Source organism: Pseudomonas sp. WPR_5_2 (assembly GCF_003634475.1).
Taxonomy (GTDB): domain Bacteria; phylum Pseudomonadota; class Gammaproteobacteria; order Pseudomonadales; family Pseudomonadaceae; genus Aquipseudomonas; species Aquipseudomonas izuensis.
On sequence record NZ_RBLA01000013.1, the window covers coordinates 1 to 57671 of the forward strand.

At 58.0% G+C, this 57671-nt stretch carries 56 protein-coding genes (1 of these 56 running past the window's edge); 28 read left to right on the top strand and 28 right to left on the bottom strand.

The genetic code is table 11. The annotated features are described in order from the left end of the window. The 11 genes from BJ917_RS32480 to BJ917_RS31010 all read left to right on the top strand — a co-directional run. A partial coding sequence (locus tag BJ917_RS32480; protein WP_234499630.1) for a hypothetical protein occupies positions 1-110 on the top strand: 110 nt, incomplete at its 5' end. A gap of 197 nt (positions 111-307) precedes the next feature. Beyond that, the gene (gene eat / locus BJ917_RS30960; protein ID WP_096514860.1) at positions 308-1681 is read left to right on the top strand and encodes an ethanolamine permease; all 1374 of its coding nucleotides are present in this window, start codon (positions 308-310) and stop codon (positions 1679-1681) included. Positions 1682-1875: 194 nt separating this feature from the next. Then, positions 1876-3270, top strand: a complete 1395-nt coding sequence (locus tag BJ917_RS30970) for an ethanolamine ammonia-lyase subunit EutB (RefSeq protein ID WP_096514858.1) — start codon at positions 1876-1878, stop codon at positions 3268-3270. 8 nt (positions 3271-3278) lie between these two features. Then, positions 3279-4103: an ethanolamine ammonia-lyase subunit EutC gene (gene eutC / locus BJ917_RS30975; RefSeq protein WP_121106029.1), complete on the top strand. Its 825-nt coding sequence runs from the start codon at positions 3279-3281 to the stop codon at positions 4101-4103. A 114-nt stretch (positions 4104-4217) separates the two neighbouring features. Next, positions 4218-4679 carry an N-acetyltransferase gene (locus tag BJ917_RS30980; RefSeq protein ID WP_096514854.1) on the top strand — a complete coding sequence of 154 codons (462 nt, stop codon included), beginning with the start codon at positions 4218-4220 and terminating at the stop codon, positions 4677-4679. A gap of 296 nt (positions 4680-4975) precedes the next feature. After that, on the top strand, positions 4976-5632 hold the full coding sequence (locus BJ917_RS30985; protein ID WP_096514852.1) for a DedA family protein: 657 nt from the start codon (positions 4976-4978) through the stop codon (positions 5630-5632). A gap of 6 nt (positions 5633-5638) precedes the next feature. After that, positions 5639-6451 carry a zinc-dependent peptidase gene (locus tag BJ917_RS30990; RefSeq protein WP_121106030.1) on the top strand — a complete coding sequence of 271 codons (813 nt, stop codon included), beginning with the start codon at positions 5639-5641 and terminating at the stop codon, positions 6449-6451. Between the two features lie 114 nt (positions 6452-6565). Then, positions 6566-7093 (top strand): inorganic diphosphatase, encoded by a 528-nt coding sequence (gene ppa / locus BJ917_RS30995; RefSeq protein WP_007933577.1) that lies wholly within the window; start codon positions 6566-6568, stop codon positions 7091-7093. A gap of 215 nt (positions 7094-7308) precedes the next feature. Then, positions 7309-8055 (top strand): helix-turn-helix transcriptional regulator, encoded by a 747-nt coding sequence (locus tag BJ917_RS31000; RefSeq protein WP_096514848.1) that lies wholly within the window; start codon positions 7309-7311, stop codon positions 8053-8055. A gap of 537 nt (positions 8056-8592) precedes the next feature. Beyond that, complete coding sequence (locus tag BJ917_RS31005) at positions 8593-9843, top strand: integrase arm-type DNA-binding domain-containing protein (protein ID WP_121106071.1); 1251 nt, start codon at positions 8593-8595, stop codon at positions 9841-9843. A 93-nt stretch (positions 9844-9936) separates the two neighbouring features. Continuing rightward, positions 9937-10764, top strand: coding sequence for a hypothetical protein (locus BJ917_RS31010; protein WP_147432598.1), 828 nt, complete (start codon positions 9937-9939; stop codon positions 10762-10764). A 2-nt stretch (positions 10765-10766) separates the two neighbouring features. Here BJ917_RS31010 and BJ917_RS31015 read toward each other — a convergent pair whose 3' ends face one another. Beyond that, positions 10767-11900 (bottom strand): inovirus-type Gp2 protein, encoded by a 1134-nt coding sequence (locus BJ917_RS31015; RefSeq protein WP_121106032.1) that lies wholly within the window; start codon positions 11898-11900, stop codon positions 10767-10769. A 376-nt stretch (positions 11901-12276) separates the two neighbouring features. Then, complete coding sequence (locus BJ917_RS31020) at positions 12277-12501, bottom strand: AlpA family transcriptional regulator (protein WP_121106033.1); 225 nt, start codon at positions 12499-12501, stop codon at positions 12277-12279. A gap of 610 nt (positions 12502-13111) precedes the next feature. Here BJ917_RS31020 and BJ917_RS31025 point away from each other — a divergent pair. The 4 genes from BJ917_RS31025 (at position 13112) to BJ917_RS31045 (ending at position 16360) form a co-directional block, all read left to right on the top strand. Next, positions 13112-13447 carry a hypothetical protein gene (locus tag BJ917_RS31025; protein ID WP_121106034.1) on the top strand — a complete coding sequence of 112 codons (336 nt, stop codon included), beginning with the start codon at positions 13112-13114 and terminating at the stop codon, positions 13445-13447. Positions 13448-13589: 142 nt separating this feature from the next. Beyond that, a complete protein-coding gene (locus BJ917_RS31030; RefSeq protein ID WP_121106035.1) occupies positions 13590-14558 on the top strand; it encodes a DUF932 domain-containing protein in 969 nt (322 codons plus the stop codon). A 123-nt stretch (positions 14559-14681) separates the two neighbouring features. After that, a complete protein-coding gene (locus tag BJ917_RS31035; protein WP_121106036.1) occupies positions 14682-15179 on the top strand; it encodes a JAB domain-containing protein in 498 nt (165 codons plus the stop codon). Positions 15180-15559: 380 nt separating this feature from the next. Next, positions 15560-16360, top strand: a complete 801-nt coding sequence (locus BJ917_RS31045; protein WP_121106038.1) for a hypothetical protein — start codon at positions 15560-15562, stop codon at positions 16358-16360. Positions 16361-16744: 384 nt separating this feature from the next. Here the strand turns inward: BJ917_RS31045 and BJ917_RS31055 are convergent, their stop codons facing one another. From BJ917_RS31055 to BJ917_RS31070, 4 genes are read right to left on the bottom strand one after another with little or no spacing between them, the layout of a single operon-like run. Next, a complete protein-coding gene (locus BJ917_RS31055; RefSeq protein WP_121106040.1) occupies positions 16745-17185 on the bottom strand; it encodes an EcoRII N-terminal effector-binding domain-containing protein in 441 nt (146 codons plus the stop codon). Continuing rightward, positions 17182-19002: a DEAD/DEAH box helicase gene (locus tag BJ917_RS31060; protein WP_121106041.1), complete on the bottom strand. Its 1821-nt coding sequence runs from the start codon at positions 19000-19002 to the stop codon at positions 17182-17184. Before BJ917_RS31060 ends, BJ917_RS31055 begins: the two co-directional genes overlap by 4 nt. After that, on the bottom strand, positions 18995-19819 hold the full coding sequence (locus tag BJ917_RS31065; RefSeq protein WP_121106042.1) for an HNH endonuclease: 825 nt from the start codon (positions 19817-19819) through the stop codon (positions 18995-18997). Before BJ917_RS31065 ends, BJ917_RS31060 begins: the two co-directional genes overlap by 8 nt. Position 19820: 1 nt before the next feature. Beyond that, the gene (locus BJ917_RS31070; protein ID WP_121106072.1) at positions 19821-21449 is read right to left on the bottom strand and encodes an ATP-binding protein; all 1629 of its coding nucleotides are present in this window, start codon (positions 21447-21449) and stop codon (positions 19821-19823) included. A 197-nt stretch (positions 21450-21646) separates the two neighbouring features. Between BJ917_RS31070 and BJ917_RS31075 the strand changes: the two genes are divergently transcribed. Further along, on the top strand, positions 21647-23095 hold the full coding sequence (locus BJ917_RS31075; protein WP_121106043.1) for a type II restriction endonuclease: 1449 nt from the start codon (positions 21647-21649) through the stop codon (positions 23093-23095). Here the strand turns inward: BJ917_RS31075 and BJ917_RS31080 are convergent. The 8 genes from BJ917_RS31080 to BJ917_RS31115 all read right to left on the bottom strand — a co-directional run bounded on the left by BJ917_RS31080 (position 23082) and on the right by BJ917_RS31115 (position 35335). After that, positions 23082-23513 (bottom strand): very short patch repair endonuclease, encoded by a 432-nt coding sequence (locus tag BJ917_RS31080; RefSeq protein ID WP_121106044.1) that lies wholly within the window; start codon positions 23511-23513, stop codon positions 23082-23084. The genes BJ917_RS31075 and BJ917_RS31080 overlap by 14 nt on opposite strands. Beyond that, positions 23510-24802, bottom strand: a complete 1293-nt coding sequence (dcm, locus tag BJ917_RS31085; RefSeq protein ID WP_121106045.1) for a DNA (cytosine-5-)-methyltransferase — start codon at positions 24800-24802, stop codon at positions 23510-23512. The genes BJ917_RS31080 and dcm overlap by 4 nt, the downstream gene beginning before the upstream one ends. A 365-nt stretch (positions 24803-25167) precedes the next feature. Beyond that, positions 25168-25977 carry a YfaP family protein gene (locus BJ917_RS31090; protein ID WP_121106046.1) on the bottom strand — a complete coding sequence of 270 codons (810 nt, stop codon included), beginning with the start codon at positions 25975-25977 and terminating at the stop codon, positions 25168-25170. 3 nt (positions 25978-25980) lie between these two features. Beyond that, positions 25981-27600: a DUF2300 domain-containing protein gene (locus BJ917_RS31095; protein WP_121106047.1), complete on the bottom strand. Its 1620-nt coding sequence runs from the start codon at positions 27598-27600 to the stop codon at positions 25981-25983. A gap of 1 nt (position 27601) precedes the next feature. Further along, positions 27602-32161, bottom strand: coding sequence for an alpha-2-macroglobulin (locus tag BJ917_RS31100; protein ID WP_121106048.1), 4560 nt, complete (start codon positions 32159-32161; stop codon positions 27602-27604). Continuing rightward, positions 32158-32826, bottom strand: coding sequence for a DUF1175 domain-containing protein (locus BJ917_RS31105; protein ID WP_121106049.1), 669 nt, complete (start codon positions 32824-32826; stop codon positions 32158-32160). The genes BJ917_RS31100 and BJ917_RS31105 overlap by 4 nt, the downstream gene beginning before the upstream one ends. Next, the gene (locus tag BJ917_RS31110; protein WP_121106050.1) at positions 32796-34508 is read right to left on the bottom strand and encodes a DUF2138 domain-containing protein; all 1713 of its coding nucleotides are present in this window, start codon (positions 34506-34508) and stop codon (positions 32796-32798) included. The genes BJ917_RS31105 and BJ917_RS31110 overlap by 31 nt, the downstream gene beginning before the upstream one ends. A 35-nt stretch (positions 34509-34543) precedes the next feature. Further along, positions 34544-35335 (bottom strand): YfaP family protein, encoded by a 792-nt coding sequence (locus BJ917_RS31115; RefSeq protein WP_096514836.1) that lies wholly within the window; start codon positions 35333-35335, stop codon positions 34544-34546. 479 nt (positions 35336-35814) lie between these two features. Here BJ917_RS31115 and BJ917_RS31125 point away from each other — a divergent pair, with 479 nt between their 5' ends. The 4 genes from BJ917_RS31125 (at position 35815) to BJ917_RS31140 (ending at position 40933) form a co-directional block, all read left to right on the top strand. After that, on the top strand, positions 35815-36057 hold the full coding sequence (locus tag BJ917_RS31125) for an exodeoxyribonuclease VII small subunit (protein WP_056743654.1): 243 nt from the start codon (positions 35815-35817) through the stop codon (positions 36055-36057). Continuing rightward, positions 36054-36941, top strand: a complete 888-nt coding sequence (gene ispA / locus BJ917_RS31130) for a (2E,6E)-farnesyl diphosphate synthase (RefSeq protein ID WP_096514832.1) — start codon at positions 36054-36056, stop codon at positions 36939-36941. The genes BJ917_RS31125 and ispA overlap by 4 nt, the downstream gene beginning before the upstream one ends. 91 nt (positions 36942-37032) lie before the next feature. After that, the gene (gene dxs, locus BJ917_RS31135; RefSeq protein ID WP_121106052.1) at positions 37033-38931 is read left to right on the top strand and encodes a 1-deoxy-D-xylulose-5-phosphate synthase; all 1899 of its coding nucleotides are present in this window, start codon (positions 37033-37035) and stop codon (positions 38929-38931) included. A gap of 118 nt (positions 38932-39049) precedes the next feature. Continuing rightward, positions 39050-40933, top strand: coding sequence for a TonB-dependent receptor domain-containing protein (locus tag BJ917_RS31140; RefSeq protein WP_121106053.1), 1884 nt, complete (start codon positions 39050-39052; stop codon positions 40931-40933). A gap of 311 nt (positions 40934-41244) precedes the next feature. Here the strand turns inward: BJ917_RS31140 and BJ917_RS31145 are convergent, their stop codons facing one another. The 12 genes from BJ917_RS31145 to nrdR all read right to left on the bottom strand — a co-directional run bounded on the left by BJ917_RS31145 (position 41245) and on the right by nrdR (position 50091). Beyond that, positions 41245-42045: a cobalamin-binding protein gene (locus tag BJ917_RS31145; protein WP_096514826.1), complete on the bottom strand. Its 801-nt coding sequence runs from the start codon at positions 42043-42045 to the stop codon at positions 41245-41247. Then, complete coding sequence (locus tag BJ917_RS31150; RefSeq protein WP_096514824.1) at positions 42045-42464, bottom strand: MFS transporter; 420 nt, start codon at positions 42462-42464, stop codon at positions 42045-42047. Before BJ917_RS31150 ends, BJ917_RS31145 begins: the two co-directional genes overlap by 1 nt. Beyond that, positions 42461-43078 carry a GTP cyclohydrolase II gene (gene ribA / locus BJ917_RS31155; protein ID WP_044465292.1) on the bottom strand — a complete coding sequence of 206 codons (618 nt, stop codon included), beginning with the start codon at positions 43076-43078 and terminating at the stop codon, positions 42461-42463. The genes BJ917_RS31150 and ribA overlap by 4 nt, the downstream gene beginning before the upstream one ends. 248 nt (positions 43079-43326) lie before the next feature. Beyond that, positions 43327-44064 (bottom strand): ABC transporter substrate-binding protein, encoded by a 738-nt coding sequence (locus tag BJ917_RS31160; RefSeq protein ID WP_121106054.1) that lies wholly within the window; start codon positions 44062-44064, stop codon positions 43327-43329. Between the two features lie 52 nt (positions 44065-44116). Continuing rightward, a complete protein-coding gene (locus BJ917_RS31165; protein ID WP_096514821.1) occupies positions 44117-44620 on the bottom strand; it encodes a phosphatidylglycerophosphatase A in 504 nt (167 codons plus the stop codon). Further along, positions 44617-45582 carry a thiamine-phosphate kinase gene (gene thiL / locus BJ917_RS31170; protein ID WP_121106055.1) on the bottom strand — a complete coding sequence of 322 codons (966 nt, stop codon included), beginning with the start codon at positions 45580-45582 and terminating at the stop codon, positions 44617-44619. The genes BJ917_RS31165 and thiL overlap by 4 nt, the downstream gene beginning before the upstream one ends. A gap of 28 nt (positions 45583-45610) precedes the next feature. Beyond that, on the bottom strand, positions 45611-46111 hold the full coding sequence (gene nusB, locus BJ917_RS31175; protein ID WP_095197200.1) for a transcription antitermination factor NusB: 501 nt from the start codon (positions 46109-46111) through the stop codon (positions 45611-45613). Beyond that, positions 46108-46584, bottom strand: coding sequence for a 6,7-dimethyl-8-ribityllumazine synthase (gene ribE, locus BJ917_RS31180; protein WP_003228649.1), 477 nt, complete (start codon positions 46582-46584; stop codon positions 46108-46110). The genes nusB and ribE overlap by 4 nt, the downstream gene beginning before the upstream one ends. Before the next feature lie 91 nt (positions 46585-46675). Beyond that, the gene (gene ribBA, locus BJ917_RS31185; RefSeq protein WP_096514817.1) at positions 46676-47767 is read right to left on the bottom strand and encodes a bifunctional 3,4-dihydroxy-2-butanone-4-phosphate synthase/GTP cyclohydrolase II; all 1092 of its coding nucleotides are present in this window, start codon (positions 47765-47767) and stop codon (positions 46676-46678) included. Between the two features lie 16 nt (positions 47768-47783). Next, on the bottom strand, positions 47784-48449 hold the full coding sequence (locus BJ917_RS31190) for a riboflavin synthase (RefSeq protein ID WP_096514815.1): 666 nt from the start codon (positions 48447-48449) through the stop codon (positions 47784-47786). Positions 48450-48496: 47 nt separating this feature from the next. Beyond that, positions 48497-49630, bottom strand: coding sequence for a bifunctional diaminohydroxyphosphoribosylaminopyrimidine deaminase/5-amino-6-(5-phosphoribosylamino)uracil reductase RibD (gene ribD, locus BJ917_RS31195; RefSeq protein ID WP_121106056.1), 1134 nt, complete (start codon positions 49628-49630; stop codon positions 48497-48499). After that, positions 49627-50091, bottom strand: coding sequence for a transcriptional regulator NrdR (gene nrdR, locus BJ917_RS31200; RefSeq protein ID WP_003228656.1), 465 nt, complete (start codon positions 50089-50091; stop codon positions 49627-49629). Before nrdR ends, ribD begins: the two co-directional genes overlap by 4 nt. 118 nt (positions 50092-50209) lie before the next feature. Here nrdR and BJ917_RS31205 point away from each other — a divergent pair, with 118 nt between their 5' ends. The 3 genes from BJ917_RS31205 to trxA all read left to right on the top strand — a co-directional run bounded on the left by BJ917_RS31205 (position 50210) and on the right by trxA (position 52384). Next, positions 50210-50674 (top strand): hypothetical protein, encoded by a 465-nt coding sequence (locus BJ917_RS31205; protein ID WP_096514811.1) that lies wholly within the window; start codon positions 50210-50212, stop codon positions 50672-50674. After that, positions 50671-51327, top strand: a complete 657-nt coding sequence (locus BJ917_RS31210) for a methyltransferase (RefSeq protein ID WP_096514809.1) — start codon at positions 50671-50673, stop codon at positions 51325-51327. The genes BJ917_RS31205 and BJ917_RS31210 overlap by 4 nt, the downstream gene beginning before the upstream one ends. Positions 51328-51511: 184 nt before the next feature. After that, the gene (gene trxA, locus BJ917_RS31215; protein WP_121106057.1) at positions 51512-52384 is read left to right on the top strand and encodes a thioredoxin; all 873 of its coding nucleotides are present in this window, start codon (positions 51512-51514) and stop codon (positions 52382-52384) included. An 88-nt stretch (positions 52385-52472) separates the two neighbouring features. Here trxA and BJ917_RS31225 read toward each other — a convergent pair whose 3' ends face one another. Continuing rightward, complete coding sequence (locus BJ917_RS31225) at positions 52473-52811, bottom strand: hypothetical protein (protein ID WP_096514805.1); 339 nt, start codon at positions 52809-52811, stop codon at positions 52473-52475. A gap of 137 nt (positions 52812-52948) precedes the next feature. Here BJ917_RS31225 and BJ917_RS31230 point away from each other — a divergent pair, with 137 nt between their 5' ends. From BJ917_RS31230 to BJ917_RS31250, 5 genes are all read left to right on the top strand, one after another. Further along, the gene (locus BJ917_RS31230; protein ID WP_121106058.1) at positions 52949-53533 is read left to right on the top strand and encodes a DUF2796 domain-containing protein; all 585 of its coding nucleotides are present in this window, start codon (positions 52949-52951) and stop codon (positions 53531-53533) included. A 131-nt stretch (positions 53534-53664) separates the two neighbouring features. Then, positions 53665-54375, top strand: coding sequence for an ABC transporter ATP-binding protein (locus tag BJ917_RS31235; RefSeq protein WP_096514801.1), 711 nt, complete (start codon positions 53665-53667; stop codon positions 54373-54375). Position 54376: 1 nt separating this feature from the next. Then, positions 54377-55642 carry an ABC transporter permease gene (locus BJ917_RS31240; protein ID WP_121106059.1) on the top strand — a complete coding sequence of 422 codons (1266 nt, stop codon included), beginning with the start codon at positions 54377-54379 and terminating at the stop codon, positions 55640-55642. Positions 55643-55653: 11 nt separating this feature from the next. Beyond that, the gene (locus BJ917_RS31245; protein ID WP_096514797.1) at positions 55654-56172 is read left to right on the top strand and encodes a DUF3299 domain-containing protein; all 519 of its coding nucleotides are present in this window, start codon (positions 55654-55656) and stop codon (positions 56170-56172) included. A 221-nt stretch (positions 56173-56393) separates the two neighbouring features. Continuing rightward, positions 56394-57092, top strand: coding sequence for an OmpW family protein (locus BJ917_RS31250; RefSeq protein ID WP_096514795.1), 699 nt, complete (start codon positions 56394-56396; stop codon positions 57090-57092). Between the two features lie 153 nt (positions 57093-57245). Here BJ917_RS31250 and BJ917_RS31255 read toward each other — a convergent pair whose 3' ends face one another. Then, positions 57246-57671, bottom strand: the 3' portion of a protein-coding gene (locus BJ917_RS31255; RefSeq protein ID WP_096514793.1) for an NAD-dependent epimerase/dehydratase family protein. The gene runs 504 nt beyond the window's last position; 426 of the gene's 930 nt are visible here — the last part of the coding sequence; its start codon lies beyond the right edge, outside the window; its stop codon occupies positions 57246-57248.

Genomic DNA, 57671 nt, shown 5'->3' on the forward strand with positions numbered 1-57671 from the left:
ACAAGAAGTCCGGCGTCGGCCGTGAAACCCACAAGATGATGCTCGATCACTATCAGCAGACCAAAAACCTGCTGGTGAGCTACGACATCAATCCGCTGGGTTTCTTCTAACTCCGCGCGAAACCGTGTAACGGCCATTCGCTGGCAAGCCAGCTCCTACAGGAGCGAGGCTTGCCGGCGAAGGCGCCCCCTCAATGACACAACAAACACCGCCCTGCCGCTCTGGCACGGGCTTTGCGTGCCCGCTTTACACCCAAACGCAGTTCCCGAAAGTCCAAAAGATCGAAAAAGAAAAATAGAGAGGACTTATGACGACTCCTTCCACACAGCTCAAACCCACACTCGGCACCCTGCATTTATGGGGCATTGCCGTCGGCCTGGTGATTTCCGGCGAATACTTCGGCTGGAGTTACGGCTGGGGTACCGCAGGGACGCTGGGTTTCCTCGTCACCGCCTTGATGGTGGCGACGATGTACACCTGTTTCATCTTCAGTTTCACCGAATTGACCACCGCGATTCCTCACGCGGGCGGGCCGTTTGCCTACAGCCGTCGGGCCTTTGGTGAGAAAGGCGGATTGATCGCCGGCATCGCCACGTTGATTGAATTTGTCTTTGCGCCCCCGGCGATCGCCATGGCGATCGGCGCCTACCTCAATGTGCAATACCCGGAACTGGACCCGAAAATCGCCGCGGTGGGCGCCTATTTCGTGTTCATGACCCTCAATATTCTCGGTGTCAGCATCGCCGCCACCTTTGAACTGGTGGTCACCGTGCTGGCCGTCGCCGAATTGCTGGTGTTCATGGGCGTGGTGGCGCCGGGCTTCAGCTTCAGTAATTTCGTCCTGAATGGCTGGTCGGGCGCCAATGAATTCACGATAGCCTCGATTCCCGGCATATTCGCCGCCATTCCCTTCGCGATTTGGTTCTTTCTCGCCATTGAAGGTGCAGCCATGGCGGCTGAAGAAGCCAAGGACCCGAAACGTACGATTCCCAAGGCCTACGTCAGCGGCATTCTGACCCTGGTGTTCCTGGCCATCGGCGTGATGGTGATGGCGGGTGGTGTAGGCGACTGGCGCCAACTCTCCAACATCAACGATCCGCTGCCCCAGGCCATGAAAGCGGTGGTGGGCAACAATTCGAGCTGGATGCACATGCTGGTATGGATCGGCCTGTTCGGTCTGGTGGCGAGTTTCCACGGGATCATCCTTGGTTATTCACGGCAGTTCTTTGCACTGGCCCGCGCCGGTTATCTGCCGCGCAGCCTGGCGAAACTCTCGCGCTTCCAGACACCCCACCGCGCCATCCTGGCGGGCGGCGTGATCGGCATCGCGGCGATCTACAGCGATGGCCTGGTCAACCTGCAAGGCATGACCCTGACCGCGGCAATGATCACCATGTCGGTGTTCGGCGCCATCGTGATGTACATCATCAGCATGCTCAGCCTGTTCAAACTGCGTAAAACCGAGCCGAACCTGGAGCGCACCTTCCGCGCCCCGGGTTATCCGATCGTACCGGGGATCGCGTTGTTCCTGGCCGTGGTGTGCCTGGTGGCGATGGCCTGGTTCAACACCTTGATCGGCCTGATCTTCCTCGGCTTCATGGCCGCCGGTTACCTGTATTTCCAGATGACCGCCCGGCAACGCTCCGAGGCACCAGCGGACGCTATGCTCGAAGGTATATAAGTTGCACTGGCGTCGGGCCGGAAGCCTGGCGCCTGCCCTATCGAAGTGCACACCGCCCCTCCCTGTAGGAGCGAGCCTGCTCGCGATAGCGGTGTGTCATTCAACAAATGTGTCGAATTTAAGATCGCCATCGCGAGCAAGCTCGCTCCCACAGGGGTACGGTGGTCATTTACAGAACAGAAGGACACCGCCCCATGGCCGTATTTGCCCATTCCGTCGGCGCCCAGACCTATCGCTTCGACAGCCTCAAGGAAGTGATGGCCAAAGCCAGCCCGGCGCGCTCCGGGGACTTTCTGGCCGGTGTCGCCGCCCTCAACGATGGCGAGCGCGTTGCCGCGCAGATGGCCCTGGCCGACATTCCGCTGAGTCATTTCCTGCAGGAAGTACTGATTCCCTACGAAGCCGATGAAGTCACCCGGCTGATCATCGACACGCACGATAAACAGGCATTCGCGATCGTCAGTCACCTCACCGTCGGCGGATTTCGCGACTGGCTGTTGAGCGATGCCGCCGATGAGCAGGTGCTGCGCGCCCTCGCGCCCGGCCTGACCCCGGAAATGGTAGCCGCGGTCTCAAAAATCATGCGTGTGCAGGACCTGGTACTGGTGGCGCAGAAAATTCGCGTGGTCACGCAATTTCGCGGCACCCTCGGTCTGCGCGGCCGCCTGTCCACTCGCCTGCAACCCAACCACCCTACCGACGAACCGGCCGGTATCGCCGCGAGCATTCTCGATGGCCTGCTGCACGGTAACGGCGATGCGATGATCGGTATCAATCCCGCCACCGACAGCATCGCCTCGATCTGCGCCATGCTGGAGATGCTCGACGCAATCATCCAGCGCTACGAAATTCCGACCCAAGCCTGCGTGCTGACCCATGTCACCACGTCAATCGAAGCGGTCAACCGCGGCGTACCACTGGACCTGGTGTTCCAGTCGATCGCCGGCACCGAGGCGGCCAACGCCAGCTTCGGCATCAACCTGAACGTGCTGAAGGAGGGTTACGACGCCGGGTTGAGCCTCAATCGCGGCACGCTCGGGCAGAACCTGATGTATTTCGAAACCGGCCAGGGCAGCGCCCTGTCGGCCAACGCCCACCACGGCGTCGATCAACAGACCTGCGAAACGCGGGCCTATGCGGTCGCACGACACTTCAACCCGTTTCTGGTGAACACCGTCGTCGGCTTCATCGGCCCGGAATACCTCTACAACGGCAAGCAAATCATCCGCGCCGGCCTCGAAGACCACTTCTGCGGCAAGCTGCTCGGCGTGCCGATGGGTTGCGACATCTGTTACACCAACCATGCCGAGGCCGACCAGGATGACATGGATACCTTGCTGACCTTGCTGGGCGTGGCCGGGATCAATTTCATCATGGGCATCCCCGGTTCCGACGACATCATGCTCAATTACCAGACCACTTCGTTCCACGATGCGCTCTATGCCCGGCAGACACTGGGGCTCAAGCCCGCGCCGGAGTTCGAACAGTGGCTGGCGAAAATGGGCATCTTCACCCAGGCGGACGGCAGGGTTCTCTTCGGCAACAGCCTGCCACCGGCCTTTCGCCAGGCCCTGGCGCAACTGGGATGAGTATTGATATGGAAAAACTACCCTTCGACCCGCACAACCCATGGCTGGAGCTGCGACGCCTGACGCCGGCGCGGATTGCCCTGGGCCGCACCGGGACCAGCATGCCTACCCGGGCGCAGCTGGACTTTCAATACGCCCATGCCCAGGCACGGGATGCGGTGCATTTGCCATTCGACCATCCAGCCCTGCGCTCGCAACTGGCCGAACGCGGGCATGAAAGCATTTTGTTGCACAGTGCGGCGATAGACCGGAACAGCTATTTGCAACGCCCCGATCTGGGACGTCAGTTGAGCGCCGAGTCGGCACAGACCCTGCGCAATTTCGCCTCGGCCAATCCGGGCGGGGTCGATCTGGTCATCGTGGTTGCCGACGGTTTGTCTGCATTGGCTGTCCACCGCCATACGCTGCCCTTTCTGGCGCGACTGGAAGAACAGATCCGCGCTGAAAACTGGTCCGTGGCCCCGGTGGTCCTAGTGGAACAGGGGCGCGTTGCAGTGGCAGACGAAATTGGCGAACTGCTGGGCGCAAAAATGACGGTGATTCTGATCGGCGAACGCCCTGGCCTCAGCTCGCCAGACAGCCTGGGGTTATATTTCACCTACAATCCAAAGGTCGGTCTGACGGACGCCTACCGTAACTGCATCTCCAACGTACGCCTTGAGGGGCTGAGTTACGGCATGGCGGCACACCGTTTGCTGTATCTGATGCGCGAGGCCTGTCGCCGGCAGCTGTCGGGTGTCAATCTGAAGGACGAAGCACAGGTTCAGACATTGGAGTCGGACGCAGGAGCGGACATGAAAGGTAACTTCCTGTTGGGGCCGCCGCAGGCCTGAACCGCTTGCGCATTGCACTATCGTTCCGGTTTCAGGCAGGATCGACGCACGGCCGCCAGGGTTTCCCGTCGCCGTCAAAGCACGCAAGACAGCCACTTGAAGACGAGACCTACCATGCGGATTATTCAAGCGACCCTCGAACACCTGGATTTGCTGACCCCGTTGTTCGTCAAATATCGCGAGTTTTATGGTTCCCTGCCGTATCCGGACTCGTCCCGGGCGTTCCTCGAAAAACGCCTGCGTCGCAAGGAATCGGTGATCTACCTGGCCTTGTCCGATGAGGACGACAACAAACTGATGGGTTTCTGTCAGCTGTACCCGAGCTTCTCGTCGCTATCACTCAAACGCGTCTGGATCCTCAATGACATTTATGTCGCCGAAGACGCCCGCCGCCAGCTGGTGGCCGACCATCTGATTCGCACCGCGAAGAAAATGGCCAAGGAAACCAATGCCGTGCGCATGCGTGTCTCCACCAGCAGCAACAACCAAGTTGCGCGAAAAACCTACGAATCCATTGGCTTCAAGGAAGACACCGAGTTCAAGAACTACGTGTTGCCGATCAGCGACGAGCTGTAGCGCTTCACCCGCCCCCTGTGGGAGCGAGCCTGCTCGCGATGATCCCGAGAACACCACTTATCGTTCACGACCATCGCGAGCAGGCTCGCTCCTACAGGTTTCGGGGTTATTAATTGTCATCAGACTGCCAAATACCCCTTGGACATCCCCCGCTACAATCTCGACGCGTTTTTCACTTTCCAGATCGTATAATTCCGATCTTCCCGACGTGTAAGAAAAACTACACCCGTCTGTAGCCTTACTCGAAGTCAACCGCACAGGCCTGCCGAGTCGGGCCGTCATCACAGGTGCCCTCCATGGATTTCAACCCGCTCGATCTAATCCTGCATCTCGATGTTTACCTCGATATGCTGGTCAACAACTATGGGGCCTGGATTTACGCCATTCTATTTCTGGTGATCTTCTGTGAAACCGGCCTGGTGGTCATGCCCTTCCTGCCGGGCGACTCGCTGCTATTCATCGCCGGCGCTGTTGCAGCCGGGGGCGGCATGGACCCGGTGTTGCTGGGCGGCCTGCTGATGCTCGCGGCTATTCTGGGTGACAGCACCAACTACCTCATCGGACGAACGGCCGGCGAGCGATTGTTCCGCAACCCGAATTCGAAAATCTTCCGTCGCGACTACCTGCAACAAACCCACGACTTTTATGACAAGCACGGTGGCAAAACCGTGACCCTGGCGCGTTTCCTGCCGATCATCCGCACCTTTGCGCCGTTCGTCGCCGGCGTAGGGAAAATGCCTTACCCACGATTCTTCGCCTTCAGCGTATTCGGCACCATCCTGTGGGTGGGGGGCCTTGTCACCCTCGGCTATTTCTTCGGTAACGTACCGTTCATCAAGAAAAACCTGTCACTGATGGTGGTCGGCATCATTCTGGTTTCAATGCTGCCAATGATCATCGGCTTCATCCGCAGCCGCATTGGCAGTTCGAACTCTAAAGCCGAAACGCGCTGATTCGGCATGTGGTCACTCAGTGCCTGGCGACGCCGGCGCACCCTGGCCAAGCACCCGATTGCCGATGACATGTGGCAACGGGTGCGCCACCATCTGAGTTTTCTTGATGGTCTCAGCGCCGCCGAAGACCAATGGCTGCGCCAGGCCTGCGTGCTGTTTCTGCAAGACAAGCACCTGACCGCCCTGCCCGGTGTCGAACTGCATCAGGAACAACGCCTGCTGCTGGCCGCGCAGGCGCAATTGCCATTGCTGCACCTGGGCGATCTGAATTGGTACCAGGGTTTTCACGAAATCATTCTCTACCCAGACGATTTTCTCAGTCCGCAGCGTCATCGTGATGCCAGCGGCGTCGAACACGAATGGGACGGCGAACACAGCGGCGAAGCCTGGCAACAGGGGCCGATCATCCTCGCCTGGCCCGGCGTCATGGCCAGTGGTGGCTGGGAAGGCTACAACCTGGTGATCCACGAACTGGCGCACAAACTCGACATGCTCAACGGCAACGCCAATGGCTTGCCGCCGCTGCACGCCGATATGCGGGTCAGCGACTGGGCCAGGGTCATGCAGCACGCCTACGAAGACCTCGACCGGCAACTGGAACGCAATCCGGACGCCGAGACCGCCATCGATCCGTATGCCGCCGAAAATCCCGCCGAGTTTTTCGCCGTCACCAGCGAGTACTTCTTCAGCGCCCCGGATTTGCTGCACGAGGCTTATCCGCAGGTGTACGCACAACTGAAGCTTTTTTACCGGCAAGATCCGCTGGGCCGCCTGAGGCAACTTCAGGCCACGGACCCGGTCTATCAAGCGCACGACTAAGGTTGTACACGACTTCTGGTACGTGGCGTCGACACAGGAATATGCCTATAATCGCCGCCACTTTTTGGTCAATCCGGCCAAGTGTTTTTGGTCAACTAACGGGGGCAACGCCCAATGAGCTACAGCAAGATTCCGGCTGGCAAAGACCTGCCGAACGACATCTACGTCGCGATCGAGATCCCGGCCAACCACGCGCCGATCAAATACGAAATCGACAAAGACAGCGATTGCCTGTTCGTTGACCGTTTCATGGCCACCCCAATGTTCTACCCGGCCAACTACGGTTACATCCCGAACACCCTGGCTGACGACGGTGATCCCCTGGACGTGCTGGTCGTGACCCCTTACCCGGTTGCTCCAGGCTCTGTGATCCGCGCCCGTCCGGTCGGCATCCTGAACATGACCGACGACGGCGGCGGCGATGCCAAAGTCATCGCTGTTCCACACGACAAGCTGTCCCAGCTGTACGTCGACGTGAAGGAATACACCGATCTGCCAGCCCTGCTGATTCAGCAGATCGAGCACTTCTTTGCGAACTACAAAGATCTCGAAAAAGGCAAATGGGTCAAGATCGAAGGCTGGGACGGCGCAGACGCCGCCCGTGCTGCGATCACCAAGTCGGTTGCTGCCTATAAAGGCTAAAAGCAGCCGCAAGCTTCAAGAAAAACCCCGGTGACCCGGGGTTTTTTGTGGGTGCTTGAAAAGCATCACTTAAACACCTTGTTTAACAGGGCTTGTTTTGGTGTTTTCTTGTTTAATTTTCCTCAAGAACGTCTTACATCCGGTCGTAAATTTCCCTCGAAATTTGAACGGTTCGTTTATTCAAAGCCTTATACCGCGCCAGTAGACTCGTGTTTATGAAAAAGAACACTAGCGGCCCTCGATTCAAAGCGCTCCTTGGATTAGCCAACATCACGACAACCGGGTTTGCCGATTTCCTGAACACGGCCCCGCAAAATGTCCATAACTGGTTCACCCGTGGTGTGCCCGCCCACTGCATGGAAGAAGTCGCCAGAAAACTGTCCGTCAACAGTGAATGGCTGAAAACAGGCGATGGCCCGAAGGACGCCACGCACCTGCGTCTGCACGACGAATCCGGCAATACCTTCGACGCACAGGCCATTCGCGGCGTCTACACGGTTATCGAGCCCACCGACGTCGAACTCCCCCTCTACAAGGAAACCGCCACAGCCCCCGGCTCCGGCAAAACCCACGTCGTCGAAGACCCGGGCCAATCGATCCGACTGCCCCGCAGCCACCTCGACTCCCTGGAGATCAACCACGCCGATGCGATCTGCATCCACATGATCGGCAACAGCATGGCCGAACGGATAGAAGACGGTTCTACCCTGGCCATCGACCGCGGCCTGACCCAGATTGTGGATGGCGAAATCTACGCCATCGAACATGACGGCATGCTACGCATCAGATACCTGCACCGAATGCCGGGCAACGCACTGCGATTGCGCAGCCATAACCGCGCAGAACACCCGGATGAAATCTTCAGGCCCGCGCAAATCGAAGAACAGAACATCAGGGTATTGGGCTGGGTGTTCTGGTGGTCAACGCTGAACAAACGCAGGCCGCCAGTGCCGTTTCTGTGACTCCGAGGCGTTTTCATCGCGGGCAAGCCACGCTCCCACAGGATCATGCAATACCTGTGGGAGCGTGGCTTGCCCGCGAATGCAATGGAAAATTCACCATGAAAGTCAGGGGTGCCACAGGACTCGCAGCTCACCGGAAAGCCCTACCCCACACACCAAGCTGGGAATTTCCCAAAAAAATCAGTATGCTGCGCCCCACATTTGCGCATCGACCCGCCACGCGGCTCAGATCGCACCGACCAGGCAGATGATTTTCTCGCCGAGTCCCACAGCCGGACGCAAGATCCGGGTGTACGTTTTGAAGGCTGGCGCGGTTTACCAAAAATAAACCAAGCCAGTCCCCGAGAAGCCGGCCACAAGCCGGCTTTTTAATTGTCCAAAAAAATCCTACCCCATCCGAGAATCCACCTGATAGCTTAGCTATTCCGGGGGATTCAGGCATTCCCCTGTCCGATGGCGTTCAATGCCATTTGACCTCATCCGACGATGAAGTGGGGGGACAGGTGGGGGGACAAAAGGGACGACAGGGGAAATCCAATGGGTAAGCTGAATCCGAAACAAGTCGAAAACCTAACAGAACCCGGCACCTATGAAGATGGTGATGGGCTTCGTTTGGTCGTCAAACCTACCGGGCGTAAATCCTGGCTACTTCGCTTCCAGCTCGCAGGTCGGCGCAGGGAGATGGGCTTGGGCTCATTCCCGGAAGTGAGTCTCAAGAAAGCCAGACTTGAAGCCAGCGCCAAGCGCAGTCAATTAAGCGATGGAGTAGATCCTCTAGCCGCTCGCGATATCGAACGCGCTGCTCAACGCGAAGCCCAACGAACCAGCGAGGCAAAACAGCTGAAATTCGAGACACTCGCGAAAGAATACTGCGAGGCCCACGGAGGCACTTGGTCAGAGAAGTGGCGCAAAGGCTGGCTGCGGAAGCTGGAGCTGTATGCCTTTGCCCAAATTGGCAAACTGTCTGCCGAGGAAATCGGCACACCCCAGGTGCTCAAGGTACTGCAACCTATCTGGGCCACCAAGACCAGAACTGCCGACGAGGTACGTGGGCAGATTGAGCAGGTTCTAGACGCCGCCAAGGCACGCAATTTACGAGAGGGCGAAAACCCTGCTCGCTGGCGTGGACACTTAGACAACCTTTTGAGTCGTGCTGAAAAGAAGAAGGCTAGAAAACGCTCGCACTTTGAAGCATTGCGCTGGCAGGACGTGCCCGCCCTGATGTCCAAACTCAGCGCAAACGCCACACCCGCCTCCTTGGCCGCTCAACTGCTGATCATGACCAGCGCACGTGCCCACATGGTGAGGTTTGCTCGTTGGGATGAGTTTGATTTGAAAGCTGGCACTTGGTCTCTGCCGGATGAACGCATGAAAATGCGCGTGGCCTTTGTCGTCCCACTTGCCGATGAGGCAATAAAGCTCGTGAGAGGCATTCCGCGAGCTGAAGGAAGCCCCTATCTGTTCCCTGGCCAAGGGAAGTCAGGAGTGATGCACACAAACGCCATACGCACGCTTCTGCACAACATGAAGTATGAACACATCACTCGGCACGGCTTTCGCTCTTCGTTTCGTGACTGGGCGGGTGAATGCACGCACTACCCACGAGAGGTTTGTGAAATGGCACTCGCACATGACGAACGCGACCAAACTGAAGGAGCGTATTCTCGCTCCGATTTCCTCGACAAGAGACGCGCACTCATGACAGATTGGGCTAAATTCATTTGCAAGCCCATAGCTGACAACACAAGTTCCACCAATCCATCTAAAAATATAAAAGAAGCTACATAAAGCAGCTGAAAACTGAGCAATCCAAAAAAGTATAACTGGGTGCGCCTACCTAGGAAACAATACTTCCTTTGAAACTAATCCGGCGATTCCATCGTGCTTAAACAACCCGAAATAAAAATCACTTTATGCCTTCCGCTCGACTGGAGCCAAACACCAAAGTCAGAATTAGAGTTTCTAATCGAACAATCCACCGCTAAAAAAGAGTTTTGCCCAGCAAATTTAGAAAACCAACCAGGATATAAACACTTAACTCTCCTCGGAATCGATGACGCCGCAAGAGAGGTGATTGAAACAATAACAAAACGATACATGATGTTCTGCAGAACGCTCCCAGCAGAAAGCAAAATCGCACTGGACCACATTCTTAAGAAGCTTTTAGAATCACAAAAATATAAAAGCACAGAAACCAAAAATAAATTAAAAACATTTCTCAATGACGATCAAATTGCCGCCTTCCAACACATAAAAAACGCTTATTCAAGCATCGCGATGGCCATCTTCCTTGCCCAAGAACTAGAAGGAGAAGGAGAAGGAGAAGGTAGCTTGGGAATAAAGATGTTGTACACCGGCTTACACGAGCTTTATTCCGGCACCCGACGATTCTTCAAAGAGCAAATCAAAACACGATCAGAAGTCGCCACAAAAGGAGGCCTTGCCCGCAAGGAGCACTACTTGCCCACCAAGCAAAAAGCTTGCGAGTTACTTAACACACTAGCTCCGCAAGAAGGCTGGAATGAAGAACTTGATGCATACAAAGCAATACTGCCAGAAATAAAAAAATACTTAGAGGAAAATGACATAAAGCGCCCCGCAATGATCAGCATCGAAAAGACATTGAGGCGCTGGATAAAAAATGATCCTATCGTTTCTGCTGCCGTTAGGATCGCCCAATTTCCAGCTCACAATAGCTCGACGGATTGATATCAATGCTCTCGCGGCCTTCCCACTGATCGCTCGCCTACCTTTGGCGAGTTCCCTTTACCAAATGTTCTTTTGTTCCCAGGCATGCAAGCACTTACATATCGATCCGCTTTCGTAAGGTAGATTACTGCCATCTCTTTAAGACTGCTAAGCTTTTCCGCCTCACTGTAGTGAATCATCCCGACACCACAGTGTCTGTATTTAGCCTTATTTCCATTGCAGTTATAATACACACCTTTCCCCTGAGTAATTACATTATTCCAGTACTCACCTATTAGTTTTGCAATAACAATATCCTGCCGCACCTTCGCTCCATCTAAAAAGAACATCATGTGGTAATGATGGCCTTTCTCCCTACCGTACTCGAGTTTCCATACGTACCCCACCATCCCCAAATCGGGGCACTTGTTTTTCAGGTAGTCGATAAGCTTTACCCGATGCTGAACAATTTGCTCCGTAACAATACGTAGAGCGTCTAATCTATCACTCGACCGGCTATAATCTTCAACTTCAAGCCTCCCTTTTCCATATGAAAAATCAACTCTCAACACCAGCAATCTAGAATAACGCGCAAACAAAGAATCTATGTAACTCAACAATCCCGAGTAATTCTTATTAGCTGCCCGCATATGTGCGGACATTTCCCGTCTGAATGCCCCGCCAGAGACCCACTCTCTGACCGCATCAACAAATCGATTTAGCCCACGAAAACATTCAGGTAATTCTGACTTCTCCAACCCGCATGGACTTGAAGGCTTTATTTTTCTATAGCACTCATAAAAGGCACTGACATAAGGATTGACTTTAAATAGCACCATCCCTCTTTCAAGCTCAACATAGTTAATTGTAACTGCTGATACAATACTCTTTTCTTCTTTACTTAATACCATCTCACCTCGATGCTTGAGCGACGCCAAACTAAAGATATCTCCTGATACTTTTTCCACCACACTTACAGCCCTCATGATCCTGCTAACAGAATCAAACAGCATGCCGTCCCCGCTAAAACACGAATACCCTACCTCCTTTATTGGATCATAAAACTCCTCAACGACTTTTTCTTTATAAGCATCGACAAACTCCAACTCATTAAAGCTCATATCCCCGCCACACCCATAGTCAATATAAAACATCATTACGCTTGCTCTCTAGTACACCTTAATTCTTTATCTGACGCTTACCCCCTTCAGGCACATATAGCTTACTTGACTAAAACACCCCTCCACCTCCAACATCTCTAGCGAACACCTTTCATTAACGACCTGACATCCAGCCAATCATTCAATACCCATATCCAAATACACGACTACAATCACTAAATATATTCTAGATATTATCTAATAACATATAAACCAATATTGACACCTCCCCTTCACCCCAGAGACAACATAAACAAAAAGCCAAGGCACACCCAAATCGAGCTTTAATTAACTCAATAATCTTTCAACGTTAGTACGCAAAACGACTTATATTTAGATGGGCCTATCGTGAGCTTTTTATCTAAACCAACCCTCACCCCAAAGAATTATCAACCAGTGATTCAATCCATTTATTAATGCTCGATTCCAACCAGCCTACCGCTGAACTACCAATTTTCATCGGCTTAGGGAACGAGTGGTCGTAGCGCGGTGACGCAGGGTTCATACGGTCATAAATCGTTGACCTCGACAACCCCACACGATCCAGCACCTGCTTAAGGCGTAAAACCCTAGGTTGGGTAGTGCTACTTCCTACCATTTTGTAAGCTCCAGACTGCGTTGGTACGCGATAGGACCACTCTAAAGAGTTTCCCTTGTCCAGAAAATTACTTGTGCTTACGTCGAAGTTTTACCGAGTCGCGTCAACACATCAGTCGGGTATCCACGGCTGTTTACCTCGCGAGCGTGCGCGTGTACGGGCAGGCGCATGCGCGCACGCATTGGCTCGCCAAAAAAGTTAGTTCTCAGACAACGACTTAGTTCTCATGTCAATTTCCAGCAGAAAATGTCTTTTCATAATCTTGTCCAACTCAATCCATGCCAATCCTGCAAGATCCAAACAGATTCCAAGGCCCGACCCAAAGCACAATTCAAGCCATAGTCTAGATATACGCAGCAACTATTCGACAGATGGTCAAATGGCGAAAACCCACTATCTGAAGTGCCACAACAAAATATGATGGGAAAATCCATCAAAAATCGCAGTTAACGAAATTTCAGCCATACATCACAACCTTGTACCTCTGCGCATCCAGCATCCCTCCAGACTCGACAGCTCACCATTCAAGCAGATCGCCTTGGCGATCTGCTTGATGAGCTCTATGCCCGAGCAATGACTTCATCTCAACTCTCTATAGGAACCCCTGCACATGACCACTCAATGCCCACGCTGTCACTCCAACACTGTCATCACCAGGGATTTAGCCATGAAAGTCGGCGCCCTTATCGGAACCGTCGGTGGTACCGCCCAAGGTGTCACAGCCGCGATGGGAGGTGCCGAGGTTGGCGCTGTCATCGGCGGCGTGGCCGGTCCCGCTGGTGTCGTTGCTGGCGGCATGGCCGGGGCCATTCTCGGCGGATTAGCCGGAGCGGCAACCGGCTGTATTGCGGGCGCCAAACTCGGCGAAATCATCGATGAGCGGGTTCTGGACAATTACGGTTGTCTCGATTGCGGACTGTCATTTAGCAGCCGTCACTCCGTTTGAGCTGTACATCGCCCACTTAACGCAACTGCTAGTCCCCATCTGATCCATCACTACCCCCTCTCCATTACCATCCTGCGCGCCGACTCGTCCCTGCTGAACGTTCAGCGGCCTCGACGCGCGCCTATGAAAAGGAATCATTCCCGTGGCTCATCTCGTCGAACAAATGGCCTACGTTGGCGCTACCCCTTGGCATGGCTTGGGAAGCCGCCTGACGCAAAAACAACCGCTGGAAGTCTGGCAGCGCGAAGCCGGTATGAACTGGCAAATCCAGGACAGCCCAGTGCATTTCAAATCAGACAATATCGGCACTCTGGGCTCGATCCACTCCTTTCCGGAACAGAAGGTGCTGTACCGCTCCGACACTAAAGCGCCGTTATCGGTGGTTTCTAATCGATATCAAGTGGTGCAGCCGCGCGAAGTTCTGGAGTTCTACCGAGACCTCACCGAGGTTTCAGGGTATGAACTGGAAACCGCCGGAGTGCTCAAGGGTGGGCGCAAGTTCTGGGCGCTTGCCAGAACGGGCCAAGAGACCGCGCTGAAGGGGAATGATCAAGTGAACGGTTATTTGCTACTGGCCACCTCTTGTGACGGCACACTAGCCACCACCGCGACTCCCACCACTGTTCGCGTGGTCTGCAATAACACACTGACAATCTCTCTGAACGGAAATACCCGCGCCATCAAGGTTCCGCATAACACGCGCTTTGATTCCCAGGCAGTGAAGAAACAACTAGGCATCGCCGTCTCCCAATGGGATGAGTTTATGTATCAGATGCGCGCACTTGCGGAACGTAAGGTTCAGTGGACTGAGGCCATGAGCTTCTTCATGGAAGTGCTGTGCGACACCAATGCGCATGACCCCATTCCTAATGTACTGCCCAACAAACGAGCTATGGAGAAGGTACAAAACCTGTACGAAGGTAAAGGCCGAGGATCTGAAATGGAGTCCACTCGCGGAACAGCATGGGGTTTGCTGAACGCGGTGACTGAATACGTGGATCATGAAAGGCGCGCTAAGAGCTCTGAATATCGAATGGATTCGGCATGGTTTGGGCAAGGCGCAGTAATTAAACAGAAGGCACTCAATGCAGCTTTACAACTCGTTGCGTGAGCCACAGCACTACCGAGTGCTCCCACCTAAAGGGGGGGGGCAGAGTCATTCAATCCCGCCCCCCCTCAAGTCTGTGCTAACCACCCTTCAGTGCTTTCACGCGTTCGTGATAGGAATACCAGCATGAAATATCCCAAGCTCAAAGTCGGTGAAACGCCCGACACCTATGCCATGGAGTCACCGGTCACCGAGGCCGACATTTTGCAGATGGCTCAACAACTCGCGATGTATCGACTGTCTAAAGGGCGGGCGCTGACTGAACGTAGACTCGTCTTCGGTCACCTACAAACGCTTCTACAATTCCATAATTACGAAGTCTTTGCTTTGTTAATGCTCGATACCGAGCACCGGGTTATTGGTTTCAGAGAGCTATTCAGAGGCCCCTTTGAAGGGGCCAGCGTGTATCCACGGGAGGTGGTGAAAATCGTACTGGAGCACAACGCTGCGGCCGTGATCCTAGTTCATAACCAACCCTCTGGCGCACCAGAATCCAGCCAGGCCGATCGCGCATTGACAACTACCCTTAAAAACGCCCTCAACATGGTTGGAACTCGGATTTTGGATCATGTCCTAGTGGGCTATGAAGGTTGCGTATCAATGGCAGAGCGGGGACATCTGTAAGGTGTCGCCTCCCCTTGGCAGGCACTAAGCGATCCAATCCGGCAGGTGGTGCATACGACTCTAGACGAAGCGAGAATCACCTTTACTCAAGGAAGCACCCATGGATTGATGCGCACCCTCATCACAATTTTCACTTTCGTCGGGGCACTGGCGAGTGCTTCAGCTGTAGTGCTGACTGTAATCCCGATCCTGCGATTTCCGCCGATCTTGATCGTCGCAGGTATCGCTTTACTGCTCTTTGAACTGACGTGTACCCAGTACAACCTAGGTATAAGTAGCTCTGATAGGTTTGAAAAAGCTCTTGCCATGTAGGAACAATGTTCCCAATATGAGCTAGACCGAACGAAGCGGCACCCCCAACAGTGACGGAGCAGGACGACATGACCATCAAAAAGCAAGCCAAGCCTACTGAAGCACTTCAGAGCTTCGAGGTTTTCTATAACGGCGAGCTGTTTCAAACCGTCGAGTTTTCCAGCCTCCGCAAGTGCAACAACTGGCGCGAAAAGAACCTAGAGACTCCGTTCCTTTATGTGATCAAAACCCCTAACTGCAACCGTGAGAGCTGCATTGAGCTGTCCAAGCGTTATTTCTCAACCAAGCACCGCGTGTACCCGGAACTATTTGAGCGCCCTGCGTGGGACGTAGTGACCGAGGCCGAACTGCAACAGCTTGAAGAGACTCGCATTGTGCGGGAAAACCGCGAGCGGACAGGGGTACCGCTTTCTGTCCAAGTCGGCGGCGGTAAATACGACGTAACCATCGTTCACTTTGACAAGCCAATGCGTGACCGCGTTGAGATCATCAAGGGCGACCTGAGCCGAGAAGAAGCTTACGAGTTCATTCGCAACTTCGGCAGCGATACCGTCACAAAAGTAGAGACACCAACAGAAGAGGGAGTGAGGCCAGTGACCAAAATGAATCAAACCGAGCGCCAGCAACTGATCCTGAGCACGTTACTGGACACCATCAAACCAGAAAACACAGGCTGGAGAAAAATCGTCAAGGCCATTGAAGCGCTGCACGTGGTCGAGCCAGACGGATGGCTAGAAGTGCGCGACGTGCTTCAATACGCCTTGGATCAAGGCCGAATTGCTCGCCCTAAGTTCGATCCGCATGCCGATGACGAGTATTACTTTTCAGTTACTCCGGTTACGCCTAGCACCCCGAAATCTGAGGAGTAAGCACCGGCTGTAGGCCCGTAAAAAGTAAGAACCGGTGACGAATTTTGGCGTGTATCCGGGATACGGAATTGAAGACATGTACTCTCGAAAGCCAGACGCCTCATTGCACGACCCGTCCCCGGCCTACTTGCGCGGCCTTCTGGAGACGGCAGGCATCACTCAAGAAGCAGCAGCGACTGCACTCGGCATCACTGACCGCGTTATGCGCTACTACTTGAGCAGCCAAGAGTCGGCCACCTACCGACCAGCGCCCTATGCAATCCAGTATGCACTTGAGCAACTGGCGGTACACGCTGCGAAGAAGCGAAGCGTGAAAGGTGCCTGAGTACTTTGGGACGGGGGGCGCCGGCCCTTTCAGACGGAGAAGGTAAACGCCTGATCCAATCAGTGAACACGGCGCCAACTTGACGTGATCTTGATCCTGACGCTTTGCTCCACTTCCTGATTGACAGGCTCCTCAACTGGGCGCACGACACGAATAGCATAATTGGTGGAGTCTTTATGCTTTGAAATCTCAAGCGCTTCGCCCTCAACCGCCCCCATTTCTCGAAAATAGCTGGTCATGTAAGTGATGCGATATTCGTTACGGGTGCCCTTCGCATCATGAAACTTGTTGTTGTAATAGACGAACCGAAATCGTCGCAGGGTCCCAGATTCATCCACGCACTCTATCCATGCATCAGGGTTCTTGATGGCGGGGTCAAGTGGGGGCAGAAAAGAAAGCAGTTCTGCTTCAGATTTCGGGATAAGGATACCGCCTTGGTGTCCGCCGGTAGCGCCTACATCGTTGGCACTCAGAGTCTTACTGAAGGTTTTTTTTGTCATATTTTCTCCGGTGCAATTTCGAGTGCCCGCTTAAGGTCGGTTGCATCCCTTGACGAAACTGGAACACTTTCATTCGCCAACTCGCTCTTCCAAAGGGATCGGTCGATCATTACTTCCTCAACAGTATCCTTATAGAAAAGGCGATATACGGTGACAGGTTGAGTCTGGCCACGACGGTGAGCCCTGGCGCTTGCCTGCGCCTCCAGCGCCGGGTTCCAAACGGGAGTGAAATGGATTACCACTGTTGCTGCGGTAATATTCAAACCCGCACCGGCGGCTTTGGGATTCAGGACCAAGCATCCGGGACCATTATGGGCCGAGAAGTCGTCGATGATCGTTTGGCGCCCCTCCTGTGGAGTCGAGCCATTGATCGCCCCCCAATAAGCATCTGGAAAGCCTGAAAATGCGTCTTTCAACAGGTCTCCAATTCGATTGAAGAGCGCAAAAACAATGACTTTTCGTCGATGGAAGAATGCCTCTTGGAGGAGAGTCACTGCTCGCTCCATTTTTGGGGTCATTAGGGGATATGCATTGGTAGGCACAACCCTCGAGTCCTCACCGTCGGAATCGCTTTCTTCGTCACGACGTAACCAAGGATGTGCGCAAACCAGTTGTAGCTGAAGCGTAGCCACTAATGCTCCTGCCACAGGGTACTTCGCGAGCGTGGCCTCCCGGACCATCAGGTAGTGTTCAGCAAGCTGATCATCCAGCTCGAGAGGCAGGTCGATATTGATTCGCTCGGGCAGATCACCGGCAACATCAGCCACTCTACGCATGAGAATTACGGGATCCGTGAAGCGTCCGACTGCCTGCGCCGATTCGATGCTGTCCGGATAGGCTGCTTCGAACTCACATCGCGAACCAAGCAATCCAGGAATGGCAAAGTCTGTCAGTGACCAAAGATCAAGAAGGCTGTTTTCCACTGGAGTTCCGGTCATCGGGATGGTCCGTCGACGCGGAATGGCCGCTATTGCGCGCCGCCGGTTCGAGTCTGGATTCTTGATAGCCTGAGCCTCATCGCAGATTACCCAAGACCACTCGAAAGAGGAGAAAATCGAGATGTCATTGACCATCGTGTCGTAGGTCGTAATCACTACACTTGCCTTTTGAAGCTCTCGATAGATCCCAGCTCTGTTGGGGCCGCGATGCACCATCAAGGTCATTCCGGCCGCGAAGCGCTCAAACTCCCGCACCCAGTTGGCGATCAGGCTAGTGGGACAAACAATCAAGGCTGGGATACTGGCCTTGGGTGGATCCATCAGCAGTAGTGCAATGATCTGGAGGGTTTTTCCCAGCCCCATCTCGTCGGCAAGAATTAATCCGCCCGTATGCCTGATGGTCTCCCACATCCAACGGACACCACGCGCTTGGTAGGGAAAAAGCGTTGCGGTCAGTCCGGGGACGGCAATCTCGCCTTCAAGATCCTCGGCCACAACTCTCCCGGCCCTGAGAAACGCCTCATCGGGCTCTGCAGCTATGACCGCGCCTGCATCGCGTATCAGCCTGACGGCCTCACTGTAAGGTAGGTTGTCCGGAGCGAAGCCACGTAACAGTTCAACAAATAGGCTCGCAGCATCTCGAGGAAGAGGCCGGATTGTGGATCCATCTACCACCCATGTATGACAATTGCTGGGCGCACGATGAACACTTCTATCCCCCCGCACCACACGAACACCTGCAAGACGTGCCACGATGCTTTGTCCAACCCTATCAATAACAATCAATGGGTCAATGACTCGCTCCGAAAGCGTAAAACCATCGGGTGTGCAGCTCCGTAGCGCCTCGAAAGCCTCTGGAAGATCTGAAATATCAGTCATGGATGTCCCTCCTGAAATCCCTGAGCTCTTCGATGCTGTAGGGCAACGGGCGCCTCGTGTGGGCCGCGCGATGACAGTTTGGGCAAAGCGGAACAAGATCGATGAGAGGATCGTATGGCCGGGGCTCTTTCAGCAATGCAAGCGGCTCAAGGTGGTGAACCTCGATGATCGAACCAGCCTCACCATACTCCAGCCTCGGCTGCAGACCGCAGGCTATACATTTTTCACCGTGGATACGGATACACAGAAGCCTGTTGCGAGGGTTTCGCTCCCGGCGCTGGATAACCGATTGCAGGATTGCACCTTCGAAGGCAGGAGCCTCGTCAACTATGGGATCTTCAACGACGTCATATCCAATTAGCTCGGCCATGGAGGCCATCATCGGCACGATCACATCACGGCAAGTGGCAATGATCTCGGCATCATCATGTGGTTGCGCCAAATCACGAATTTTCGCCGTCATCTGAAACGCACCACTCGTAACACACCAGTCCAAGATGCTCTGCCCTTGGACTTCGATCTCGATATCTGACCGGATAGACGCCACTAAAGCGCGAGCCAGCTGTACATCCTCCGACGACGCCTTCCTGATCTGCCCGATAACTTGTCCAGAGAAATTTCCGAAAGACAGACTGACCCTATGCCCCCTCAATCCATAAGGACGAAGCTCAGCAACGGGACCGTGTTTCTCGTCAAGATCTCCAAACCATATTCTGAGTCCAGATCGAAGACCACTGTGATCAACCGCTGCGGCAATCGCCGCACCGGTTCCATCTTCAAGCTCACTCAGGATTAGATCCTTCTTACCTGCAATCATCTCAGGCTTCTTCTTCGGCGATCAGCTCACCCAGCTCTGGGTCCGGAAAATTACGTAGTAGCTTATGCAAATTTCTCGAAATTTCGCTCCGAATATCCTCGAATATCGGCTCCATCTCTGCGTTTGTGTTGTTTTGTTCAGCCACAGAGAACGCCCACAGAAGCAAGTCCATTCCATCGACTGCGAATCCATTTGCAGCCGCCCGCTTATAGATTTTCTGGTAAAAATCGTGATGTTTATTCAGCAACACTGCCGGGACATGGCCACTATCACCTGCACTACGGAATGCCGGCTGCCAAAGCTCGCCAGTAGTGATGTCTTCGACCGCCTCGACGTAGACGGTTTCGGGACTCACATTGCTCTGAATGGCCAGTTTGAGCTTGATCTTGGAGCCCATATTGTTCGAGACAATCGCAGATTGTGCAGCAGGATCGACAGAGGCAACCTGCGGCTTGCTGGCGTTTCCCGTTTCAGCAATGTTCTTGTTCGCGCTGGTATGGTCGATTTTGTGGGTGTTCGCATGTTCACGGTTTTGCCTGCGATAGCGCTTACCTGCTTCACGGTATATGGGCTGAAGTAGCTCGCGCAGGCCATCCTCAAGATCGGGATGAAAAAGGATACGGGACTTCTTGACATCGATCCGGAACGCGTCATCAAGCTTGTGACTGAAGTCGAATTCGATGCGCAACAGGGAGGTGTGAGGTTCGGGGGCACCGAAAACCTCCAGCCAACTGCCATCCTGGATAAGCCGACCTTCGCGATAGACGTAAAAACCTTGCGACCGGTTCGAAATACGCGCATGGGTCTTTTCTTCATCTTTAGTCATGTCACTGCGATGCGGCAAAATCCAGGCCCGGATGTTTGCTATTTCCTCAGAACCGTCAGGTAGCTCAACGAGTAGTTTTTGTTTTACCGGCGATAGGACCTGTTCGGAGCGCTTTGGATAGAAGGGGTTCCAAGGCTCGACGGGGGTCTGATTAATAAAGATTTCGACGTCACGCTCACGCTCGTCTGTTTTGTCGAGGAAGCGGTGATAAACAAGTGAAAGGTGCTTGGCCAAACTTTCAGCAAGCCTGTTGACCGCTGCCTTCTCCTTAGAGCCACCTGGATCATAGTCCTTGGTCAAAATCCTGTCGCACTTCTCCCAGATGACAAGCGTGCCTTTTTCTCCGCACAACTCATCGAACATCTCACGCTCATCTGAGGTAATCGGCTCTCGAAGCATCTCCCACTGATTTCTCTGGGCGACATGCTCGAGATCCCAAGCAAGCTTTGCCAGTTCTTGGTCTGGCGCCTTGCGCGAAATCAGGGAGTACTTGAGGCAGACAGAACTAGAGGCGGTTTTCAGACCCAACCCAAACTTGCCGAGACTCTCAGGATTTTCACGTTCGGGAGCACCGTAACGCATTGCCCGATGGATACCATCGGCGTTCATGCCTTCCCCGTTATCGCCAAAATAAACCAGTTTACGCCCATCCTCGCGGAGGATTATCTCGACATTAACCACGTCCGCCTTAGCAGCAATCGAGTTATCGATGATGTCTGCCGCAGCCGTCCTGACGTTGTAGCCTGTATCTCGGAGACCGAAGATCAGACGCGGGGCATCAGGTTCATTGATCAGATCGCTCACTCTGTAATCCTTCTGTATTCCGGGCATATTGTCGAAAAAAACCGACCCCATTGCTCTGGCCCCCATGGAAGGCCCGATTTTAAGGGCATGGCATTCAACCGAGAGACTTCCTTGAAGAGCGCCGATTTCAACCATGTCCTGGTGTATCTCGAAGAGCACCCTTGAGTAGAATAAGCTCACTCAAGGAGATGTGAAGCATGTCTGTTTTTGTTACGGAGTCGTCTATTAGCCTGATCGAGCAAATTCTCCAGAATTGCCCGAAGATCGCGATCAAGAAGCTTTCGAATAATGATCGAAAATGGGCCGATGGGCCAAAGAACAATGATCAAAAATGGGCCGATAAGCCAAAGACCAACCACCAAAATGGCCCGTATATCCCCATTGACCTACGAGAGGATTCATTTTTTCCGGACCTCTCTAATGCAACCACAAGTGCGGAGCACATTTACGATTGCCGCATCCAGACATACTGGGTTCGTACGGGAGAAGTCAAGAGGTCACGACTGGTAAACTATTCAAATAAGGGCAAAAAATCAGGACAGGAAAATCATTCAAAAAAAAGCACTGAGTGCCATCTGACAGGTGTACCAAAGAAAGAGTTTGCTGGTATCGCTCCTGCTTCATGGTTCCTCGCAGGCCGACATGAAGACGCGTCTGGAGTGACCTACCACTGCCTGGTAATTGATTCCGCAGATGAAGAAGGCTCAACGTATATCGAGACCACATTTGAGCTGGATTCAGCATTCGAGTGCAGACTCATCGATGTGGAGCATGCCATCCGTCCAGACGTGGCCTCTCGCGATTTTATCAAGGAGTTGCTCCAAGCCTTGGCGGCGGGACGCATTGAAAGCCTTTGGGCAGCTTGCGCATTTCCGAAATCTGCTGAGCTGGCCGCACTGGCACAGACTGAGTTCTTAAGAAAGTCCGAAACGGGAAATTCGGGTAAACCGAGAAATTTGAACCCGTTTAAGCTGGAGTGCCCCGGTGATGCCCTAATGGAGATCAGCAGGGATATCGAGTACCGCTTGTTCCGCCAACATTCGGCTCGCCACTACTCGGCAAAACTGCTTCACATGCTGTCGGGAGGCAAGACTCCTCCAGACTTGGCGACTGTGGTCACGGAGCTAGTCACCAAGTTCGATGATATCTACAAAGAAGTAATGGTCAGCGCCGGTCAACGTGCAAAAAGCAGGGCAGGCTATTCTTTCGAGCTGCACGTCAAGCGAATGCTGACCGATGGCGGCATCCCCTTTCAGGAACAGCGCTTCATCGGCAACCAGCGGCCCGATTTCATCCTGCCATCTCTGAAGACCTACAAAGATCCAAATCGAGACCGTGATGATGCGCTCATCCTGAGCCTCAAGACATTGCTGCGCGAGCGCTGGAAGCAGGTGCTAAGCGAGAACAAGGCTTCCGACTTGTACCTTGGCACCGTTGACGAAAGTATTACCGGAGCAACCATTGAAGAAATGCGAGAAAATCGCATCTACTTGGTTGTACCCGAGAAGCTCAAAGACTCCGCATATACAGAGTACAGCGGTCATGAAAATGTGATCACCTTCCGAGACTTCTTTAGAACAGAGCTTAGAAGGCGGCGCACCATCTGGCTCAACAAGGGGATCAAGGTGCAGTTCAAGGACTCGTAATCTTGGTGTCGCCGACAATGGAGGCTGCTAGGGACTTAAGCGATTTTTCAGCGTCTTCCCGCAAAGCACATTCGTAGACGATGAAGACACGCCACCCCAAAGCTCCAAGCTGAATACAGCTCGCTTCATCTCTGCGCTTGTTAGCGGCGAGCTTCTCCCTCCAAAACTCGGTATTGGTTTGGGGAAGTTTGAAGTATCGGCACTCGTGCCAGTGCCAGAAGCAGCCATGCACAAGAATGGCTGCTTTCCACTTCGGTAACACAAGGTCAGGTTTTCCGGGCAGACTCTTGTCGTGCAACCGGAACCTGAAGCCTTGCGCATGCAAATAACGCCGAACCTGCATCTCGGGTTTGGTGTCTTTTGACCGAATTCCGGACATCATCTGGCTCCGTTTCTCGGAGCTGACAACATCTGTCATGCAGTAGCTTCTTGCTCAAACAAGTCAGCAATAGCTAGCTTCGGGTCGTGCGTCCGGGCGCTGTGGAGAATTGCCTCGACGTGCGGACGCATCAACTGCGCGATTGCCCTTACTTTGGGCACCACCACCGCATTACCAAATTGTTTGTATGACTGCGTATCCGAAACCGGAATATCGAATAGAGGCTCCCCTGGCATGTCGAAGCCCATCAGCCGGGCGCACTCGCGGGGAGTCAATCGACGCGGACGCTTACCGTTTTGATGCACTAGAATCTCGGAACCGTCTTTGTAGTATCTCGCAGAAAGGGTTCGGGTCACGTCATCCCTGCCATTGATACCGAATCCAAAACCGTTGCCAGCGGCTTTGTGTTTGTCGGCGTAAGCCTGTAGGTAATCCCAGAGCTTAGGGGTAAGGGTATATTTCTCGGCGACCGCAGCTAGGTCGCCTGTAGTGAAGGGAGATTCAGCTTCTTCATCCCCGTTCTCCGGATGAAGGATATCTCCTAGAACCGGGGAGCTTTCTGGCAAAACAAGTTGGTCGAAGTTAAACGGTACGTCGTCGCGGAAACCCACAATGAAGATACGCTCACGATGCTGGGGGACCCAGTGCTGAGCATCCACAATACGAAAATGGACATTGTAACCAAGCTCGTCCTTGAGGGTTTCCATGATGGTTTGGAACGTCCGCCCCTTGTCGTGCCCCTTCAGGTTCTTAACATTTTCTAGCAGGAATGCAGCAGGGCGGTGATGCTCGATAATTCGGGCCACATCAAAAAACAAGGTTCCTTGAGTCTTGTCCTGGAAGCCATGGGCACGTCCCAACGAGATTTTTTTGGACACACCAGCAATCGAAAAAGGTTGGCAGGGGAACCCAGCGACAAGCACATCATGCTCAGGAATTTCGGAGGCTTCAATTTTCGTGATATCACCAGCCACATCATGGTCACAGTCGAAGTTGGCCTGATAGGTCATTCGGGAATACTTGTTCCACTCACTGGTGAAGACACAGCGGCCACCTGCACCCTCGAATGCCTTGCGCATACCACCGATACCGGCAAACAGATCAACAAAGCGAAAGGCTGCGTCTTTCCTGTCGCCATGGGTACGATTCGCACGGGCAATACGCTCATTCATCACCTTGATAGCCAGCTTTTCTGCTGGAACCTGACCTTTCTCCCAGCGATAGACGCTGCTTTTCGACTTTCCAGTCAGCTCCATCACATCCTCGATGCTCATACCGGCTTTTTCGCGCAATAGAGCAAAGGGCTGGAAAATTTCGTGGGTGGTCATCTTCGATCCTCTGGGAACACTTTTCTCATTTTGCGCATTCTGAATATTGGAAACCGATATGGCAAGCAGTCATGCAGGTCTTACGTTTTTTGTTGCTTGAGCAGAAACTCGGGATGAAACTCTTCGCAGGAGTCTGCCCCATATGCCTCCTATCTTGAGGAATGCAGACCACAGTACAATTCGAAGTCAGCACGGCTCCCGACTACGGAATTCCATACGCGAGGTAAGCATGGGGGGATAAATGGGGGGCCAGTCACATTGAAAAATAAAATATTGTTAAAAATCAACAACATATACAACACATAAAGCCGGCCACAAGCCGGCTTTTTAATGCCCGAAAATAAGTCGTTATCCGAGAGTTTCAGTCACGGATAACTAAACCCCTTAACCAACGTCAACTCCCCCACCGCCCGCATCGGCACCAGGAATGTTTCCATCTTCTCACTCGGCGTCCCCTCCTCGGTAATCACCGTCACCTGCGCCGTGGTCAACGGTTGCACCGCCTCCTCCTGCCCTTCTTCATCACTGCGATAGCCCCCGCCGAAGTAGTTCACATACACCAGATACTGCCCTTTGATCGGTGCCGGCATGGCGAAGATTTCCGGGCCGTAGCCGGTGGTGACGTCGACATCGAGTGCAGCGCCGTTGGGGGCGACGCGGTCGCCGTACCAGATGTGCGCACCGTCGGGGGTGATGAGGTGCAGGTCCAGGTCCGTGCCGTCGCTGTCCCAGGCCAGCAGCACTCGCAACTTGGCGGGGGTGGCTCCACTACTGGCGTTCAGGAATTGCGTGCGTTGGCGTTGTTGGCCGTCAGGGCTGCGGATTTCGACGCTGTTGCTGCCGTTGGGGAATGAGAACGGTCGATCGAAGCGGCCGGCGGGGTCGATTTTCAGTGGCATGCTGACGCCGTTGACGATCAGCCGGCCGGGGTCGTTGGTCTTGGGGGGGGCTTTGATCTGGCCGCTGATGCGCGCGGTGTTGGCCTGTCCTGCCGGGGTGTTGACCGAAGAGGCCGGGTAGTTGACGGTCTGGCGGAAGTTTTCGCCCTCGCCTTCGGGCGCGCCGGTGCGCCAGCCACCGACCGGGGTGTCGAGTTTGACGCCTTGCGCCATTGCCGGCGGTAGCGCCAGCAATGAACAGAGCAACAGCAAGACCTGTGGATAACGGAGTGTCATGGTCTATTCCAGCAAAAGGTGGCGGGCGAGCCCTTCGATGTAGGTTTCATCCTGGCCATTGGGGTGTGCTTCGAAGGCCAGGTGCAGGTATTCGTGGGTCAGGTCGAGGCGGTCTTGCAGCGAGAGCACGCCACGCACGTAGATACGCTGGCGTTCACGGTCGACATAGGGCCGACCGAAGGTCAGGCGGCAGACGGCGAACGTGCTGACTTCGTTGTAGCCGGTTTCGCTTTCCAGCGTCGGGCGCCAACTGCGCCGCTGTTTCTGCAGCCAGTCCTGTGCGGCAGGCAGTGCTTCGCAGGAAGCGATGGGATTGTCCCAACGGCTGAGGCTGGCGCGTCGATAGGCGTGCAGCAGAATGGTGTCGTAGCGTTGGCCGGCGCTGGCCTGCTCGATGGCTTGCTGCCAGGACAGCTTGTCCGGCCCGGGTTGATCGGAATGGTAGGTAACACTGCTGCCGGCCAGCACCAGATCGCTGGTCCAGGCGGCGATAGTGCGTGCTTCAACGGACGCGGGACGGGGGGCGACCCGCTGGCGCTGGCTGCTGTCGTCAATGCTCAGGCAATCGCCGTGGCGCGTGGCGTTTTGCAACAGGTAGGTGCGGATGGCCACGGCCAGGGCTTTGGCGGCCTCGACGGGCTCGGGGGTCGCTTCTCGCTGAAGCACGCGGGCGACATATTCTTCACGATCCAGGCGGGCGACGAGTTTGCCCTGGAGTAAAAAAAGCTCGCCGTCACTGTGGATATCCAGCTGATTGCCGTTGGCGAACTCGACACGATAGTCGCCCCGCAACGGCCCCGACGGCACTTCGCTGCTTCCCGACAATACCCGTTCAAGTGGATAGCGGGAGAACAGGCTGACTTCAACACAACGTCCCGCGTCTGCGGGCCACTCAACAGGCACGACTGCCGATAACGCCGCAGCATAATCGCGCAAAACCCGCTGACTGGTCCCGCGTCCACCCGCCCAGATCGGCGAGCCGTCCGCCGTCCAGCCCGCGAACCCGCCCTGACGCGACGCAACATCCTGATCCCCCAGCCAGCTCCAGGTCTTCACTCGCAACCGGCTGCCGAGCTCGCCCACGACGTTGCCGTCAGCGGCGTTGAGGATCACGTCGAGCAGCACCCGTCGCGCCTGTTCCTGCGCCGGCATCACCGCCAGCATGCGCAACAACTCCGCGACCGAAACACGGGTAGCAGGCTGCAACGACCGCACATTCAATAACCACGGCGGCGCCTGCCGCGCTTGCCAGTACGTCCGCCAATCTGCATCGGTAATGCCCAGGCGCGCCGGGTCAAAATACAAGCCGCAGGATTTCACCAACGCCTGATCCCGCTCGATCTTGCCTCCCGCAGTGCAGCAATACACTTCCTCTTTCGACTGCCCGCGACATTCATAAGCCGGCTCACGGGCGCCGGTGTCCACCAGCCAGCCATACACAAACAGCTTCCACACACTGCCCAGCGGTGCCTGCAAGGTGTCGGGCAGCGGTTCGCGGGCCAGCAGCTGTGTACGGCTCAACGACAACAGCTCACCCTTGAATGCCAGACGTAACGGTTCGTCCTGCGCCAGGGTCAGCACAGGGATCAAACACAGCAACAGGCAGACCAGAGGCCGGAACATGTCAGTGGACCGTGACCTGACCGAGCGCCGGTTTCTGTTCCTGAGCCTGATGCTGTGGCGCATACACCTGGGTGAAACGCACTGGCGGCAAATTGAACTGGCCCTTCTGCGAGAAACGCACCAGATGCCGAAGCCGCAATTCACCGCTCAGCGCATCCACCGGCACCGCGTAGGCCAGTTGCCCCGGCTCGAAACGGGCCTTTTCCAGCGCCGTCGGCTCGGTGCCCGCCTTGCCCATGAGCTTGATACCCCAGGTGGTGCGCTCGACATCGGCGCCCGGTGGCAGCGGCACTTCGAGCAGGCCATAGCGCAACGGTCTGGCAGCCTTGCCGGTGAGGATCACTTCATCCAGATACAGGCTGTCGCTGGACAACGGCGTGGCGCCGACCGGCTCCAGCTTGAAGGTGAAGGCTTCGTCACCCGGCACCAGTCGCGACAGGCGTCGGGTGATGCTGAGGGCCATCGGCTCCACCGGCGGCTGCCGGGTCTGGAAACTCAACGCGGCTCGCAGCGGCCGCTCTTGTGTCCCGGTCAACGACAACACCGCAGGCACGGGCGAAGCCCCTTCCCATGTCCAGTACATCTCACCGGTATCACCGTGTTTTTTCTTCCAGCCTTCACCGGGCGCCAGCGCGAGGATGGGCGAGGCCTGTTCGATGCTGCGTTGCAACCAGGTCAGCGCCAATGCGCGTTCCAGCGTCGATTGTTGCGGGAGCAAGCGCTGCAACAGCGATGTCGCGCGAGCCTGATCGAAGGGTTGCAATGACAGGTTCAAGGCCTCTGCAAATGGCTGGGAACTGACGGCCAATCGCTGCTGCGCGTCGGGCATTTGCCGAGTGAATGCGTCCGGCGCGGTGACTTTCGATTGCTTGGCCAAAGAGGCGGTCAACACCCGAGCCGCCGCCAAACCAAGCGCTGAATCCGGATCGCTCATGACGAGGCTGTCTTCGCCATCCTCCATCAGATTCGCGGCGTTGCCCTCACCCGCTTTCGCCAGCTCCTCGATCAAACCACTGAGCAAGGTATTCACCGGCAGTTGCATCTGCCTGGCGAACGACAGGATCAGCGCACGCTGCAACAGCGGCGTGTTTTTCGACTGCTTGGCGTAAACCTCCAGCACCCGCAGCCAATGCTTCGGTGGCAGGCTCAGCTCCAGCACTTTGCTCGCGTGCCAGTCGGCGTAATACGCGTAGGCGGTGAGGAACGCATCCGGCTCGCCGTCCATGCCCCACCAGGTGAAACTCGCCGAAGGCCCGGCCATTTGCACCAGGCGCAAGCGGCTGTTCTGCATGATCAGGCGCAAGCGATCGCGAATCTGCGGGTTCGACGACAACGTCGGATAGGCGATGCTCAGCGGCAGTAATTGACTGGCGGTCTGCTCGACACCGCCATACGGATAGCTCAGCAGATCATCGAGCGCCGAGCGGAACAGCGCTTGCGGACTGTCATCCAGACGCAGTCGGATGTCGGTGGCGTCTGCCGGCAAGCTCAGCGGCGTATCACCACTGGCCACGTCCAGGCTTTGGCTTTGCGTGACCTGCCAACCTTCACCGGAGGCGGTCAAACGCACTGCCAAGGCATCGGCGGTCTTGCCGTCCTGCACCAGCTCGGCAGTCCATTCGCCATTGGTCAGCGCGAACGCCGGCAACGGGATGTAATTGATGCCGCTGTTCAGCGTGACGGGAACACGCTGATCAGTGCCCGCGTAATGAATCACCAGTTCAGCCTTGACCGGGTTTTGCGCCTGACTGAACGCGAACACGCCGAGATCCGGTTTATCGCCTGTGCGGAATTTGTTCGGTCCGCTCCATTTCAGGTACAGCGGTTTTTCCGAGCGCACGAACTGCTTCCTCTGCCCCACTGCGCCGTCATCGGCGATGGCCCGGGCGGTGATGCGCCAGCGGGTCAGGGAGTCCGGCATCTTGAAGGTGAATTGGGTCTTGCCATTGGCGTCGGTCACCAGCTCCGGTTGCCACGCGGCGGTGTCCACATCTTCACGACGCGGCCGCTCCAGCACTTTCACCCCACGTTCGCTGCGATTGGCCTTGCCCGGTGCCCCAGGGCTGCCCGGCAACGCGACGTCATAGCTGATGAACGACAGACTGGCACTGGTGCGCACGTTGTTGCGTCGTGGGTGGTAGAAGAACTGGTCGATGGTCGGCGCCACTTCCGGTTGCAGCGCGTAGACCATTTCGTCGACCACGCTGACCGTCAGATGCGCGGGGACCGGCTTGCCGGCGAACTGCGTGGTCAAGTCCACGGACACTGTGTCACCGGGTTGATAGGTGTCCTTGTCGGTAGCGATGGCAACGTCGATCTGCGGGGTAATCACCTTGATCCCGGCGTTCTGAAAGCTGTACTGGCCGCCCTTGGTGTACAGCACCGAGAACGTCAGGTTCGGCGCAAAGTTCTCCTTCACCGGAATGCGGGCGCGGTATTGGGTGTCGCTGAGTTTTTCCATCTTCAGCCAGTCGCCACCCTTGGAGAGCAGTGCGGTGGCCTCGACCTTGTCGCGCTCCAGCGACAGCAGTGCATCGCTGATCGGCTCGGGGAACGTGATCAGCGCCAGCGCTTCATCGCCCGCCTTGTATTCGGGCTTGTCGAGGACGATTTCCACGGTGCCTGGCACTGCTTTGACGCCATCGCCGGTGACGGAATGCCCGGTAGCGCCCAGGGTTCGACCGTGGTCATCCCTGAGCGTCAGGTTATAGGTGCCCGGACGCTCGAAGGCCAGGGTGAAGCCTTTATCGGTCGCCGTCAGTTTGCCTTCACCGGTGCTCTGATCTTCCAGGCGAACCCAACCGTAACTGCTCGGCGCGACCGTTTCGGCTTGCTCGCTTTCATTGGCGTAGCTGAATGCAACCTTGTCGCCCACCGCACTGAAGCGCTGCGGTGCGCTCAAACGAAAGTTCGCCGCAGCGCGATCGATGAGGATTTCCTTGGTGGTCTTGACCCGGTACGCGGCGCCATCACTGGCGAACACGGTGAGCATGTAACGGCTCGGTTTCTCGGCGGCCGGCAGGTCGAGGGTGGCGTTGCCCTTGGCGTCGGTAGTCAGTTCGGTGCTGGTCAGCTCCACCGGGAATTGCCCGAGGTATTGCAGCTCGTTGTCGACCATCGACAGTTGCTGGGCGCGCAGGCTCAGACTGAGTTTGGCGTTGGCCACCGGCTTGCCGTCCGGGTACAGCAGCACCAGATTGCCTTTCACCGCCTCGCCGGTGCGGTAGTCCTGCTTGGCCAGGTTCAGCGAAATCTCGAAGTGCGGCTTGATGTATTCCGCCACGCGAAAGGCGCTGCTGTAGGCCTGATCCCTGTAGCTGAAACGCAGCTCATAACCACCGGCCACGGCATTGTCGGGCAACTGGAAACGGCCCTGAGTACCAGCCTTGGAGTCGAGCTTCAAATCGAGAGTTTGCAGCGCCGTACCGGTCGCATCCAGCACGGTCACGTTGACGTCGGCGGCGGCCGGCTGCACCGAATCCCGTGCATTCTTGAATTCGCGTCCGACGATTTTCAGCGACACCCAATCCCCCGGCCGATACAGCGGCCGGTCCGTGAAGGCGTAGAGTTTGGTGTCGTAGATTTCGCTGTCGTAGTAGAAGTTTTCCGAGACGAAAACGCCTCCCTCCTCGTCCTCGCCGATCACGAACGAACGTTCGGGGCTGACGTGTTTCAACCGCAGCAACCCCTCGGCATCGGTGGCGCCGCTGCTCATCACGCCCAGGCCATCGGTCCACAGGACATTGACCTTGGACACCGAACTGCCCTCGTGCTTGCGTGCAGCCCACACCAGCAATTCGTCACCGGTAATCTTGCTCACGGCCACTGTGTTGGAAACGAAAACCATGGTGGTCGCGCGGTACTTGCCGATCAGTGCTTCGACCAGATACAGGCCCGGTTTCAGATTGCCCAACGGGATATACACGTTACCCGGCGCAACGCTGACGAATTCGCTGGAAGACCCGGCGAGGTTGACACCTTCGGGTGGCTGGATGGGTTTGGCTTGCCACAGTGGATAACGAAACTGGCTGACCACCGGCAGGCCGGGAATCAGCGCGAATTGCGGCTGCGCCTCGTAGGGCGTTGGCGCGGCCATGGCGGCGCCCATCTTCAGTTCCGGCACTTGCTCGGTGACTTGTTTGCGCGACTCGTAGGAAAACGCCCGCTGCATCACCCGACGGGATTTGCGGTACCAGTTGTCCCACAGGTACGCGAGCGTGTTGGACAGACCTTCGCCCTTGAACTGTCCGTCGCTGACCACGCGGTGCAGGTTCTTCTGGCGCTTGAGAAAGTCCAGTGGCTTATCGATGCGGTACACGCGAATGTCGGCACCGCCGTAAGGCTCCATGCGGAATCGGCGGTAGTCACGCCCGGGCGCTTCGAGGCGCACCATGGCCTGTTCGTCACTGCCGAAACTGCTGTCGGCTAACAGGAAAAAACTTTCACCGGCCACGGGCGAATATCCGCTCGGCTCGACGGTGTCTTCGGCGCTGACCGTCGAAAAAGGCAACACCAGGAGCAACAGCAGAGGCAGGAAACGCAGCATGCGGGCACCGATCATTGGGCGAGAAAATTCAGTCGATAGACGCCGATGAAGTTGGGGTTGGCTGCATCGGGTATCCATCGGGTGTCCTTCCATGTCATGAGTTGTTGCAGGCTTGCCGAACGCATGCCGTTATCGGTGGGGGTCGTGGTGCCGGTGTGATAGGCGATGTAGCGGCCCATCCAGATCATCAGGTGCTGGTCGTCGCCCTGATCGAAAAACATCAGGTCACCTGGCCGGGCCTGGGCCACGTCACGGCCGACCAGATGGCTGTTGAACTGGATCAACTTGATCGCGTTGACGTACGGTCCGACCTTGCCGCCGCCCTGCTGCCATTGCTGGGCGAGACCGCGCTGGGCATCGCTCAGTTGCAATTCCGGAGGAAGGTAACGATTGGACAGGCCATTGCTGCGCAGCCATTTCTCGTCGTGGACTTTCAGCGCTTCGTTGGCGGCGAAGCGCACCAGCCCGGCGCAATCTTGCTGATACCAGCGCGGACTCGGGCCCTGGCTCAGTTGCTCCTGGGCGATGCGCACGAACCAGGCGCGGAACACTTGGGACTGCTGCACATCCAGCGCCGGTGTTTCGACGGCCAATGCCGGTGCCGTCAGCAGCAACAGCGCCAGCAGGCGCAGGCTTCGGATCAGTCCAGTCACAGCGCTTTCCACATTAGCGGCAGCCATTGCCAATGGCCGTCGGGTTCGCTGCCCTCGGGCAATGTCAGGGCGTACTTGCCGTAACCGCCGAGGGTACGCAGTTTCGGGATCAGCCAGGTTTGCGCGGCGTTGTAGAACACCGGTTCCATGTCCTGAGGCAGGCTGTCGAGGGTCTCCTGTTGCATCAGTTGCGCCATGGCGTCCGGGCCGAAATAGATCGGCATCAGCACATCTTTGGGCACCACATCGGCCATCGGTGGGAAACGCTTATCGAGGGTGCCCAGCGCCTTGTCCACCAGCTTGTCATCGAGGGAAAACAGCAACATCGAACCATGACGGGCCAGGCTCACGCGCATGAAGGCCTTGCCGGTGATCGCGTCCGGGTGCTCGGCGTCCTTGGCCGCATAGGGGCCGAAGTTGGAACTGACCTGGCGCTGCCACTGATGAACCTGGCCTTCCTGCTTCTCCACCACCGGGAATGCATGCTCTTCAACCTTGCCTTCGTAGGCGCCGACCATCGAGCCAAACAGTTTGCCCAGATCGTCATCCCGTTTGGCGCTGTCTTTGTCATTCAGGCTGGCCACTAGCAACGGCGTGTACAGCCGCGAATCGGCGTACCAGCACAGGCCGGCCGCACCGGCAATGTGTTCGGTCAAGGCCTGGGCCACGTTCTCTTCGGCGCCGAGTTTTACCAACAACGGTTTCTGTTGTTCGGCGGCCAGGGGCAAGGCCACACAAGCGCTGGCACCCATGGGCATGGCTTGCCAGACCGGTTTGAAATCGAAGTCCGGCTGATTGTCCAGTTCGTCCATGGCGAGGAAGCTGTGCCAACCTTTGTCGTCCATGTCGAAACGCAGGCCGGCGAAGTTCGGGATAAAACGCTGATACCCCATGGCCAACACGCTGGCATTGACCGACAGCCGCTGCTTCACCTCCGGTGCACGGGGCGGCAGGCCGAAGGCTTCAGGGAACAGTTTGTCGCCGCCCAGCAGTGCGGCGATGGCTTGGGTCGAGACACTGCCCGGCTCCTGCGTCACCCCGCTTTGCGGGTCATAAAGCTTGGTCGGATTCGACATCACCACCAATTTGTCGCCATGGGAAGCGAACAACAGCGCCTTGCTGGCGTTGTAGGTGAGTTGATAAAGCGCCACGTCATCGGCGCCGACTTTAACGTCAGCGATCTTGCTCAGTTGCGAATCGTCCAACGCCACTTTCGCCAGCGGTTCCAGCACCTTGGCCAGGCCGCCGCGATCCATCACCAGCAGGAAATCCTTCAGTCGCCCATCGGCCCCGCGCCACAGCGCCACATCGGCCGGCTGATCGAACAACTGCTCGATCAAGGTGTCCTGCAACTTCAGGTCATGCTCATAAATGATCCGCCGCAGACTGCCGATCAGCCCGAGGCGATCGGCGTGGGTTTCGTAATAGAAGACGAAATCTTCGGTCAGGGTCTCCTTGAGGAACGGCACCGCCAGCAAGTCCTTGGGCAACTGGCTCAGGGACCGGGTTTCCAGCAAGCCATCGGGACGGCTCATGCCGAGCTTTTCCGCCGCCAGTTGCGGTGCCGGGGTCTTGCTTTTATGCATCAGCCAGCCCATTCCGCCAGCCACACCCACGACCAGACACAGCCCGACGATTATGGCCGGCCAACGGCGGGATGGTTTGACACCGGGCGTTTCGGCGGCCGGGGCTGCAGCATTTTCACTCATGTTCAAAAACCCATTTCATCCGTGTGGCGGGATGCTCAATAGTTGAAAGTCTTGACCAGCAGCAGGTCACCGATCGCGCGCAGGGGCACGATGAAGGTTTCGCGTTTTTCGTCGACGGTGTTTTCGTTGAGCACCAGGTTGATCTGAGAAGTGATCACTTCGTTCTGGTTGCTGGCCTCATCGAAGTTATAGCCGCCGCTGCCGAAGTTGCCCCAATAGTTCACGTAAACCAGATAAGTGCCATGCAGCGGTGCGGTCATAGTGAACATTTCCGGACCGGGGCCGTCGACGCCGTCCGGGTCGAGGCCGCCGCCGTTGGTCAGCGCCGAGTGAGCCCAGAACGCGTGCTGGCCATCAGGGGTAATAATGTGCAAGTCGAGTTCGGCTTTGGGATCGTCCCAACCCAACACCACGCGAATTCGCGCGGGTGTGCGCAAATTGTTGGCCTCAAAGAATTGAACGCGCTTGAGCGACTGGCCTTCGGCGCTGCGCACTTCGACGCTGTTGGAACCGGCGCCGAAGGCATAGGGTCGGGCGAAACGCCCTTGATCGTCGGTGTACAGGTTCAGTGGATTGCCATTGACCGCCAGGGTGTGGGGGCCGCGTTGCGTACCGATGGCCTTGAGCTGACCCTCGATCATCGTGCGATTGCGCTGCACGCCGCGGTCGATGGGCGGCGTGGGATAGGCGACTTGCGGGTTTTCCGTGCGGTCCAGCAACCCGTTGAAGCGCCAGCCGCCCACCGGTTCCGATAACTCGGCGCTCGGCGCGGCCAAAATCACGGGCGCGGTAGCCAACCCGATCAGCAGCAAAAGAAATAAACGCATGTGATGCCTCCTGCCATGCATGACGAAACCTTGCGCCTGATCCTCGGCGCGTTACAGATCCGGATACTGCGTTTCGTCCGAAAGACCCGTGAATATTGGGCCGTCGATGGCGCGAAGGTTAGACGTTCAGCTGGAACCTCACAATCAGATCAATCCTGCAATGCGGCGCGAATCACGGTTGGGGGTGGACGGTGAGCCGATTAGCGACTGTATTCGGCTCACAAAATGAGCCGAATAACTCGTGCGACGAGTTCGACTATTTCCTGTAGGAGCGAGCTTGCTCGCGAAAAACCTGAGGGCGCCGCAGCGCATCAGGTTTTGCGCGTTATCGTTGACCACCATCGCGAGCAGGCTCGCTCCTACAAGGGACAGGTCCGGTTCCGCCCTGTAATACGTGGCGCAAACACCCCGCTCATTTGCCCATAAACCCCCTATCTGCTAGTGTCGCGCCGGTTTAACGTCAACCGGAAATCGCCGCCATGGCCCGCAAAAAAGCTGCACTGGATTTCGAACAGTCCCTCGCTGACCTGCAAACGCTGGTGGAGCGTCTGGAGAACGGTGAATTGTCGCTGGAAGACTCGCTGACCGCTTTCGAGCAAGGCATCGGGCTGACCCGCGATTGCCAGGCGGCGCTGGCCCAGGCCGAGCAAAAGGTTCAGGTGCTGCTCGAGCGTGATGGCGAGTTGGCCGAGGAACCCTTCGAAGCGGATCAACCAGAATGATTGCAGCGTATTCGGCGACCAGCCAGGTCCGCGTCAACGCCGCCCTGGAAACCCTGTTCACCGCGCCGAGCCCAGAGCTGGCGCGCCTGTACGAAGCCATGCGCTACAGCGTGATGAACGGTGGCAAGCGCGTGCGTCCATTGCTGGCCTATGCCGCATGCGAAGCGCTGGGCGGCAAGGCCGAGCAAGCCAACGGCGCAGCCTGCGCGGTGGAGTTGATCCACGCTTATTCGCTGGTGCATGACGATTTGCCGGCGATGGACGACGACGATCTGCGTCGCGGCCAACCCACCACCCACAAGAAATTCGATGAAGCCTGCGCGATCCTCGCCGGCGACGGTTTGCAGAGCCTGGCCTTCAGCGCCCTGCTCGACCCGCGCCTGAGCAACGCTGACGCGGACATTCGCCTGCAAATGGTCAGCGCGCTGGCGCAGGCCGCAGGCCCGGCGGGCATGGTCGGTGGTCAAGCCATCGATCTGGGCTCGGTCGGCCTGAAGCTCGATCAGAAAGCCCTCGAATACATGCACCGGCACAAAACCGGCGCACTGATCGAAGTCAGCGTCACACTCGGTGCCCTGGCCAGTGGCCGTGCCGAGAAGGACGAACTCAAATCCCTGCAGACTTATGCACAGGCCATCGGCCTGGCGTTCCAGGTCCAGGACGACATCCTCGACGTCGAAAGCGATACCGAAACCCTCGGCAAACGCCAGGGCGCCGACATTGCCCGCGACAAGCCGACCTACCCGTCCCTGCTCGGGCTCGACGCCGCCAAGGCCTACGCCCTGGAACTGCGCGATCAGGCGCTGCACGCACTGCGACCGTTTGACGCGGCGGCCGAGCCATTGCGCGATCTGGCCCGGTATATCGTCGAGCGCCGTCACTGACGGCGTATCCGCCAAAAAAGACCAACGCGTGGGCAGGGACCGATGCATCAGGTAAACTGCCGCATCTTTTATACCTATAACGATTCGCCTGATGCCCACGACGTTTCATGAGATTCCCCGCAAGCGCCCAACCACGCCCCTGCTCGACCGCGCGAACACGCCGGACGGCCTGCGCCGGTTAGGCGAAGCCGAGCTGGAAACCCTGGCCGATGAGTTGCGCCTGGAATTGCTCTACACGGTCGGTCAGACCGGTGGGCATTTCGGCGCCGGCCTGGGCGTGATCGAGCTGACCATCGCGTTGCATTACGTTTTCGACACCCCGGACGACCGGCTGGTGTGGGACGTGGGTCATCAGGCTTATCCACACAAAATCCTCACCGGTCGTCGCGAGCGCATGGGCACCCTGCGCCAGAAAGACGGCGTTGCCGCCTTCCCGCGCCGTTCCGAGAGCGAGTACGACACCTTTGGCGTCGGCCACTCCAGCACCTCGATCAGTGCGGCGCTGGGCATGGCGATTGCCGCCCGCCTGCAAAACAGTGATCGCAAGGCGATTGCCGTGATCGGCGACGGCGCCCTGACCGCGGGCATGGCGTTCGAAGCGCTGAACCATGCGCCGGAAGTGGACGCCAACATGCTGGTGATCCTCAACGACAACGACATGTCGATCTCACGCAATGTCGGCGGTCTGTCGAACTACCTGGCGAAAATCCTTTCCAGCCGCACCTACGCGAGCATGCGCGAAGGCAGCAAGAAAGTGCTGTCGCGCCTGCCCGGTGCCTGGGAAATCGCCCGGCGCACCGAAGAATACGCCAAGGGCATGCTGGTCCCCGGCACGCTGTTCGAAGAGCTGGGCTGGAACTACATCGGTCCGATCGATGGCCACGACCTGCCGACCCTGATCGCCACGCTGCGTAACATGCGCGATCTGAAAGGCCCGCAATTCCTGCACGTCGTCACCAAGAAAGGCAAAGGCTTCGCCCCGGCGGAAGTCGATCCGATCGGTTACCACGCCATCACCAAACTCGAACCCCTGGACGCCCCGGCCGCCGCGCCGAAAAAAGCCAGCGGACCGAAGTATTCCGGTGTGTTCGGTGAATGGTTGTGCGATATGGCAACGGCCGATCCGCGTCTGGTCGGGATCACCCCGGCGATGAAGGAAGGTTCCGACCTCGTGGCTTTCAGCGAGCGTTTCCCGAAACGCTACTTCGACGTGGCGATTGCCGAGCAACACGCCGTGACCCTCGCTGCTGGCATGGCCTGCGAAGGCGCTAAGCCCGTGGTGGCGATCTATTCGACGTTCCTGCAGCGTGGTTACGATCAGCTCGTTCACGATGTGGCGGTGCAAAACCTCGACGTGCTGTTCGCCATCGACCGTGCCGGCCTGGTAGGTGAAGACGGTCCGACCCATGCGGGCAGTTTCGACCTATCGTTCCTGCGTTGCATCCCCGGCATGCTGGTGATGACACCGAGCGACGAAAACGAACTGCGTAAAATGCTCACCACCGGTCACTTGTATGAAGGCCCGGCCGCGGTACGTTATCCGCGCGGCAACGGCCCGAACGCGACCATCGAGAAAAACCTCGAACCGATCGAAATCGGCAAAGGCGTGGTCCGCCGCCAGGGCAGCAAAGTCGCCCTGCTGGTGTTCGGCGTGCAACTGGCCGTGGCCCTGAAAGTCGCCGAGACACTGGATGCCACTGTGGTCGACATGCGTTTCGTCAAACCTCTGGACGAAGCGCTGGTGCGTGAAATCGCCGCCAGCCACGAACTGCTGGTGACCGTCGAAGAGAACGCGATCATGGGCGGTGCTGGCGCAGCGGTCAGCGAGTTCCTCGCCCGGGAAAACATCCTCAAGTCGGTGCTGCACCTGGGCTTGCCGGATGTCTACGTCGAACACGCCAAGCCTGCGCAAATGCTGGCCGAGTGCGGACTGGACGAGGCCGGGATCGAAGCGTCGATTCGCGAACGCCTGCAACTGCTGAACCTGTAACCCCTCCCTCCTGTAGGAGCTGGCTTGCCAGCGAAGGCGCCCGTAAGGACGCCAACAGCTTCGCTGGCAAGCCAGCTCCTACAAGGACCGCGCCGTCCTTGATGAACACGAATAATCCATGAATCTCTCCCGCCTCATCCTGACGCTGGCCGTGGTGCCGGCTGGCCCGCTGCTGGCCGACACCTTCGAACGCGACCAGGCCCTGAAGCTGCCCGATGTGCTGATCAGTGCCAATCGCCAGGTTGAAGCACGCAACGACAGCAGTGCCGCCAACACCGTGTTTACCCGCGAAGACATTGATCGGCTGCAACCGAACAGCGTCACTGATCTACTGCGTCGCGTGCCGGGCGTACAAATTGCGCAAACCGGTGGGCGTGGCAGTCTGCCGGGGGTTTACATTCGCGGCACGCAATCGGCACAAAGTCTGGTGTTGGTCGATGGCCAACGGATCGGCACCTCGACCTCCGGTGACAGCAACCTGCAACACATCAACATCGAACAGGTCGAGCGTGTGGAAGTGCTGCGTGGTTCGCGCTCGGTGATTTATGGCAGCGACGCAATCGGCGGCGTGATCCAGATCTTCACCCGTCGCGGAAGCGAACCCGGCTTGCGACCGCAACTGCACGTGGGCGTTGGCAGCCATCAGACCTGGGAACGCAGCCTCGGTTTAGCCGGCGGAGATGAGTTGACCCGCTTCAACCTCGGCGCCAGCCTCGATGAGACCGCCGGGATCAATCGCACCCGCGAGTCGTTTCCCAGTGATGGCGATCACGATGCGTATCGCAATAAGTCGTTCAGCCTGAGCCTCAGCCATGCCCTCACCGACGACATCGAAATCGGTGCCAACCTGCTGGATAACCGTGGCAAGAGCGAATTCGACAACCCGTTCGGTCGCTTTGACCTGGATACCTTCGAATCAGTCCAGCAGCAGCCCTACAGCGAATTCGACGTGAGCAGTGTCAGCAGCTATGTCGATGCACGGGTTAACGACGCCTGGAAAACCCGCATCGAATTCGGCCACAGCGAAAACCGCGAAAAGACGCTGGATAAGCTCAGCGATGAACGCAGCGTGTTCAACACTTACCGCGATTCGGTGAGCTGGCAAAACGACCTGACACTCGATGAACGCAACAGCCTGATCCTCGGCGGGGACTGGTATGAAGACCGGGTCAACAGCACCACGGCGTTCGACGAAGACAGTCGCTGGAACCGTGCGGCGTTTATTCAGCATCGCTACCGGACCGACAGCTTCTCCACTGAACTCGGCCTGCGCCGCGACCAGAACCAGCAATTTGGCGGTCAGAACAGCTGGAGCGGCACTTTCACCCTCCCGCTGAACCCGGACAACGATGTGCTGCTGACCTACAGCGAAGGCTTCCGTGCCCCGACCTTCAACGACCTGTACTACCCGGACTTCAGCAACCCGGACCTGAAGCCCGAAACCTCGAAAAGCTACGAGCTGCAATGGCGCAGTCAATTGTCCGAAAACAGCCGCCTGGAAGCCTCGCTGTACCGAACGGACCTGGAAGACGCGATCATCTTCGGCAGTAACTCGCGACCGGAAAACGTCGCCTCGGCACGGATCAACGGTTTCGAAGCGGCGCTGAAGCAAGAACTGTTCGGCTGGCAGAGCAACCTTGGTGTGGCAATCATCGACCCGCGGGACCAGGGAACGGGGCATACCCTGGCCCGTCGCGCGCGGCGCACGATGAGCCTGGATGTGGATCGGCAGTTTGATCGCCTAGGGCTCGGCGCCAGTTGGCAAGCGGTGAGCCGCAGCTACGACGACTTGAGCAATCAACAGCCCTTGGGTGGCTATGCCTTGCTGGGGTTACGCAGCAGCTGGGAACTCAATCGCGAGATCAAGCTGGAGCTGAAGGTGGATAACCTGCTGGACAAGGATTACAGCCGGGTGTTGTACAGCCATGAAGGCAGCCAGTTCGGGTATCGCGAGGAAGGTCGGGCCTGGATGTTTGGGGTGACGTGGACGCCGCAGATCTGATCCGGAGTTTGCGGTGTATAGGCTGACCTCTTCGCGAGCAGGCTCGCTCCCACAGGGATTTTGCGTCGTTCACAGATCCAATGTGGGAGGATTACAGCTGGGTGTTGTACAGCCATGAAGGCAGCCAGTTCGGGTATCGCGAGGAAGGTCGGGCCTGGATGTTTGGGGTGACGTGGACGCCGCAGATCTGATCCGGAGTTTGCGGTGTATGGGCTGACCTCTTCGCGAGCAGGCTCGCTCCCACAGGGATTTTGCGTCGTTCACAGATCCAATGTGGGAGCGAGCCTGCTCGCGAAGGCAGCACCTCGGCGTTAGCGCTCCGGCGCGATCAATTTGCACAACTTGGCCGTGGCTTCAATCATCTGCCCACTCGGTCGCTCAAGGCCTTTGTCGGTGACCAGTAGCAACTGCCCGCTCACCACCGCAGCCACCTGCGGCCATGCTTTCCACGCCTCCAGCTGCGCCTGATCACTGGCCAGAATCACCTCGGGATTACGCTGTAACACCGCCTCAACACTGACTTGCGGAGCCGGCAACGCCAGATCGGCAAACACGTTGCGAACACCGCAAACATCCAGTGCATCGCTGATGATCTGCCCGCCACCCACGGTGTAAAGCGGCTTATCCCAGACCTGATAGAACACCCGTAACGGCTGATCGCGCCGATAACGCTGACGCAGCTCCACCAACCGCCGACGCAAATCGGTAGCCAACGCCGTCCCGCGCTCCGGACGCCCGAGTTGCGAGGCAATGGCTTCGATTTGTGCGGTGAGTTGCGCGAAGTCGTGGGGTTCGGCGACAAAGGTGGGGATGTTCAAGCGCTTCAGCTGTTCGCGCTGGGCAGGGCCAACACTGCCGGGCCAGAGCAGCAGCAAATCGGGTTTCAGGCTGAGCAGCCGTTCCATGTCCAACTGACCGTAGCGACCGACGGATGGCAGGTTCTTGAGTTCGACGGGACGTTCGCCGGCATCCAGCACCCCTACCAGAAGGTCGGCGGAGCCCAGTTCGACAACGATTTCGGAGAGCGATGGCGCGAGGCTGACCACCCGCTCGACCGCCATCGACGAACCGCAGGCGGCCAGCAGCAAATACGCCAGCCAGACAGGACGCATCAACCCAGTTGACGCGGAATGCGGTAGAGGTAAAACAGCACCAGGGTCGACAGTGCCAGCAGCATCAGCGGCACGGCTTCGAGGCCGACAAACACCGCCAATGCACCGATCCACGCCGGCAGGCCGGCGGCGAGGAACGCCGTTCGCCGTTTGGCGGCCAGGCTGATCCACGCGGCGGGTTCTTCAGGGGTATCGAGGGCTTTCTGGGTGGCGATCAACGCATGTTTGTAAGCGCCAAAAAACTTCAGGCTGACAAACATCGAAGCGACACCGGCGATGAACAACGGCATCGCCAGCACCGGCAAGATGGCTTCACTTTGGCCGAACACACCGTTGATCACGAACAACGGCAACAAGGCCAGCGCCAGGTATTGCCACCAGTTGACGGACAGTCGCCGCCGCACCTGACCGCGGGTCACGCCCGGTCGACCTCGCCCTGATGTTCGTTGCCCATCATGTGGTCGAGCTTGCTGGCCTTGGTCGCCAGGTAGAGTTTGTTGTGCGGGTTATGACCGGTGTGCAACGGCACGCGCTCGGCGACCACGATACCCATGTCGGTCAAGGCCTTGACCTTGCGCGGGTTGTTGGTCATCAGGCGCAGGGACTTCACGCCCAGGTGCTCCAGCATCGGCAGGCACATGGCGTAGTCGCGCTGGTCGGCGGCAAAGCCCAGACGCTCGTTGGCTTCAACGGTGTCGGCACCGCCATCCTGCAATTCATAGGCGCGTATCTTGTTCAGCAGGCCAATGCCGCGGCCTTCCTGACGCAAGTACAACAACACGCCACGGCCTTCACGGGCGATGGCCTGCAGCGCTGCCTCAAGTTGCGAGCCGCAGTCGCAACGCTGGCTGAACAAGGCATCGCCCGTCAGGCATTCGGAATGCAACCGGCCGAGTACCGGGGCACCGTCGGCGATCTCACCCAGGCTCAGCACAACGTGCTCGCGGCCGGTAGCTTCATCGAGAAAGCCGTGCATGGTGAATTGCGCAAAAGGCGTTGGCAGCTTGGAAGCGGCGACAAAAACGACAGGCACCGTTGTGCTCCTGATCTAAAGAGACTGAAGATTCGCAGGCCGGCATTGTAACAGCAGGTTCCGACGGGCGCTTAGGCTGAATTATCGGCGATAACTATCAAAAAGTTTGATATTCGGGCTGCCCGGCCCTCTGTGGGAGCGAACCTGCTCGCGATGACGGACTTTCAGTTGGCGAATGTGTGGCTGATACACCGCCATCGCGAGCAGGCTCACTCCTACAGGGTTAATCACCAGTCGTAAGATTGCGATCAGTTCGAATCGAACGGATAAGGCTGTTTCCAGCGCTCGAAAATAGGTTTCAGCTCGCCGTTTTTCACCAGTTCCTCCATGCGCCGGTCGAACAGGGCCATCAATGTGCGAGCTTCGGGCGTCTTGGCAAAACACAGATACAGCGGCAATTCGGCGACATGGGTGCGGCGGAACTGGGACGGATCCCTGGCCCGATTGAGGACATAATCGACTTCGGTCAGAGCATCGATGTAGAAGTCGGCACGTTTGTAAGTCAGCATCGAGACGATGCTGGTGCGCCGGATCACTTCGTCGTAGTGGCGTATGTTGGGCAGGTAATCCTGGTAATCGTAGCCGCGTACCCAGGCCAGTCGGTAATTGCCCAGGGTTTCCGGGGTCGGCACCGGGCTGCTGGCCAGCCCCAGGGCGTAGATGTGATCGGTATCGAAATTCCAGTGCGGATAGAGCAGTTCGTCGGACTCGCCCCGGTAGGAACCGACACAAGCGTCCACTTCGCCGCGCTGGGCCAGCCCCATGGCACGCAAGTAAGGTTCGGTGCGGATGTCGATCTTGACGCCTGCCGGTTCAAAGACCTGCCGCAGCACGTCCCAGCCCAGCCCATGGCCATCAGCGGCGGTGTAGTCTTCCCATTCTTCGCTGGCCAGGTGAATCACCGACGGTGTCGTCGCGATCTCCCCCGCGTGGACGAGTGAGCAAAACACGGCAAACACCAGCACCATCAACCCGCGTCGAGCCATCCTTAGTTCTCCCAGTTAATGCGCTCCCACTTAACGCCTCATGACCTCCAGGTCAGGCGAAAATCCGCATCAGTCCCTGCATCGCCAACCATGCAAACACCCCGGCCAGGACATCATCGAGCATGATCCCGACACCGCCGTGTACGTGCCGATCAATCCAGCGAATCGGCCACGGCTTGAGAATATCGAAGAAGCGGAACATCAGGAAACCCGCCAGCAGCCACTGCCAACCTTCCGGCACCAGCCACAGGGTGATCCACATCCCGACCATCTCGTCCCAGACGATGCCTTCATGGTCGTGCACCCGCAAATCGTCGGCCACCTTGCCGCACAGCCAGAAGCCGAACAGCATGGTGATGCCCAGCATCAGCCAGTAGCCCCAATCGGGCAACATCTGCCATAACGGGATGAAGGGTAGCGCAACTAACGACCCCCAGGTGCCCGGTGCCTTTGGCAAGGTGCCCGAGCCGAAGCCGAACGCCAGGAAATGCCATGGATTGCGCCAGACCGACGGCGGTACGTTTTCCGCCGGGACCTGTTTGGGGTGATCTGTCACGGTGTCTCCCGAAAATGTTGATAGCCCCGGGTTTGCGGGGTGATGTCTTTGCCATCGGCGTCCAGCAACCTCACGCCCTGCCCCGTCACCACCTGCCCGATCACGTGTATCGGCCAGCCGTCGGCCAGCAACAGCGGTAACTCGACGGACGGTAAGGTGAAGGCCAGGACGTAATCGTCGCCACCGCTCAGGGCCGCAACCTGTGCGTCCGACTGACCGAGAAAGTCGACCAGGCTCCGGGACAACGGCAAACGGTCCCGTTCGACTTCGATACCGACCTTCGAGGCCAGCGCGATATGCCCGCAATCCGCGAGCAGACCATCGGAGATATCCATGGCCGAGGTGGCCTTGCCACGCAGCGCCTGACCCAATCCGAGCTGCGGTTGCGGCGACCAGTAATGCGCCAGCAACGGTTCGGCAATGCTCGCTTCGGCCGTGCGCTGGCCGAGCACCAATGGCAAGGCACCGGCGGCATTGCCCAGGTCGCCGCCGACACACAGCAGATCGCCCGGTTGCGCACCGCTGCGGGTCAGCGCCAGACCGGCCGGCACACGTCCGAACACGGTCATGGTCAGGCTCAGCGGCCCACGGGTCGTGTCACCCCCCACCAGCGCTACGCCACAGCTTTGCGCCATCCGGTTCAAACCACGGGAATAGGCTTGCAGCCAATCGGCGGTCACCGTCGGCAATGTCAGGGCAAGGGTAAAGGCAACGGGGGTGGCGCCCATGGCGGCCAGGTCGCTGACTGCCACGGCCAGCGAGCGCTGACCCAGCAGAAACGGGTCGCAAGGATCTGCGAAATGCACACCGGCCACGAGGGTGTCGGTGGAAATCGCCAACTGCTCCCCGGGAGGAACAGCCAGCAAGGCGCAGTCATCGCCGATGCCGAGAGCAACGCCTTCGCCGCCCTGCGCACAAGGCGCGGCGGCAAAGAAATTGCGGATCAGCTCAAACTCGCCCATGGCTTCGTGCCGACGTTACAAGCGCCGATCAGCGCTTGAACGCCTTCACTTCAGCTTCACGCAGACGCGGAGCCAGCTTGTCGAGCACGCCGTTGACGAACTTGTGGCCATCGGTGGAACCGAAGACCTTCGCCAGTTCGATACCTTCGTTGATCACAACGCGGTATGGCACGTCGACGCGTTTGAGCAGTTCCCAGGTGGACAGGCGCAGAACCGCCAGTTCAACCGGGTCGAGCTCTTCGATGGTCAAGTCCAGGCAAGGCTTGAGTGCGGTATCGATTTCGGTCTTGAACTGCGGAACCCCGTGCAGGATTTCGCGGAAATAGGCGCCATCGACATCGGTGAAATCGTTATCGACCCGGAACTGCGCTTCGATTTCGTTCAGCGACTGCTTGGCCATGTGCCATTGATACAGTGCCTGAGTCGCGAGCTGACGGGCTTCGCGACGCTTGGCGCTTTTCGATGGCTTGCCGGCATCCGCAGGCTTTGGATCGCGCGGGTTGAAACGATCGCTTTCGTCGCTAATCACTTGGCCTCCAACTGCGCCAGCAGGCTGACCATTTCCAGAGCGGACAGGGCAGCTTCGGCACCTTTGTTACCGGCCTTGGTGCCGGAACGTTCGATGGCTTGCTCGATGGAATCAACGGTCAGGACGCCGAAAGCGACCGGTACGCCGAACTCCATGGACACCTGGGCCAGGCCCTTGGTGCATTCGCCCGCCACGTATTCGAAGTGCGGAGTACCGCCACGAATGACCGCGCCCAGGGCGATGATTGCCGCGAACTCGCCTTTCTGAGCGACTTTCTGCGCAACCAGCGGGATTTCGAAGGCGCCAGGAGCGCGGATGATGGTGATGTCGCTTTCGCTCACGCCATGGCGAACCAGGGCATCAACTGCACCGCTGACCAGGCTTTCAACGACGAAGCTGTTGAAACGGCCCACTACCAGAGCGTAGCGGCCTTTAGGGGCGATGAAGGTACCTTCGATGGTCTTCAGGGTCATTCGATAGATCTCTTAAAGAGCCGGGACGCGTCTGTTACGCGCCCCTCGGTGATTTATTTGCCGCGAATTCAAGGCCGGAAACAACCGGTCATTATTCGGAGGGCACGTATTCTACAACTTCCAGATCGAAACCGGATATCGCATTAAATTTCATCGGTGCCGACATCAGGCGCATTTTGCGTACACCGAGGTCACGCAGGATCTGCGAACCGGCCCCCACGGTGCTGTAGGTGGTCGGCTTTTTCACTGCCAGGTGATCAGCGGTTTCGCGGATGTGCGCCAGCAACACGTCGCCATCGAGCGGGTGACCGAGCAACAACACCACGCCGCTGCCGGCCTCGGCAACCGTGGCCATGGCGGCGCGCAGGCTCCAGCGGCCCGGTTGCTTGACCATCAGCAGGTCGCGCAGCGGGTCCATGTTGTGCACGCGAACCAGGGTCGGTTCTTCGGCGCAGATATTGCCCAGGGTCAGGGCCATGTGCACGTCGCCTTCCACGGAATCACGATAGGTCACCAGGTTGAATTGGCCCAGTTCGCTATCCAGTGGCTGCTCGGCAATCCGCTGAACGGTACGTTCGTGGATCATCCGGTAGTGAATCAGGTCGGCGATGGTGCCGATCTTGATGTTGTGTTCGGCGGCGAAGGCTTCCAGTTCGGCGCGACGGGACATGGTGCCGTCGTCGTTCATCACTTCGCAGATCACGCCGCTCGGCTCGAAACCGGCCATGCGCGCCAGGTCGCAGGCGGCTTCGGTGTGGCCGGCACGGGCCAGGGTGCCACCGGCCTGGGCCATCAGCGGGAAAATGTGACCGGGGCTGACGATGTCTTCAGCCTTGGCATCACGGGCAGCAGCCGCTTGAACGGTGCGCGCGCGGTCGGCGGCGGAAATACCAGTGGTCACACCGGTGGCCGCTTCGATCGATACGGTGAACTTGGTGCCGAAACCGGAACCATTGCGCGGCGCCATCAGCGGCAGCTTGAGCAGTTCGCAGCGCTCGCGGCTCATCGGCATGCAGATCAGGCCACGGGCGTGCTTGGCCATGAAGTTGATGTGCTCGGCCTGGCAGCACTCGGCGGCCATGATCAGGTCGCCTTCGTTCTCGCGGTCTTCGTCATCCATGAGGATGACCATCTTGCCTTGGCGGATGTCTTCAACCAGTTCTTCGATGCTATTGAGCGCCACAAGGCACCCCCTTCAGTCAGGATTTGAGATAGCCGTTGGCGGCCAGGAAGCTTTCGGTAATGGTGCTGCCGGCGGTTGACTCAGCGGCTTTGTCACCCAGAAGCAGGCGTTCCAGGTAACGGGCCAGCAAATCCACTTCCAGGTTCACCCGGCGGCCCGGCTGGTACGACGCCATGATGGTTTCGCTCAGGGTATGCGGAATGATCGTCAGCAGGAACTCGGCGCCATCGACTGCGTTGACGGTCAGGCTGGTGCCGTCGACGGTGATCGAGCCTTTATGGGCGATGTATTTGGCCAGTTCTTTCGGCGCGCGAATGCGGAATTCCACGGCCCGTGCGTTCTCGGTGCGGGCTACCACTTCGCCCACGCCATCGACATGGCCGCTGACCAGGTGCCCGCCAAGGCGAGTGGTCGGCGTCAGGGCTTTTTCCAGATTGACCGGGCTGCCGCTTTTCAGGTCGTTCATGGCGGTGCAGTCGAGGGTTTCACGGCTGACGTCCGCCGCGAAGCCGTTGCCCGGCAATTCAACAGCGGTCAGGCACACGCCGTTGACCGCGATGCTGTCGCCCAGCTTGACGTCGCTCAGGTCGAGCTTGCCGGTTTCTACATGGACCCGCACATCTCCGCCTTTTGGGGTCAATGCACGAATACTGCCGATGGATTCGATGATGCCGGTGAACATGGGGTTCTCCTCGAGAACAGAGCCAGCGCTATAGCGTTGGCCGGAAATTATACGCTCGCGGCCGGTGAAGGAATGGCAGTGACTCGCCAGTCATCGCCCACCGCGCGAATTTCGGTGATTTTGAGCTCGGGCGCATCCTTCATTTGCGCGAGCGGCCAGTCCAGCAGCGGCCGGGCCGAAGAGCCCAAAAACTTGCCGGCAATGAAAATCTGGAACTCATCCACCAATCCGAGCTGAGCGAAAGCTCCGGCCAGACGCGGCCCGGCCTCGACCAACACTTCGTTGACGCCACGACTGGCGAGTTCGACCAACAACTGGCGCAAATCGACCTGGCCATCGTAGCCAGGCACGATCAGGCATTCCGGACCGTTGGCGTATTGCTCTTCCACCGCGACGCAGGTGGCGACCAGCGCCGGACCCGCCTTGAAAAACGGCGCATCCAGCGGCACGCGCAAGCGACCGTCGACCAGCACCCGCAACGGTGGGCGGCTCATGGCCAGGGCAGTTTGTCCGGCATCCAGGCCCAGCTCATCGGCGCGCACGGTCAAACGGGCATTGTCCGCCAGCACCGTATCGGCGCCGGTCAGCACCACGCTGGCCTGGGCACGCAGGCGTTGCACCGCCGAACGCGCGGCCGGGCCGGTGATCCACTGGCTTTCGCCGCTTTCCATCGCCGTGCGGCCATCCAGGCTCATGGCCAACTTGACCCGTACGAAGGGCAAGCCGTGTTCCATGCGTTTCAGGAAACCCTGATTGAGCTGGCGTGCCTCGCCTTCCAGCACGCCGCTTTCAGTGGCGATGCCAGCCTGAGCCAAACGTTGTAGGCCACGACCGGCGACTTCCGGGTTCGGGTCCTGCATCGCTGCCACGACCCGCGTCACACCGGCATTCACCAGCGCATCGGCGCAGGGCGGCGTGCGGCCATGGTGGCTGCACGGTTCGAGGGTCACGTAAGCCGTAGCGCCCCGGGCCCGCTCGCCGGCGGCGCGCAAAGCGTGGACTTCTGCGTGGGGTTCGCCGGCGCGCTCATGCCAGCCTTCGCCGACGATCTGCCCACCCTGCACGATCACGCAGCCCACCCGCGGGTTGGGGTGCGTCGTGTAATGCCCCTTGCGCGCCAGTTCCAGGGCACGAGCCATGAAATGAGCGTCGAGAATGGCCTGTTCGGCGGACGTGGTCATTCTTTCACCGGCTCACGGGCCAGGCGATCGATCTCTTCGCGGAACTCGTTAAGGTCCTGGAAACGGCGATACACCGAAGCGAAGCGGATATAGGCGACTTCGTCGAGTTTTTGCAGCTCGGCCATCACCAGTTCACCGACCACGAGGGATTTGACCTCGCGCTCGCCGGTGGCGCGCAGTTTGTGTTTGATGTGCACCAGCGACGATTCGAGGCGCTCGACACTCACCGGGCGCTTCTCCAGCGCACGCTGCATGCCGGCGCGGAGTTTTTCTTCGTCGAACGGCTGGCGACTGCCGTCGGTTTTGATCAGGCGCGGCAACACCAGTTCAGCGGTTTCGAACGTCGTGAAACGTTCGCCGCAGGCCAGGCATTCACGCCGGCGGCGCACCTGTTCGCCCTCGGCGACCAGACGCGAGTCGATGACCTTGGTGTCGTTGGCACCGCAGAAGGGACAGTGCATGGTGGCAGGCAACAAAAAAAGGGAGGGCCATGGTAGCGCATCCCCGTGGCAAGACAAGCCATAGGGTTTGCGGTATACAGACTGGCTATAGATGGACTACACCTTGCTGGAGCCGTAAATGTCCCTGAAACCGCTCGTTTTGCTCAGTCTTTTCAGCCTGTTGGTGGCCTGCGGCAGCGATGCGCCCAAGCCTCAACCGCCGACACCAGGCCCTGCACCGGAACAGGCACAGAAGAAAGCCAGGGAGTCGGTCCCCCTCGGTCCGCTGCCGGCCTATCAGCGTGAATTGAGCGGCACTTTGCAAGGCGTGCCCGCCGGTGCCGAAGTCGAATTGGCGTTGCTGGTGATCGACGAAAGAGGTCGTCCGCAACAATTGCTCGCCAGTTCGAGCCTGATCGGCACCAATCAAGTGCTGCCGTTTCACCTGCGCTTCAACCCGGATGCCTTTCCGGTCGGCGCACGGGTCGAACTGCGGGGCCGCGCCAGCCAATCTGGCCAGTTGATCCTGCATCTACCATCGCGACTGATCACCCAGCCCACCACCCAGGCGCTGGGCCAACTGCAATTCGTCAAAGCGCCATGAGTGCACCGCTGGACCTGCAACAGGCGCTAAGTGAACTGCTCGGTGATGCTCAGTTGGTCACCTGCGATCTGCCGGACACCGATCTGAAGCTGTGGCTGATCGACGGCGACAACATGGACCGCGCCTTCAGCCCGGAAGAAACCCGACGCATTCTGCATGAGCCGCCCTACTGGAGTTTCTGCTGGGCCAGTGGCCTGGCCATGGCCCGCTACCTTGCCGAATTCCCTGAGTGGGTCAAAGGCAAACGGGTTCTGGATTTCGGCGCCGGTTCCGGCGTGGCGGGGATTGCCGCAGTGAAGGCCGGGGCGCTGGAAGTGGTGGCTTGCGACCTCGACCCACTGGCGATTGCGGCCTGTCGGGCGAATGCCGAGCTCAATGACGTGCAGCTCAACTATTCGACGGATTTTTTCGCCGAGGCGGATCGCTTTGATTTGATTCTGGTGGCGGATGTGCTGTACGACCGGGCGAACCTGCCGTTGCTCGATGAGTTTCTCAGTCGCGGGCAAGAAGCACTGGTGGCGGATTCGCGGGTGCGGGATTTTCGCCATCCGCTGTATCGCCGTATCGAAATGCTCGAAGCCATGACCCTGCCGGACCTGTGTGAGCCCGAAGAATTTCGGCATGTGAGCCTGTACCACGCGCGCCGTGGTTAAGAGCATCGCGAGCAAGCTTGGCTCCTACAGGGTTGGCGGTGGCCGTGGAGCCTTGACTTGTGGGAGCAAAGCTTGCTCGCGATGACAATCGATCCGACACCGCCTATCCAACTGCCTCCCCCGCTTCCAGCCTCCCACCACCAAGCCGTATAGTTGCCCCATTCACGCCTCCAAGAGATCCCCCATGAGTCAGCAAACGCCGTACATCTTCGACGCCACGACTGCCGATTTCGACCAGTCGGTGATCGAGAACTCTTTCCACAAACCGGTGCTGGTGGATTTCTGGGCCGAATGGTGCGCGCCGTGCAAAGTGCTGATGCCGATGCTGCAGACCATCGCCGAGAGCTATCAGGGTGAATTGCTATTGGCCAAGGTCAACTGCGATATCGAACAAGACATCGTCGCCCGTTTTGGAATCCGCAGCCTGCCGACCGTGGTGCTGTTCAAGGACGGCCAGCCCGTCGATGGTTTTGCCGGCGCTCAGCCGGAGTCAGCCGTTCGCGCCCTGCTCGAACCCCATGTCCAGATGCCACCGCCTGCCGCCGCCGATCCATTTGAACAGGCTCAGGCGTTGTTCGATGACAGCCGTTTTGCCGATGCCGAAGCCATCCTCAAAGTGCTGCTGGGCGAAGACAACACCAACGCCAAGGCGCTGATTCTCTACGCTCGTTGTCTCACCGAGCGCGGTGAATTGGGCGAGGCGCAAGCCGTGCTCGACGCGGTCAAGAGCGATGAGCACAAGGCCGCCCTGGCCGGCGCCAAGGCGCAGATCAAGTTCCTCGGTCAGGCCAAGGATTTGCCGGATGCTGCCGACTTGAAGGCCAGGCTGGCGAAAGACCCGCAGGACGACGAAGCGGTCTATCAACTGGCGGTTCAACAACTGGCCCGCCAGCAATACGACGCGGCGCTGGATGGCTTGCTCAAGCTGTTCATCCGCAACCGCAGCTACAGCGAAGGCCTGCCGCATAAAACCTTGCTGCAGGTGTTCGAACTGCTGGGCAATGATCACCCACTGGTGACCACCTATCGTCGCAAGCTGTTTGCCGCGCTGTACTAATCGCGATCTTGTAGGAGCTGGCTTGCCAGCGAAGACGGCCTCAAGGACGGTCCAAGATTCAAGGCCGCCTTCGCCGGCAAGCCGGCTCCTACAGCCAGGTGTAAATCGGCGTATCCCCGCCGTTCGTCACTTTCACATCAGCGCTATGGCGCAAGCGCACCAACAGGCGTTTTCCCGACGCCGCGCTCCCCGTCAATCCTTCCAACTGATCCAGCAGATCCGGCCCGCTCAACTGCCCGGCCGTGCGCAGCAGATCCCTGGCGACCTGCCACAGCGCATCATCCTGATTCAACGATTTGACCGGGGCCGCGCTGACTTCGGTTTTATCGACCTGCAACTGAGCGCCCAGCCGCGCCCAGTCGGCGTCATCCATCTCCAGCGTCAAATCCACCGGCCAATCGCCGATGCTTCCGCGAATACGCAACATGAGTCCGCTCCTGCACATTTCTTCACTTGCATGCTCCCATGGGACTTGTGCAACGCCAAGCAGGCAGTCAAACTCTCCGCACTTACGTTATAAGATTACATAACATTTTCTTCATTTTACTTTTCGGAGACTCGCCCATGCGCCGTCTGCTGCTCGCTTTGCCGTTTGCCTTGTTGCCGCTGGCTGTCGCTCATGCCGCGGACGAGCATGACCATGATCACGAACACGGCAGCCTTGGCGCCCATGAACATGGTGTCGGACGCCTGAACGCGGCGCTGGATGGCCAGAACCTGCAGCTGGAACTGGAAAGCCCGGCGATGAATCTGGTGGGCTTCGAACATGCCGCTACCTCCGAGGCCGACAAGGCCAAGGTGGTCGCAGCCCGCACAGAACTCGAAAATCCGCTGGCACTGTTCAATCTGCCGAAAGCCGCCGGATGCGTGGTGGCGAGTCAGGAACTCAATAGCCCGCTGTTCGGCGACAAACCCGACGCCGACGACGATCACGACGAAGATGCCAAGGACGAGCATCACCACGACCACAGCGAAATCCATGCCCACTACCAATTCACCTGTGCCACCCCCGGTGCGCTGAAAACCCTGGACCTGGCGAATATCTTCAACACATTCCCGGCCACCCAGAAAATTCAGGTACAACTGATCGGCCCGAGCGGGCAGCAAGGGGTTGAAGTGACGGCCAAGGCGGCTGCCCTGAAATTCTGATCCACCCCGGTCCTGTAGGAGCAAAGCTTGCTCGCGAAGAACGATAATGCGGTTTTTCAGCTAAACCGTGGCGCGCCTATCGCGAGCAAGCTTTGCTCCCACAGGTCATCAACATTCGTGAAATCGGTTAAATGACCCAAGCACTCATCGAACTGTCCGACCTGGGCTTCAGCTGGCCCGGTCATCCACCGCTGCTGGATATCCCGGCGTTTCGCCTGGAGCCTGGGGAAACCCTGTTTCTCAAAGGCCCCAGCGGCAGCGGCAAGACCACCCTGCTCGGCCTGCTCGGCGGTGTGCAAAGGCCTGATCGCGGCAGCATCCGCCTGCTCGGCCAGGAGCTGACGCAACTGTCGGCCGGTGCCCGCGACCACTTCCGTGTCGATCACACCGGCTACATTTTCCAGCAGTTCAACCTGCTGCCGTTCCTGTCGGTACGCGAGAACGTCGAACTGCCCTGCCACTTCTCGAAGCTGCGCGCCGAACGCGCGAAACAGCGCCATGGCAGCGTCGACAAAGCAGCAGCCACTTTGCTTGCCCATTTGGGTTTGAAAGATGAACACATCCTGGGTCGCCGCGCCGACTCGCTGTCCATCGGCCAGCAGCAACGGGTCGCCGCCGCGCGTGCCTTGATCGGCCAACCGGAACTGGTGATCGCCGACGAGCCGACCTCCGCCCTGGACTACGACGCCCGCGAAAACTTCATTCGCCTGCTGTTCGCCGAATGCCGCGAAGCCGGGTCGAGCCTGTTGTTCGTCAGTCACGACCAGAGCCTCGCGCCGCTGTTCGATCGCCACCTGTCGCTGGCCGAACTCAATCGCGCCGCCACGTCCGCAGAGGTCTGAGATGTATTTGTTTCGTCTAGCCATGGCCAGCCTGGCTAACCGCCGCTTCACCGCGATTCTGACCGCGTTCGCCATCGCCTTGTCGGTCTGCCTGCTACTGGCCGTGGAGCGGGTGCGCACCGAGGCCAAGGCCAGTTTCGCCAGTACCATCAGTGGCACCGATCTGATCGTCGGCGCCCGCTCCGGCTCGGTAAACCTGCTGTTGTATTCGGTGTTCCGCATCGGCAACGCCACCAACAACATCCGTTGGGACAGCTTCGAGCACTTCGCCAACAACCCGAAAGTGAAGTGGGCGATCCCGATGTCCCTTGGCGACTCCCATCGCGGCTATCGGGTGATGGGCACCACCGAAGCCTACTTCGAACACTACCAATACGGCCGCCAGCAACACCTGGAACTGGCCGATGGCCGCGCCTTCGCCACCGACCCGTTCGAAGTGGTGCTCGGCGCCGAAGTGGCGGACGCGCTGCACTACAAACTCGGCGACAAACTGGTGCTGGCCCATGGCGTGGCGGCGATCAGCCTGGTCAAGCATGACGACAAGCCATTCACCGTGGTCGGCATCCTCAAACGCACCGGCACCCCAGTGGACCGTACGCTGCACATCAGCCTCGGCGGCATGGAAGCGATTCACATCGATTGGCACAACGGTGTACCGGCCAGGGGTGAAGGTCGGATCAGCGCCGATCAGGCGCGCAACATGGACCTGACGCCCCAGGCGATCACCGCGTTCATGCTCGGCCTCAACAACAAGATTTCAACCTTTGCCTTGCAGCGCGAAATCAACGAATTCCGTGGCGAACCGATGCTGGCGATCCTGCCTGGCGTGGCACTGCAAGAGTTGTGGAGCCTGATGAGCACGGCGGAAAAAGCCTTGTTCGTGGTCTCGCTGTTCGTGGTGCTGACCGGGTTGATCGGTATGCTCACGGCCATTCTCACCAGCCTCAACGAACGCCGCCGCGAAATGGCGATTCTGCGTTCGGTGGGCGCGCGGCCGTGGCACATCGCGACGCTACTGGTACTGGAAGCGTTTGCCCTGGCGCTGACGGGCGTGATCGCTGGCGTGGCGCTGCTTTATCTGTGCATCGCCGCCGCCCAAGGTTACGTGCAAGCCAATTACGGCCTGTTTCTGCCGCTGGCCTGGCCCAGTGAATATGAATGGACGCTGCTTGCCGGCATCCTGGTCGCCGCGCTGCTGATGGGTTGCGTTCCGGCCTGGCGCGCTTATCGCCAATCGTTGGCCGATGGCCTGTCGATCCGCTTATGAGGACCTTGAAAATGCCCCGCGCGGTTGTTGTGCTGTTGATGCTGGTCGCTCTGCCGCTGTGGGCAGCCGGGCCGAAAGAGCTGACCTGGTCCGACATGATCCCGCCGGATGCCCCGGTACAAGTGCCGAACATGACACCGCTGCACGATCTGTCGAAGATGAGCGATGCCCTGTCCGCCGAATCCGCACCGGCGGCCAAGCAAGACCTGCCCAACGCACCGGTGGTCAAAACCCTGGACGGCCAGAATGTTCGCTTGCCGGGGTACATCGTGCCGCTGGAAGTCAATGAAGAGGGTCGCACCACAGATTTTCTGCTGGTGCCGTATTTCGGCGCCTGCATCCACGTACCGCCTCCGCCGTCGAACCAGATCGTGCACGTCAAAAGCGAAGTAGGCGTGAAGATTGAGGAGTTGTATCAGCCGTACTGGATCGAAGGTGCGATGCAGGTCAAAGCCTCCACCAGCGAGTTGGCGGATGCCGGGTATCAGATGGAGGCGGACAAGATTTACGTCTATGAATTGCCGGACTGAATCCGGAGATTAGCCGTTGCCTGAAAAATAGTCTTCGCGAGCAGGCTCGCTCCCACATTTGAAATGCATTCCCCTGTGGGAGCGAGCCTGCTCGCGAAGAGGCCATCGAAGTCTCCGTAAAACCAGGCCCATCACCGTTTCCTTGAGCTGAGTCAAAAGGCCGAATCGTTAGGCGCCTTACCATTGGACATCAAAGATTTTTAACGTCCTTTGGAGCCCCCATGAACAAGTCCCTGCTCGGCGCCTCGCTGTTTGCCCTTGCGCTCGCAGCCCCGCTCGCCCACGCCCATGAACAAGGCGACATCCTCTTGCGTGCCGGCGCGATCACCGTCGACCCGAATACCGACAGCTCCAGCGTCAAGGTCGATCAGGGCCCATTGAGCGGTGCCGATCTTGGCGGCGAGGCCACCCTGAGCAGCGATACACAACTGGGCCTGAACTTCGCCTACATGATCACCAACCACTTGGGGATCGAACTGCTGGCAGCCACGCCGTTCGAGCACGACGTCAAACTCAAGGGCACCGCCCTGAGCGCGGCCAACGGCAAACTGGGCAGCTTTAAACAACTGCCTCCGACCTTGAGCCTGGTGTACTACCCGCTCGACACCAAGTCCGCGTTCCAGCCCTATGTCGGGGCCGGCGTGAATTACACCTGGATGTACGACGAACACCTGAGCAGCGACGCCCGCGCCAATGGTTTCAGCAACTTCAACACCAAAAACTCCTGGGGCGTGGCCTGGCAGGTGGGTGCTGATTACATGCTGACCGACAACATCCTGCTCAACGCTCAGATGCGCTACATCGAGATCGATACCCGCGCGACAGTGGAAAACAACGCCGTCGCACCCGGTACCCGCGCACGGGTGAACGTGGATGCAGATCCGTTCGTCTACATGGTGGGTCTGGGTTACAGGTTCTAAAGAACTGTGGGAGCGAGCCTGCTCGCGATGACGGTGTAAGACTCAACATTCATGTTGAGTGAACTACCGCAATCGCGAGCAGGCTCGCTCCCACAGAGATTGCAGTGCTCGCCCCCTTAACAGACCTGTCATCCCACCCAACAAGCGCCGTTTCTATCGCCCCAGCAACCGCGCCAACCCGACGCTCATCGGCGTCTGCTGTGGGCGGGCAAATCGTTCGAGCAATCGCCGGTTGTTCGCCCGTGAATGACGGATATCACCGGAGCGTGCCGGGCCGTAACTTACCGGCGGCAACTCGCCGACCACTGCTTCCAGTGCTTCAAGCATCTGGTTGAGTGTCGTTGCCTGATTCCAGCCAACGTTGACCGCGCCGACGTCTACCTGTGGTTTATCGATGGCTTCCACCAGCAGGTTGACCAGATCCTCGACGTAGACAAAATCCCGCGTCTGCTCACCGTCACCAAACACAGTGATCGGCAGGCCTTTCTGCGCGCGCTCGGTGAAAATGCTGATCACCCCGGAATACGGCGAGGACGGATCCTGGCGCGGTCCGAAGATGTTGAAGAAGCGAAAAATCAC

Bases quoted from the DNA above. Each gene is read 5' to 3' on its own strand.
- BJ917_RS31100 (WP_121106048.1), bottom strand. From the start codon at position 32,161: ATGATCGGTGCCCGCATGCTGCGTTTCCTGCCTCTGCTGTTGCTCCTG.
- BJ917_RS31090 (WP_121106046.1), bottom strand. From the start codon at position 25,977: ATGACACTCCGTTATCCACAGGTCTTGCTGTTGCTCTGTTCATTGCTG.
- BJ917_RS31160 (WP_121106054.1), bottom strand. From the start codon at position 44,064: ATGGCTCGACGCGGGTTGATGGTGCTGGTGTTTGCCGTGTTTTGCTCA.
- BJ917_RS31020 (WP_121106033.1), bottom strand. From the start codon at position 12,501: ATGGTAGGAAGTAGCACTACCCAACCTAGGGTTTTACGCCTTAAGCAG.
- BJ917_RS31055 (WP_121106040.1), bottom strand. From the start codon at position 17,185: ATGACAAAAAAAACCTTCAGTAAGACTCTGAGTGCCAACGATGTAGGC.
- BJ917_RS31000 (WP_096514848.1), top strand. From the start codon at position 7,309: ATGAAAAAGAACACTAGCGGCCCTCGATTCAAAGCGCTCCTTGGATTA.
- ispA (WP_096514832.1), top strand. From the start codon at position 36,054: ATGATTGCAGCGTATTCGGCGACCAGCCAGGTCCGCGTCAACGCCGCC.
- BJ917_RS31205 (WP_096514811.1), top strand. From the start codon at position 50,210: ATGTCCCTGAAACCGCTCGTTTTGCTCAGTCTTTTCAGCCTGTTGGTG.
- ribD (WP_121106056.1), bottom strand. From the start codon at position 49,630: ATGACCACGTCCGCCGAACAGGCCATTCTCGACGCTCATTTCATGGCT.
- BJ917_RS30980 (WP_096514854.1), top strand. From the start codon at position 4,218: ATGCGGATTATTCAAGCGACCCTCGAACACCTGGATTTGCTGACCCCG.
- BJ917_RS31145 (WP_096514826.1), bottom strand. From the start codon at position 42,045: ATGCGTCCTGTCTGGCTGGCGTATTTGCTGCTGGCCGCCTGCGGTTCG.
- BJ917_RS31190 (WP_096514815.1), bottom strand. From the start codon at position 48,449: ATGTTCACCGGCATCATCGAATCCATCGGCAGTATTCGTGCATTGACC.
- BJ917_RS31105 (WP_121106049.1), bottom strand. From the start codon at position 32,826: ATGGCTGCCGCTAATGTGGAAAGCGCTGTGACTGGACTGATCCGAAGC.
- BJ917_RS31225 (WP_096514805.1), bottom strand. From the start codon at position 52,811: ATGTTGCGTATTCGCGGAAGCATCGGCGATTGGCCGGTGGATTTGACG.
- BJ917_RS31245 (WP_096514797.1), top strand. From the start codon at position 55,654: ATGCCCCGCGCGGTTGTTGTGCTGTTGATGCTGGTCGCTCTGCCGCTG.
- BJ917_RS31235 (WP_096514801.1), top strand. From the start codon at position 53,665: ATGACCCAAGCACTCATCGAACTGTCCGACCTGGGCTTCAGCTGGCCC.
- ribE (WP_003228649.1), bottom strand. From the start codon at position 46,584: ATGACCCTGAAGACCATCGAAGGTACCTTCATCGCCCCTAAAGGCCGC.
- ppa (WP_007933577.1), top strand. From the start codon at position 6,566: ATGAGCTACAGCAAGATTCCGGCTGGCAAAGACCTGCCGAACGACATC.
- eat (WP_096514860.1), top strand. From the start codon at position 308: ATGACGACTCCTTCCACACAGCTCAAACCCACACTCGGCACCCTGCAT.
- BJ917_RS31240 (WP_121106059.1), top strand. From the start codon at position 54,377: ATGTATTTGTTTCGTCTAGCCATGGCCAGCCTGGCTAACCGCCGCTTC.
- BJ917_RS31230 (WP_121106058.1), top strand. From the start codon at position 52,949: ATGCGCCGTCTGCTGCTCGCTTTGCCGTTTGCCTTGTTGCCGCTGGCT.
- BJ917_RS31110 (WP_121106050.1), bottom strand. From the start codon at position 34,508: ATGAGTGAAAATGCTGCAGCCCCGGCCGCCGAAACGCCCGGTGTCAAA.
- BJ917_RS31045 (WP_121106038.1), top strand. From the start codon at position 15,560: ATGACCATCAAAAAGCAAGCCAAGCCTACTGAAGCACTTCAGAGCTTC.
- BJ917_RS30990 (WP_121106030.1), top strand. From the start codon at position 5,639: ATGTGGTCACTCAGTGCCTGGCGACGCCGGCGCACCCTGGCCAAGCAC.
- BJ917_RS30970 (WP_096514858.1), top strand. From the start codon at position 1,876: ATGGCCGTATTTGCCCATTCCGTCGGCGCCCAGACCTATCGCTTCGAC.
- BJ917_RS30985 (WP_096514852.1), top strand. From the start codon at position 4,976: ATGGATTTCAACCCGCTCGATCTAATCCTGCATCTCGATGTTTACCTC.
- BJ917_RS31065 (WP_121106042.1), bottom strand. From the start codon at position 19,819: ATGATTGCAGGTAAGAAGGATCTAATCCTGAGTGAGCTTGAAGATGGA.
- BJ917_RS31005 (WP_121106071.1), top strand. From the start codon at position 8,593: ATGGGTAAGCTGAATCCGAAACAAGTCGAAAACCTAACAGAACCCGGC.
- BJ917_RS31080 (WP_121106044.1), bottom strand. From the start codon at position 23,513: ATGACAGATGTTGTCAGCTCCGAGAAACGGAGCCAGATGATGTCCGGA.
- BJ917_RS31060 (WP_121106041.1), bottom strand. From the start codon at position 19,002: ATGACTGATATTTCAGATCTTCCAGAGGCTTTCGAGGCGCTACGGAGC.
- BJ917_RS31025 (WP_121106034.1), top strand. From the start codon at position 13,112: ATGACCACTCAATGCCCACGCTGTCACTCCAACACTGTCATCACCAGG.
- BJ917_RS31095 (WP_121106047.1), bottom strand. From the start codon at position 27,600: ATGTTCCGGCCTCTGGTCTGCCTGTTGCTGTGTTTGATCCCTGTGCTG.
- trxA (WP_121106057.1), top strand. From the start codon at position 51,512: ATGAGTCAGCAAACGCCGTACATCTTCGACGCCACGACTGCCGATTTC.
- BJ917_RS31125 (WP_056743654.1), top strand. From the start codon at position 35,815: ATGGCCCGCAAAAAAGCTGCACTGGATTTCGAACAGTCCCTCGCTGAC.
- BJ917_RS31115 (WP_096514836.1), bottom strand. From the start codon at position 35,335: ATGCGTTTATTTCTTTTGCTGCTGATCGGGTTGGCTACCGCGCCCGTG.
- thiL (WP_121106055.1), bottom strand. From the start codon at position 45,582: ATGGGCGAGTTTGAGCTGATCCGCAATTTCTTTGCCGCCGCGCCTTGT.
- eutC (WP_121106029.1), top strand. From the start codon at position 3,279: ATGGAAAAACTACCCTTCGACCCGCACAACCCATGGCTGGAGCTGCGA.
- BJ917_RS31250 (WP_096514795.1), top strand. From the start codon at position 56,394: ATGAACAAGTCCCTGCTCGGCGCCTCGCTGTTTGCCCTTGCGCTCGCA.
- BJ917_RS31015 (WP_121106032.1), bottom strand. From the start codon at position 11,900: ATGATGTTTTATATTGACTATGGGTGTGGCGGGGATATGAGCTTTAAT.
- BJ917_RS31210 (WP_096514809.1), top strand. From the start codon at position 50,671: ATGAGTGCACCGCTGGACCTGCAACAGGCGCTAAGTGAACTGCTCGGT.
- BJ917_RS31140 (WP_121106053.1), top strand. From the start codon at position 39,050: ATGAATCTCTCCCGCCTCATCCTGACGCTGGCCGTGGTGCCGGCTGGC.
- dxs (WP_121106052.1), top strand. From the start codon at position 37,033: ATGCCCACGACGTTTCATGAGATTCCCCGCAAGCGCCCAACCACGCCC.
- dcm (WP_121106045.1), bottom strand. From the start codon at position 24,802: ATGACCACCCACGAAATTTTCCAGCCCTTTGCTCTATTGCGCGAAAAA.
- BJ917_RS31075 (WP_121106043.1), top strand. From the start codon at position 21,647: ATGTCTGTTTTTGTTACGGAGTCGTCTATTAGCCTGATCGAGCAAATT.
- nrdR (WP_003228656.1), bottom strand. From the start codon at position 50,091: ATGCACTGTCCCTTCTGCGGTGCCAACGACACCAAGGTCATCGACTCG.
- BJ917_RS31035 (WP_121106036.1), top strand. From the start codon at position 14,682: ATGAAATATCCCAAGCTCAAAGTCGGTGAAACGCCCGACACCTATGCC.